This window comes from Poseidonibacter lekithochrous (assembly GCF_018861145.1).
GTDB classification, from domain to species: Bacteria; Campylobacterota; Campylobacteria; order Campylobacterales; family Arcobacteraceae; genus Poseidonibacter; species Poseidonibacter lekithochrous_A.
In genome coordinates this window covers 1-57,671 of sequence record NZ_JAHKQT010000003.1, presented here as the reverse complement: position 1 = coordinate 57,671, position 57,671 = coordinate 1, and the positions used below count along the sequence as shown (strand labels likewise).

At 28.1% G+C, this 57,671-nt stretch carries 56 protein-coding genes (1 of these 56 running past the window's edge); 18 read left to right on the top strand and 38 right to left on the bottom strand.

Going from position 1 to position 57,671, the window contains the following annotated elements:
• The 4 genes in view from KO488_RS01110 to KO488_RS01095 are tightly spaced (at most 12 nt apart) and all read left to right on the top strand, a layout consistent with a single transcriptional unit that may run on beyond the window.
• Positions 1 to 132: the 3' end of an ABC transporter ATP-binding protein gene (locus tag KO488_RS01110; protein WP_216056942.1), read on the top strand. The gene continues 651 nt to the left of window position 1, outside the view; the window shows 132 of its 783 coding nt (coding positions 652-783); its start codon lies beyond the left edge, outside the window; it ends in the stop codon at positions 130 to 132.
• Entirely contained in the window at positions 132 to 1,163 is a 1,032-nt protein-coding gene (locus tag KO488_RS01105; protein ID WP_216056941.1) for an ABC transporter substrate-binding protein, read from the top strand. Before KO488_RS01110 ends, KO488_RS01105 begins: the two co-directional genes overlap by 1 nt.
• Complete coding sequence (locus KO488_RS01100) at positions 1,164 to 3,176, top strand: TonB-dependent receptor plug domain-containing protein (RefSeq protein WP_216056940.1); 2,013 nt, start codon at positions 1,164 to 1,166, stop codon at positions 3,174 to 3,176.
• A gap of 12 nt (positions 3,177 to 3,188) precedes the next feature.
• Entirely contained in the window at positions 3,189 to 3,995 is an 807-nt protein-coding gene (locus KO488_RS01095) for a class I SAM-dependent methyltransferase (protein ID WP_216056939.1), read from the top strand.
• A 32-nt stretch (positions 3,996 to 4,027) separates the two neighbouring features.
• On the opposite strand, the gene KO488_RS01090 is transcribed toward KO488_RS01095, so the two are convergent.
• From KO488_RS01090 to KO488_RS01075, 4 genes are all read right to left on the bottom strand, one after another.
• Positions 4,028 to 5,299 (bottom strand): NnrS family protein, encoded by a 1,272-nt coding sequence (locus KO488_RS01090; RefSeq protein ID WP_216056938.1) that lies wholly within the window; start codon positions 5,297 to 5,299, stop codon positions 4,028 to 4,030.
• The gene (locus tag KO488_RS01085) at positions 5,299 to 6,069 is read right to left on the bottom strand and encodes an ATP-binding cassette domain-containing protein (protein ID WP_216056937.1); all 771 of its coding nucleotides are present in this window, start codon (positions 6,067 to 6,069) and stop codon (positions 5,299 to 5,301) included. Before KO488_RS01085 ends, KO488_RS01090 begins: the two co-directional genes overlap by 1 nt.
• Positions 6,057 to 6,839 carry an ABC transporter permease gene (locus KO488_RS01080; RefSeq protein ID WP_216056936.1) on the bottom strand — a complete coding sequence of 261 codons (783 nt, stop codon included), beginning with the start codon at positions 6,837 to 6,839 and terminating at the stop codon, positions 6,057 to 6,059. The genes KO488_RS01085 and KO488_RS01080 overlap by 13 nt, the downstream gene beginning before the upstream one ends.
• A 110-nt stretch (positions 6,840 to 6,949) precedes the next feature.
• Positions 6,950 to 7,930, bottom strand: a complete 981-nt coding sequence (locus KO488_RS01075) for an ABC transporter substrate-binding protein (RefSeq protein WP_228318947.1) — start codon at positions 7,928 to 7,930, stop codon at positions 6,950 to 6,952.
• Positions 7,931 to 8,238: 308 nt separating this feature from the next.
• Here KO488_RS01075 and KO488_RS01070 point away from each other — a divergent pair, with 308 nt between their 5' ends.
• Positions 8,239 to 8,586 carry a hypothetical protein gene (locus KO488_RS01070; protein ID WP_216056935.1) on the top strand — a complete coding sequence of 116 codons (348 nt, stop codon included), beginning with the start codon at positions 8,239 to 8,241 and terminating at the stop codon, positions 8,584 to 8,586.
• 19 nt (positions 8,587 to 8,605) lie between these two features.
• Positions 8,606 to 10,663, top strand: coding sequence for a TonB-dependent receptor plug domain-containing protein (locus tag KO488_RS01065; RefSeq protein WP_216056934.1), 2,058 nt, complete (start codon positions 8,606 to 8,608; stop codon positions 10,661 to 10,663).
• A 33-nt stretch (positions 10,664 to 10,696) separates the two neighbouring features.
• On the opposite strand, the gene acpS is transcribed toward KO488_RS01065, so the two are convergent.
• Positions 10,697 to 11,047: a holo-ACP synthase gene (gene acpS / locus KO488_RS01060; protein ID WP_216056933.1), complete on the bottom strand. Its 351-nt coding sequence runs from the start codon at positions 11,045 to 11,047 to the stop codon at positions 10,697 to 10,699.
• Between the two features lie 29 nt (positions 11,048 to 11,076).
• Here acpS and KO488_RS01055 point away from each other — a divergent pair, with 29 nt between their 5' ends.
• The 5 genes from KO488_RS01055 to tilS all read left to right on the top strand — a co-directional run bounded on the left by KO488_RS01055 (position 11,077) and on the right by tilS (position 15,948).
• Positions 11,077 to 12,036: an ABC transporter permease gene (locus KO488_RS01055; RefSeq protein WP_216056932.1), complete on the top strand. Its 960-nt coding sequence runs from the start codon at positions 11,077 to 11,079 to the stop codon at positions 12,034 to 12,036.
• Positions 12,037 to 12,060: 24 nt separating this feature from the next.
• Positions 12,061 to 12,879, top strand: a complete 819-nt coding sequence (gene panC, locus KO488_RS01050; protein ID WP_216056931.1) for a pantoate--beta-alanine ligase — start codon at positions 12,061 to 12,063, stop codon at positions 12,877 to 12,879.
• A 67-nt stretch (positions 12,880 to 12,946) separates the two neighbouring features.
• Complete coding sequence (locus KO488_RS01045) at positions 12,947 to 13,513, top strand: YceI family protein (RefSeq protein ID WP_216056930.1); 567 nt, start codon at positions 12,947 to 12,949, stop codon at positions 13,511 to 13,513.
• Positions 13,514 to 13,612: 99 nt separating this feature from the next.
• Entirely contained in the window at positions 13,613 to 14,962 is a 1,350-nt protein-coding gene (gene rimO / locus KO488_RS01040; RefSeq protein ID WP_216056929.1) for a 30S ribosomal protein S12 methylthiotransferase RimO, read from the top strand.
• A gap of 5 nt (positions 14,963 to 14,967) precedes the next feature.
• Positions 14,968 to 15,948, top strand: a complete 981-nt coding sequence (tilS, locus tag KO488_RS01035) for a tRNA lysidine(34) synthetase TilS (protein WP_216056928.1) — start codon at positions 14,968 to 14,970, stop codon at positions 15,946 to 15,948.
• On the opposite strand, the gene KO488_RS01030 is transcribed toward tilS, so the two are convergent.
• The 11 genes from KO488_RS01030 to KO488_RS00980 form a co-directional block, all read right to left on the bottom strand.
• A complete protein-coding gene (locus tag KO488_RS01030; RefSeq protein WP_216056926.1) occupies positions 15,937 to 16,206 on the bottom strand; it encodes a hypothetical protein in 270 nt (89 codons plus the stop codon). The two genes, tilS and KO488_RS01030, sit on opposite strands and share 12 nt — an antisense overlap.
• Positions 16,182 to 16,538 (bottom strand): flagellar export chaperone FliS, encoded by a 357-nt coding sequence (gene fliS / locus KO488_RS01025; protein ID WP_216056925.1) that lies wholly within the window; start codon positions 16,536 to 16,538, stop codon positions 16,182 to 16,184. Before fliS ends, KO488_RS01030 begins: the two co-directional genes overlap by 25 nt.
• A gap of 103 nt (positions 16,539 to 16,641) precedes the next feature.
• Positions 16,642 to 17,991, bottom strand: coding sequence for a flagellar filament capping protein FliD (fliD, locus tag KO488_RS01020; RefSeq protein ID WP_216056924.1), 1,350 nt, complete (start codon positions 17,989 to 17,991; stop codon positions 16,642 to 16,644).
• A 15-nt stretch (positions 17,992 to 18,006) separates the two neighbouring features.
• Positions 18,007 to 19,890, bottom strand: coding sequence for a flagellar hook-associated protein FlgK (locus KO488_RS01015; RefSeq protein WP_216056923.1), 1,884 nt, complete (start codon positions 19,888 to 19,890; stop codon positions 18,007 to 18,009).
• 56 nt (positions 19,891 to 19,946) lie between these two features.
• A complete protein-coding gene (locus KO488_RS01010) occupies positions 19,947 to 20,654 on the bottom strand; it encodes a flagellar basal body L-ring protein FlgH (protein WP_216056922.1) in 708 nt (235 codons plus the stop codon).
• Positions 20,644 to 21,072, bottom strand: coding sequence for a hypothetical protein (locus KO488_RS01005; RefSeq protein ID WP_216056920.1), 429 nt, complete (start codon positions 21,070 to 21,072; stop codon positions 20,644 to 20,646). The genes KO488_RS01010 and KO488_RS01005 overlap by 11 nt, the downstream gene beginning before the upstream one ends.
• 4 nt (positions 21,073 to 21,076) lie before the next feature.
• Positions 21,077 to 21,616 carry a flagellar basal body-associated FliL family protein gene (locus tag KO488_RS01000; protein ID WP_216056919.1) on the bottom strand — a complete coding sequence of 180 codons (540 nt, stop codon included), beginning with the start codon at positions 21,614 to 21,616 and terminating at the stop codon, positions 21,077 to 21,079.
• A gap of 2 nt (positions 21,617 to 21,618) precedes the next feature.
• Positions 21,619 to 22,107 (bottom strand): hypothetical protein, encoded by a 489-nt coding sequence (locus KO488_RS00995; protein WP_216056918.1) that lies wholly within the window; start codon positions 22,105 to 22,107, stop codon positions 21,619 to 21,621.
• Positions 22,108 to 22,118: 11 nt separating this feature from the next.
• Positions 22,119 to 22,523 carry a hypothetical protein gene (locus tag KO488_RS00990; protein WP_216056917.1) on the bottom strand — a complete coding sequence of 135 codons (405 nt, stop codon included), beginning with the start codon at positions 22,521 to 22,523 and terminating at the stop codon, positions 22,119 to 22,121.
• A 2-nt stretch (positions 22,524 to 22,525) separates the two neighbouring features.
• Positions 22,526 to 22,786 carry a flagellar biosynthetic protein FliQ gene (locus KO488_RS00985; RefSeq protein ID WP_216056916.1) on the bottom strand — a complete coding sequence of 87 codons (261 nt, stop codon included), beginning with the start codon at positions 22,784 to 22,786 and terminating at the stop codon, positions 22,526 to 22,528.
• A gap of 2 nt (positions 22,787 to 22,788) precedes the next feature.
• Positions 22,789 to 23,787 (bottom strand): hypothetical protein, encoded by a 999-nt coding sequence (locus KO488_RS00980; protein ID WP_216056915.1) that lies wholly within the window; start codon positions 23,785 to 23,787, stop codon positions 22,789 to 22,791.
• Positions 23,788 to 23,880: 93 nt separating this feature from the next.
• On the opposite strand from KO488_RS00980, the gene KO488_RS00975 reads away from it, so the two are divergent.
• Entirely contained in the window at positions 23,881 to 24,930 is a 1,050-nt protein-coding gene (locus tag KO488_RS00975) for a flagellar basal body P-ring protein FlgI (protein ID WP_216056914.1), read from the top strand.
• Between the two features lies 1 nt (position 24,931).
• Positions 24,932 to 26,038: a flagellar motor switch protein FliM gene (fliM, locus tag KO488_RS00970; RefSeq protein ID WP_216056913.1), complete on the top strand. Its 1,107-nt coding sequence runs from the start codon at positions 24,932 to 24,934 to the stop codon at positions 26,036 to 26,038.
• Here fliM and pyrC read toward each other — a convergent pair.
• The 5 genes from pyrC to KO488_RS00945 form a co-directional block, all read right to left on the bottom strand.
• A complete protein-coding gene (pyrC, locus tag KO488_RS00965; RefSeq protein WP_216056912.1) occupies positions 26,035 to 27,063 on the bottom strand; it encodes a dihydroorotase in 1,029 nt (342 codons plus the stop codon). The two genes, fliM and pyrC, sit on opposite strands and share 4 nt — an antisense overlap.
• The gene (locus KO488_RS00960) at positions 27,063 to 27,401 is read right to left on the bottom strand and encodes a P-II family nitrogen regulator (RefSeq protein ID WP_216056911.1); all 339 of its coding nucleotides are present in this window, start codon (positions 27,399 to 27,401) and stop codon (positions 27,063 to 27,065) included. The genes pyrC and KO488_RS00960 overlap by 1 nt, the downstream gene beginning before the upstream one ends.
• Before the next feature lie 57 nt (positions 27,402 to 27,458).
• Positions 27,459 to 28,646 (bottom strand): ammonium transporter, encoded by a 1,188-nt coding sequence (locus tag KO488_RS00955; RefSeq protein ID WP_216056910.1) that lies wholly within the window; start codon positions 28,644 to 28,646, stop codon positions 27,459 to 27,461.
• Between the two features lie 123 nt (positions 28,647 to 28,769).
• Complete coding sequence (locus tag KO488_RS00950) at positions 28,770 to 29,108, bottom strand: P-II family nitrogen regulator (RefSeq protein ID WP_216056909.1); 339 nt, start codon at positions 29,106 to 29,108, stop codon at positions 28,770 to 28,772.
• 10 nt (positions 29,109 to 29,118) lie between these two features.
• Positions 29,119 to 30,333, bottom strand: a complete 1,215-nt coding sequence (locus tag KO488_RS00945; RefSeq protein WP_216056908.1) for an ammonium transporter — start codon at positions 30,331 to 30,333, stop codon at positions 29,119 to 29,121.
• A gap of 198 nt (positions 30,334 to 30,531) precedes the next feature.
• Here KO488_RS00945 and KO488_RS00940 point away from each other — a divergent pair, with 198 nt between their 5' ends.
• On the top strand, positions 30,532 to 32,460 hold the full coding sequence (locus KO488_RS00940; protein ID WP_216056907.1) for an ankyrin repeat domain-containing protein: 1,929 nt from the start codon (positions 30,532 to 30,534) through the stop codon (positions 32,458 to 32,460).
• Positions 32,461 to 32,593: 133 nt separating this feature from the next.
• Positions 32,594 to 33,457, top strand: a complete 864-nt coding sequence (locus KO488_RS00935) for a hypothetical protein (protein WP_216056906.1) — start codon at positions 32,594 to 32,596, stop codon at positions 33,455 to 33,457.
• 25 nt (positions 33,458 to 33,482) lie between these two features.
• Here the strand turns inward: KO488_RS00935 and KO488_RS00930 are convergent, their stop codons facing one another.
• Positions 33,483 to 33,923, bottom strand: coding sequence for an ATP-binding protein (locus tag KO488_RS00930; RefSeq protein ID WP_216056905.1), 441 nt, complete (start codon positions 33,921 to 33,923; stop codon positions 33,483 to 33,485).
• A gap of 170 nt (positions 33,924 to 34,093) precedes the next feature.
• On the opposite strand from KO488_RS00930, the gene KO488_RS00925 reads away from it, so the two are divergent.
• Positions 34,094 to 34,846, top strand: coding sequence for a Fis family transcriptional regulator (locus KO488_RS00925; RefSeq protein WP_216056904.1), 753 nt, complete (start codon positions 34,094 to 34,096; stop codon positions 34,844 to 34,846).
• Positions 34,843 to 37,401 (top strand): HD domain-containing protein, encoded by a 2,559-nt coding sequence (locus tag KO488_RS00920; RefSeq protein ID WP_216056903.1) that lies wholly within the window; start codon positions 34,843 to 34,845, stop codon positions 37,399 to 37,401. Before KO488_RS00925 ends, KO488_RS00920 begins: the two co-directional genes overlap by 4 nt.
• A gap of 19 nt (positions 37,402 to 37,420) precedes the next feature.
• Here the strand turns inward: KO488_RS00920 and rarD are convergent, their stop codons facing one another.
• The 12 genes from rarD to KO488_RS00860 form a co-directional block, all read right to left on the bottom strand.
• Entirely contained in the window at positions 37,421 to 38,320 is a 900-nt protein-coding gene (rarD, locus tag KO488_RS00915; RefSeq protein ID WP_216056902.1) for an EamA family transporter RarD, read from the bottom strand.
• 46 nt (positions 38,321 to 38,366) lie between these two features.
• Positions 38,367 to 38,594, bottom strand: a complete 228-nt coding sequence (locus tag KO488_RS00910) for a thioredoxin family protein (RefSeq protein WP_216056901.1) — start codon at positions 38,592 to 38,594, stop codon at positions 38,367 to 38,369.
• A 16-nt stretch (positions 38,595 to 38,610) separates the two neighbouring features.
• Positions 38,611 to 39,558, bottom strand: a complete 948-nt coding sequence (locus tag KO488_RS00905; RefSeq protein ID WP_216056900.1) for a permease — start codon at positions 39,556 to 39,558, stop codon at positions 38,611 to 38,613.
• A gap of 14 nt (positions 39,559 to 39,572) precedes the next feature.
• On the bottom strand, positions 39,573 to 40,487 hold the full coding sequence (locus KO488_RS00900) for an MBL fold metallo-hydrolase (protein WP_216056899.1): 915 nt from the start codon (positions 40,485 to 40,487) through the stop codon (positions 39,573 to 39,575).
• A 15-nt stretch (positions 40,488 to 40,502) separates the two neighbouring features.
• Positions 40,503 to 40,904, bottom strand: a complete 402-nt coding sequence (locus KO488_RS00895) for an arsenate reductase ArsC (RefSeq protein WP_216056898.1) — start codon at positions 40,902 to 40,904, stop codon at positions 40,503 to 40,505.
• 1 nt (position 40,905) lies between these two features.
• Positions 40,906 to 41,448, bottom strand: a complete 543-nt coding sequence (locus tag KO488_RS00890; protein ID WP_216056897.1) for a manganese efflux pump MntP family protein — start codon at positions 41,446 to 41,448, stop codon at positions 40,906 to 40,908.
• An 18-nt stretch (positions 41,449 to 41,466) separates the two neighbouring features.
• On the bottom strand, positions 41,467 to 42,723 hold the full coding sequence (locus KO488_RS00885; protein WP_216056896.1) for an arsenic transporter: 1,257 nt from the start codon (positions 42,721 to 42,723) through the stop codon (positions 41,467 to 41,469).
• Entirely contained in the window at positions 42,720 to 43,085 is a 366-nt protein-coding gene (locus KO488_RS00880; protein ID WP_216056895.1) for a gamma-glutamylcyclotransferase family protein, read from the bottom strand. The genes KO488_RS00885 and KO488_RS00880 overlap by 4 nt, the downstream gene beginning before the upstream one ends.
• A gap of 1 nt (position 43,086) precedes the next feature.
• On the bottom strand, positions 43,087 to 43,392 hold the full coding sequence (locus tag KO488_RS00875; RefSeq protein WP_216056893.1) for an ArsR/SmtB family transcription factor: 306 nt from the start codon (positions 43,390 to 43,392) through the stop codon (positions 43,087 to 43,089).
• Between the two features lie 74 nt (positions 43,393 to 43,466).
• The gene (locus KO488_RS00870) at positions 43,467 to 44,141 is read right to left on the bottom strand and encodes an MOSC domain-containing protein (protein WP_216056892.1); all 675 of its coding nucleotides are present in this window, start codon (positions 44,139 to 44,141) and stop codon (positions 43,467 to 43,469) included.
• 2 nt (positions 44,142 to 44,143) lie between these two features.
• Entirely contained in the window at positions 44,144 to 44,860 is a 717-nt protein-coding gene (locus KO488_RS00865; RefSeq protein ID WP_216056890.1) for an LrgB family protein, read from the bottom strand.
• Entirely contained in the window at positions 44,857 to 45,207 is a 351-nt protein-coding gene (locus KO488_RS00860) for a CidA/LrgA family protein (RefSeq protein WP_216056888.1), read from the bottom strand. Before KO488_RS00860 ends, KO488_RS00865 begins: the two co-directional genes overlap by 4 nt.
• Before the next feature lie 111 nt (positions 45,208 to 45,318).
• Between KO488_RS00860 and KO488_RS00855 the strand changes: the two genes are divergently transcribed.
• A complete protein-coding gene (locus KO488_RS00855; protein WP_216056887.1) occupies positions 45,319 to 45,792 on the top strand; it encodes a DUF4405 domain-containing protein in 474 nt (157 codons plus the stop codon).
• A 48-nt stretch (positions 45,793 to 45,840) separates the two neighbouring features.
• Here the strand turns inward: KO488_RS00855 and KO488_RS00850 are convergent, their stop codons facing one another.
• The 4 genes from KO488_RS00850 to KO488_RS00835 all read right to left on the bottom strand — a co-directional run.
• Positions 45,841 to 46,695, bottom strand: coding sequence for an NAD(P)-dependent oxidoreductase (locus KO488_RS00850; RefSeq protein WP_216056886.1), 855 nt, complete (start codon positions 46,693 to 46,695; stop codon positions 45,841 to 45,843).
• 145 nt (positions 46,696 to 46,840) lie between these two features.
• Positions 46,841 to 48,757, bottom strand: a complete 1,917-nt coding sequence (gene tkt, locus KO488_RS00845) for a transketolase (RefSeq protein WP_216056885.1) — start codon at positions 48,755 to 48,757, stop codon at positions 46,841 to 46,843.
• 85 nt (positions 48,758 to 48,842) lie between these two features.
• Positions 48,843 to 49,643 (bottom strand): sensor histidine kinase, encoded by an 801-nt coding sequence (locus KO488_RS00840; protein WP_216056884.1) that lies wholly within the window; start codon positions 49,641 to 49,643, stop codon positions 48,843 to 48,845.
• A gap of 122 nt (positions 49,644 to 49,765) precedes the next feature.
• A partial coding sequence (locus tag KO488_RS00835; protein WP_216056883.1) for a choice-of-anchor K domain-containing protein occupies positions 49,766 to 57,671 on the bottom strand: 7,906 nt, incomplete at its 5' end.

Sequence of the window (57,671 nt, the reverse complement as noted above, 5' to 3'; positions counted from 1 at the left end):
GGCTCTCCTGAGACAGTTATTAGTACCCAAAGAATTTATGATGTTTATAGAGTTGAATCAGAACTTTTAAAACATAAAAATAATGGTATAGGGTATATTTTGCCATTAAAATATAAACAAAAGGAACAATGATGCTATCAAAATTTAAAGCCCTTATTTTATTCAGTTTATTTCTAATTACATTTGCAAAGGCAAACACTAGCCTTGATATGGTAGGAAGAGAAGTTAAAATACCTGAACATGCACAAAAAGTATTTTCAGCATCACCTGCCATGACAATTTTACTTTATTCTTTAGCTCCAGAAACTATGATAGGTGTTAATTATAGATTTTTTGAAGTAGAAAAAAAGTTTATGCTTAAAAATGTTGCAAAACTTCCTGTATTAGGAAGTTTTTTTAGTTCTGGAAATCAAGCCAATTTAGAAAAGGTTTTAGCCATATCTCCTGATATTGTTTTTATGTGGGATATTATGCAAAAAAATGGAGTATATTTTGAAAATGCATTAGCAAAGTTTGATATACCAGTTGCCTATATTGCACAAAATACAATACCACAAATGTTAGATGCTCTAAGAACAATGGGAGTTTTTCTAAAAAAAGAAGAACGAGCTAAAGAGTTAATTACTTATGCAGAAAATAATTTAAATAGAGTTAAAAAAAGTGTTAATAACTTAAAAAATATTCCACAAAAAAGAGTATATCTTGCACAAGGGAGTAATGGTCTTATGACAGAGTGTACTGGTAATATGCAATCACAAATTATTCCATTAGTAGGTGGAGTAAATGTACATAAATGTGAAGGTTTAAAAAAAGGAACTTCAAGAAAAAGTAAAATTACTCTAGAAACACTTTATAAATATGATCCTGATGTAATTTTTATTTGGGATAAATCCTTTTATGACTCAATTAAAAACTTAAGTACATGGCGAAATCTAAGAGCTTATAAAAATAATCAAATATTCTTTTCTCCTATCTCTCCATTTAATTGGCTTAGTAGACCACCTTCTCTTATGCGTTTTTTAGGAGCTGTATGGATGCATAATAAACTTTACCCTGAACATTTTAAAATTGATATAAATGAAGAAGTAAGGAAGTTTTATAAACTATTTTTACACTTAGAATTAACAGATGAACAAATAAACACACTTATAAAAGGAGAATAAATGAAGAAAAATATTTTATTAGGGAGTATGCTTACTGCATCACTGTTATATGCTGAAAATTCAGTATATGATTTGGGAAGAATAGAGGTTGTTGATAGTGGTGTTAGTGAAAATAAAACTACAACAGTTATTGATGCAGAAGCGATTAAAGATACAGAAAGTAGAAGTATTGTAGAAGCTTTACAATTTGTTCCTGGTGTTACACTAGAAAAAACAGGTAGAAAGAACTTAACAGAAGTTAGAATTAGAGGTTTTGAAGGTAGACGTGTACCAATCTTTATAGATGGAATACCTGTATATGTTCCTTATAACAGAGAAACTGACTTAGGTAATTATACTACTAATGATGTTTCTGAGATCACTGTTTCTAAAGGTTATGTTTCACCTATGTTTGGGCCAAATACTATGGCTGGAGCTATAAATGTTGTAACAAAAAAGCCTAAAAAAGAATTTGAGGGTGAAATTGGAGTTGGTGCATTTAATGGAAATGGACATGAAGAGTTTTTAACATTAGGAACAAATCAAGGAACTTATTATGGGCTTTTATCTGTTTCTAACTATGAAAAAGATTATGAGAGAATGTCAAAAGATTTTGATTCTACAGGCTTTGGTGATACACATTGGGAAGATGGAGGGAAAAGAGAAAATTCAGCTTCAAAGAATTTAAAAGTGAATTTAAAAGCTGGATATACTCCAAATGATACAGATGAGTACGCTTTAAACTTCATAATGCAAAGAGCGGAAAAAGGAAGTCCTCATTATGCAGCAGATTTAGAAGCGGGAAGTAAAGGATGGAGAACAAGAAACTGGGAATGGCCACAATGGGATAAAACAAGTTTATATTTCAACAGTTCAACAAATTTTGATAAGTTTACTTTTAAAACAAAACTTTTTTATGATAAATTTGAAAATGAACTTCAAGCTTATGATGGACATAATAGAGGCTATGAAAATACAAATGAATGGTTCAATTCAAAGTATGATGATTATTCTTTTGGGGGAAGTGGACAATTAGACTATAGAATTAATGATGCCCAAACTTTAAAAACTGCATACTTTCAAAAGCATGATCACCATAAATCAATAGATGGTGATTCTCCTGATGTTAACATGGAAAGTATCACAAGATCACTTGGATTAGAGCACTCTTGGCAAATTACTAATAGACTTAAATGGGTAGTTGGTCTTTCTTATGATATTAATGATGTTGAAAAAGCAGAGTATAGAGATGGGGATAATGTTGGAAATTGGGGTAATCATGATACAAAGATTTTTTCACCTCAAACAGCACTATATTTTGATATAAATAATGATACAACTATATATGGTGCAATTGCAAGAAGAAGTAATCTTCCTTCTCTTAGTAACAGATACTCAAATTCATTTGGAGAAGATGCGCCAAATCCAAGTTTAGATGCAGAAATTGCGACTACTTATGAGCTTGGACTAGAACATAAAATTGGATATGATCATTTTTTAAAAACATCAGTATTTAAGGTAATAACAGACGATTATATAGCAGGAGTAGATGTTGATTCTGCCAATTATTCGGCATTTTGTACAGGAGATGATTGTACACAATATCAAAATATAGGGCAAGAAGAGCATACTGGATTTGAACTTTCGGTTGAGTCATATTGGAATGATAGTTTCTCAACAAACATTTCATATACTTTTATAGATTCTGAACTTAAAAAAGCCGAAGATCCTAATTATAAAAATATTACTGATGTTCCTGAGCATTCATTAAGTTTACGAGCTAAGTATAGTCCTATAGAAAAGCTAGCGATTGTACCATCTCTTCATTTTGAAACAGAAAAATACTTTGATGTAGAAGATGATTATAAAACTGATAGTTTTGTTGTAATGGACTTTCAAACTACTTACAAAATGGATAATGGTATTGAAGTTACAGGTGGTGTAAATAACTTATTTGATAAAGACTATTCTTATAGATTAGGTTATCCAGAAGAAGGTAGAAACTTCTTCGCAAAAATGCGTTATAAATTTTAAAAAGTAAAAAATATGTATAGTAGTAATATCGAGGCAATTAATTTTGCCTCACTTTATTCAGTTCAAAGAGTAGCATCAACTCACAAGAAAAAAGATAAAGAAGAATGGAATAAAAAAGCTAAGGATATGAATAAAAAAGTTCATAGTGGTTTTTATAATGACACGATAGAAAAGAGCATTTCTTTTGATAAAAAAGATACTCTTCTTGATGTAGGTTGTGGTCCAGGAACTTTTTCTTTACGATTTGCTCCTCTAGTTAAACAGGTAAATGCTTTTGATTTTTCTTCAAAAATGCTTGAAATTTTAGAAGAGAATGCAAAAGAACAAAATATTAAAAATATATCATCATTTATTCATGATATGGAAAAATCATGGGTTGATGTACCAACTTGTGATATAGTTTTAGCTTCTAGATGCCTAGAAGTAGATAATATTGAAGCAGTATTAAAAGAACTTGATACTCATGCAAGAAAAGCTGTTTATCTTACTTATAAAGTGGGAATAAGTTATCTAGATGAAGAAGTTTTAAATGCAATAGGTAGACAAATCACTCCTAAACCTGATTATATTTATTTAATCAATGTGCTTTATAATATGGGTATTTATGCCCAACTCCAATTTATCTTTCCTGAAGAAAATTCTTCATCAACTGTTTCAAGTGAAGAGGAATATATCCAAGCTATTTCATGGAGCTTGGATGGAATTAGCAAAGAAGAAAATAAAAGAGCTAGTCAATTTTACAAACAGTGTCTTTTAAATGGTAAAACTCCTCCTCTAAGAGATAATAGATGGGCTTTAATTTCTTGGAAAAAGAACTAAAAGTTTGTAAGGTTTTATATTAAAATAAAACCTTACCCTTTTATTCCATCAGCTCTAGGATTTAGTAGAAAACTATAAAAAACTTTCATATATAAAATAAAGGGAATTACCCAAAGTATTGAAGAATATAGATACAGTTCATATGTAAATTCTTCCAAAAATGGAATTAAACTCCTCATACATGTAGCTAGAACTATTAAAAACACCATCATATTTGTATATATATTTACAGTTAAATGTCTACCCGTATGGACAAATCCTATAATCATCATTACAATTAAATAAGATAATCCAATTCCTCCACTTGTAATAAAATGTCTGAAGTGATTAATTCCATAAATATCATTATTTAATATATCCCATCCTATTAATCCATAACCAAGACTTAGTAAAATTGGAATTAGTCCTAAATATATTACATATCCTTGATTTAAAATAAATTTATCTTTTAAAATATAATCACTCGTGAGTGCTAATATTGAAGCAGCTGTTGCAAGTCCTATCCATCCTAAAGCACTATTTTGTGGATATAAAAATTCTACACTAGTAAAAATTGCTACACAAAAAATTGCAAGATTTGTTAAAGGTGGTCTTGAAATATAAATATCATCAATTCCTTTATCTTCCATTAGCTCATTTACTGCTTCCATATTTACTCTTCTTAAAGCTAGTAAAATAAGTATAACAATAGCACCAACAGCTAGTGTTAATATCACAAGTCCATCAGTACTTGCATAGCCTAGTTTTGATGCAAAAAACCATACTTCAATTACTAGAATTAATAATAAACTATATCCTAAACTTGCATGTCTTTGAAGTGGATCTAAAACTGCTTCTTTTGCAAACCACAATAACCAAACTAACATTCCAATATTTAAAATTGCAGTTAAAAAAATACCCGTTATATCAATTGTCCAAAAACTAATACGACTCAAAATCCATAAGATAACTATCATTTTTAATCTTCGTCCAACAAAAGGAACCATTCCTGGAAAAAGTTCTGGTATTCCAGTTGTTAAAAATGCCATAACACCTGCTGTTAATACTCCAAATAACATTTCATATATATGCCAAGTTAAAGTGTCATTCATAAAAGGAATAGTTAAAACTCCACTCCAGATTAATCCCCATAATATCATTGAAATTACCATGTAAGGAGCTAGTAATAAGAAAATAGGTCTAAATCCATAGGCCAGATAGGGAGGTATATTTTTTTCATCTGGATAATGTAAATAGTGATTTGTTGCATGTAAAGGCTGTTCATTATTTCCTAATTTTTGATTGTTATTTAATTCATTTGCCATTATTTAAATCCTATTCCTTGTAATTCAAAAGTATTTATTATAGTTTCATCTTGTAGTATTTTTGCAGTTTGGCTATAAACAAACTTATCATCTCTTTTTTCTTGTGCTAATTCATAAGTAAATTCTTTAATTATATGCCCAGGATCTGATTCAAGTAAAAGTATCTTATCACTTAATCTAATTGCTTCCATTAAATCATGAGTAATAAATAAAATTGTTAAATTTTTCTCTTTAACCATTTGAATTAAGTGTGCTTGCAATTCCATTTTAAGTCCAATATCTAAAGCTGAAAAAGGTTCATCTAAAAAAAGTAATGAAGGTTCAACTACTAAAGCTCTTGCAAATGAGACTCTTTGTTTCATCCCTCCACTTAAATCTTTTGGGAATTTATCAAAATCCTCTTCTTCTAAACCAAACTTTAAAGCTATTTCTTCTGACATCTTTTTTGCAATACTATTTTTAATACCTTTAGCTAATAATCCAAGAGATATATTATCAATAACATTTTTCCAAGGTAATAGTCTTGCTTCTTGAAAAGCAAAGGCCGAACTTCTAAAACTATTTTTAATATTTCCTTCTTCAACATCAAGAAGATTTGCACATAAATGCATCAAAGTAGTTTTTCCACCACCTGAGGGTCCAACTACAGATAAAACTTCACCTTTTTTTATTGAAAGATTTATATCTTTTAGTATTTGTGTAAAACCAAAGTTATGATTTAATCTTTCAACTTCTAAATATTCTATTTCTATATTTTCTAGCTTCTCCATAACTCAACCTCTCTTTTAATTGGTTCTAAAATAATATATTCAATAAACATCAGTGAGCCAATCATAATAGTAACCAAAGCTAAAGCAGTTGGTGTATCTAACTGACTTCTAGCAACGGCAAGAGAAGCTCCAATACCATCTGAAGTTGCAAGTAATTCAGCCATAATAACTATCTTCCAAGCCATTCCAAGAGCACTTACCCAAGCTGGAAAAATATAAGAAAAAATATGAGGGAAATATATATCAATAAATTTCATATGCCATGGCAAATTAAAACTATCAGCCATTTCTTTTAGATCACCTTCTAAAGTTCTAGTTCCTTGTAAGGCTCCCACAAAAATTATAGGGAAAGAAGCTATGATAACTGTAAAAATAACTGTTTCATCTCCCATTCCAAACCAAATCATTGCTAAAACAATCCAAGCAATTGGAGGCATCCCCATTAAAATAGTAACAATAGGACGACTCATCATAGATGCTGTTGCGAAGAAACCTGCAAGAAGTCCTAACATAGATCCAAAAAATAAAGAACTTCCAAAGCCAAGTCCAGCACGATATAAAGTAGTTTTTATTTCTTGAATTACTAAATCATCTTGAAGCATCAAATATAATGTTTGAAAAGTTTCTAAAGGAGAAGGAAGTACAAGGTTTCCATAAACTTGATTTCCAACATCCCAGATGGCAATAAATAATAATATTGCAGCAATTGCGCCCCATCCACTCCACAAATATGCTGGAAAATCTTTTAATATTTTTAATATAAATTTCACTAGAAATCCTTAATTCATAGTTTTATAATTATTAATGATAATCATTCTTAAATAATACCAGAAGATTTTATCTTCCTTATTGATTAAAATCAATAATTATCTTCTAGTATTTATTTAGAATAAAAACTTTCATTAGGTAATTTCCCACCTATTGTTTTAGGATTATTCTTTTCTAATAATTTATAGAAAAACTCTAAATCTTTTTTTGAATCCTGTGCACTTACTGTATTTAGTTGCACATGTTTAATACTCTCTTGAACTCCAAGTTCATCAAGCATTGGCATTTCTTCTACTATCATTTCAGCAGCTTCTTTTGGATTATTTTTATACCAATTTAATGATTTTTCATATTCTTCATTAAATCTTTTTATTACTTTTTCATTTAAAATCATATCTCCAATAACAGACATTCTCGCTTGTGGGATTTTAGCTTCAACTTTAAATGTTTTCCCCCATTCTTCTTGTAAATTTGCACTTCTATACAAGTCAGGTGCTACAAGTTTTAATGGAAATGAACCAGTTTTTTTTAGTGCAATTGAAATTGCAGGTTCGGCTAAAAGCGCATGATCAACTTGTCTTAAAATTAAATTTTGCATAGCATCAAAAGGATTACTCATATATTTTAATTTGAAATCTTTTTTAGGATCCATTCCTTGAGCTTTTACAAGTTCTTCAAAGATAATATCAGGCATATCCGCTCTAAATGGCATTGCTATTTCTTTACCTTTAAAATCAGCAAGTGTTTTGAGTGTTTTATCTCTTGTTATCATTCCTAAAATACCCCAGACAGATACATTAAGAAGTTTTATTTTTACTCCTTTATTATAAAGATTTGCAGCGACATTCGTAGGAATTGCGATAAAATCTGCTCTATTTCTTAAAGTTAAAGCTCTTAATTCATCAGGATTCTTCCAAAGTCTAAATTCAACTTTTTTTGCAATATCTCTTAATGCTCCTGTTTTTATCATATGAATAAGTGGATGAGATACAGATGCAACAGGACCACTTAAAACAAGTTTTTCTATTTTTTCAGATGCACTTAAATTTATAGTAGATAGTAAAATAAGCGCAATTGTCATTTTTTTTAACATTTTAAATCCTTTTTTTGAATCTTAATATAATTATGATAACTATTATCATAATTATCTTTTAAAAAAATTGATGCGTATCAATAATAAATATTTAACTATTTGTTATGATTTCAAGAATGATTATCATAATTAATAGTATCATAAGTTTATATTGTTATTATTCTTTTTAATAATGGTTATCAATTAGATTAAGCCATTAAAATATTTATTAAGGATATGACAATGAATGAACATGAAGTTATTAATGTAGATGAATTACAAAAGAGATGGAAATCTATTAAAGATGCTGAAAAAAGAAAGGATGATAAATGATTTTCATTAATACAAATCTAATCTTTAAAGATGCATTTCTAAATAAAAATATTAATGTTTTAGAAAATATCTTATCTTACTCAGATTCTAGAATTGATATTTTAAGAGAATTTACTAGTAAAGAAGATATAGATGAATTTAGAAAGATTCTACCAGAATTTAGAAGTAAAGGCTTAATAAGAAATATTGAAGATTATTGTGACTTACTAGAAGCTAAATATTCAGATATTAATATAAAAAAAGAAAATAAATCTGTAATAATCAAATATATTAATCATAAAAATATTGAAATAAATAAAATTAAGTATCACAGAGATGATACTTTTCAAAATAAGAGTAATTAACTCTAAACAAGGTTAAAAAATGCATAATAAAACACTTTCTACTATACTCATAGGGTTTGTAACTGCTAATATATTACAAGCAAGTACTTTAGATGATATTACAGTTACAACTGCAACTAAAACTGAGAAATCTATTAATGGTGTAACAGCATCAATTGTTGTTATTACAAAAGAAGATATAGAAAAAACTGGAGCATCTACATTGAGTACTATCTTAGAGAAGATTCCATCAATAAATGCTCAATATGGAAGATTTCCACATCCTAGTGCAAAATCTAAAGCAGCTATTTCTTTAAGAGGGGTGGGTGCTAATGGTACACTTATCTTAATCGATGGGAAAAGATTATCAGGAGAAACTGAAAGTCCTTATGAGATGACAAGAATTTCTGCATCTATGATTGAACGAATTGAGATTGTAAAAGGTTCTATGTCTACACTTTATGGTTCTGATGCAATTGGTGGTGTTATAAATATCATCACAAAAAAAATAGATTATAATACTACAAATATTGATCTTAAATATGGTTCAAATAAAAATAGTGATGCAAGAAATAAAAATATTAATTTTAATACTATGGGAAAAAATGAAAGTATAAGATATAAAATTTATGGTTCTATAAATGATACCAGTCCTTATACAGTTTCAAAATCTTATTCACAACAAGCAACAAATCCAACATCAGGAGCCGATAATGATACTCATACTTTAGATAACATTTCAGGAAAACATAATGTTACTTACAGAGATGAATCAACAGTTAAAACTATTGGTACAAGATTAGAGAAAGACTTAAGTGACGATTTAAAAGTAGGAATGGCTTTAAACTATTTTATTGAAGAAACTCAAGGTCAATATATAGGAAATGCAAAGACAACAAGTGAAGGTCTTGCTTTAATAAAAAATACACCTGTAAATTCAAAAGATGAAAATAAAAGAATTGATGCTTCTTTTGATTTTGATTATATTATAAATGATGATTTATTTATAGATACAAAAATTTATAGGTCTTATTATAAAAAAAGAAATGAAACAGATCCTATTAATTTTAATGGTCCAACAAATAAAAAATTTAGTGCAAACGTGACTATTGATGCACTTGAATCAAATTTAAAATATATAGTAAATGATTCAAATTTTATTACTACAGGATTTGAATATAGAAAAGAAAAAAGAGAATCAGGTGCAATAAATCCAAATCCAGCATCAAGTGAATTTATTACAAAAGTAGTTAAATATAAATCCTTATTTATTCAAGATGAAATTGAATTTAATGATACTTTAAATGCCACAATAGGTGCAAGATATGACAATATTTCAAATGCAAAAAATAAAATCACATTCCAAGCTGGAATTATAAAAAACTTATCAGATAATACAAATTTAAGATTTAATTATGCACAAGGATATAGAACACCTGATATTGCAGAACTATATGTTGTTTCTCCTTTATTTAAAGATGGAAAAAGATTTGGTTCAGATGTAATTTATGGACCTAAAACTTTTGCTTATAATTTAAAGCCCGAACAATCTCAATCTTATGAGGTTTCTTTATATAATAAATTTAATTCCTTATCTTCTGAAATCACACTATTTAACAATAAAATTAAAGATAAAATAGAATTAGTTACCTATGGTTCAGGTGCATCTAAATACTATACTTCAGAAAATCTTGCAAATGTTGATATTAAAGGAATAGAACTAGCTTTAGGATATGACTTTAGTGATGATTTTGATTTAGGGTTTAATTTAACTTATTTAAAAACTGAAAATGAAGCCACAAGTAAAGAGCTTACCTATACTCCTAATGTCTCAGTATCTTTAAATTCAAATTACAAAGTTACTCAAAACTTATCTACAAACTTAATGATTAGATATATAGGTGAGCAATATACAGATACTTTAAATACTACAAAATCAGATTCTTACAATCTTGTTGACGTAGGATCTAGTTATAGAATTAATAAACATGTTCAAATATATGGAGGAATTGATAATATCTTTAATAAACAAGTCAATGAAGATTTAGGTACAAATATTGGTACATATTTTTATACAGGCTTAAAAGCTACATTTTAAACCTTATTATTAAAAATAACATAGAAGGATGAATTATTTCAAGATATTAAAAACAACAGCTATTGCGAATCCTTCATCATGTGTTATTGAAAGATGAGATTCTTTAATATTAAACTTTCTACGAACCTTTTTCTTATACTTTAGTTTGGGAGCACCTTTTGCTGTTTTTGATATCTTTATATCATGAAAAGAGCAATCAGCTCCAATTCCTGTACCAATTGCTTTACTTGCCGCTTCTTTCGCAGCCCAAAAACCAGCTGCAGTTTCAGGTCTTTTAACTAATGCAATTTCTTCTTCGCTTAAGAACTTTTCATAGGCACGTCTACCAAACTTTTCATGCATTCTTTTTATTCTATTAATTGAAGCTATATCTATTCCTGTCATTTTAAACCTATTTGATGTATAATTCTTTTATGAAATTATTTTTGAATAAAATATTATATCTTATCATTATGTTATTTATTATTAGTCTTATATCTTTTTTAGCAATAAATTTAGCTCCAAACTCTTTTTTTGCAAGTGGTGCTTTAAATCCAAATATTACGGAAGAATCTGTAGCACAATTAAAAGCAATTTATGGTTTAGACAAACCTTTGTATATGCAATTTTATTCATGGATTATAGCAATAATTCAACTTGATTTTGGGATATCTTTTGCAAGTGGTTCTATGGTAAAAGATGAAATATTAACTCGGATTCCAATAACTTTAATAATCAATATAATATCAATGGTTTTAATATTTGTTGTATCATTATACTTAGGAATTAAAGCTGCTTTAAATAAAAATAGTTTTTTTGATAAGTTTACAGGTCAACTATCACTCATTAGTTTTTCAATGCCCTCTTTTTATCTAGCACTTTTAGCTGTTTTAGTATTTTCAATAACTTTTGAGATTTTACCAATTGCAGGATTGCACTCTGTTCCGGATGATGGAAGTATTAATTACTATTTAGATTATGCTTGGCATTTAATTTTACCAATTGCAATTATTGTTTTTGGAGGTATAGGAAGTTTGACTTTATATATTCGTTCACTTACAATTGAAATACTAAAATCTGATTACATATTTTTTGCGCGCTCTCGCGGTTTAAATAATAAACAAATTTTAAGATATTATATTTTACCCAATTTATACCCTCCGGTTATTACACTTCTAGGGCTTTCTCTTCCTGGAATTATTGGAGGTTCAGTAATACTTGAAACGATATTTTCAATAGATGGAATGGGATTATTGTTTTTCCAAAGTGCTTTAAGCCACGATTATCCAGTAATTATGGGAATATTAATAATTGGAGCATTTTTAACATTAATTGGAAATATGATTGCTGATTTAGTACTATTAAAAATAAATCCAAATTACGATGGAAAATAATATATAAACTAAAAAGGATGCTTTTTGCAAATATTAAGAACTATTGAAGAATTACAAAATATACGAAAAACGATAAGTACAAATGTTGGTTTTGTGCCAACTATGGGAGCTTTACATGATGGACATATTTCACTTATAAAAAAAGCAAGAACTGAAAATGAAATAGTAATTGTTTCTATTTTTGTAAATCCTACTCAATTTCTTCCAGGTGAAGATTTAGATGCATATCCAAGAAAAGATGAGGCTGATAAAAAAATTTGTGAACTTTGTAAAGTTGATTATTTATTTATGCCAGAAATTTCAACTATGTACTCAAAAGAAGAAGTTTTAATAAAAGCTCCAAATAAAAGTTATATTTTAGAAGGGCTCGCCCGACCTGGACATTTTGATGGTGTATTACAAGTTGTGTTAAAACTATTTGGAATTACTCAACCTACAAATGCATATTTTGGTAAAAAAGATGCACAGCAACTTTCATTAATTTTACAAATGGTTAAAAACTTATTTCTTCCAATTAACATAATTCCTTGTGAAATAGTAAGAGAAAAGGATGGGTTAGCACTTAGTTCTAGAAATATTTACTTAAGTAGTGAGCAAAGAAAAGATGCTTTACTAATCTCAAAATCATTATATTCAGCAGGAGCACTTATAGCAAAAGGTGAACTAAATGCTACTATTGTAAAAAATAAAATACTTGAAATAATGAGACCCTTAGAGATAGAATATGTAGCTATTGTTGATAGAGAGTTCAATGAAATAGATACTATTGAGCTAAAAAATACAATTATTTTAGTTGTGGCAAGATTTGAAAAAACAAGATTATTAGACAATATTTGGATATAGATTTGATAATTTTTAGATTTATTATGTTATCATACTTGCTTATTTAAAATTTTATAAAAGGATTAAAATGAATTTAAAAAAATTAGTACTTACAAGTACACTATTAGTTTCAACACTATTTGCAGGAAGTTATAACGTAGATAAAAGTCATTCAAATGTAGGGTTTAAAGTTAAACACTTAATGATTTCTAATGTAAGTGGAAAATTTAACGAGTTTAAGGGTTCATTTGAATATGATGAAAAAGCAAAAACTTTAGTATCTTTAAATGGAGAAATTCAAGTATCTTCAATTAATACTGAAAATGAAAAAAGAGATACTCATTTAAAAGCTCCTGAATTATTTGATGCAGCAAAATTTCCATTAATCACTTTTAAATTAACAAAAATTGATGGAGATGATGCTTACGGTGATATTACAATAAAAGGTATTACTAAAAATATTGAACTTGATTTTGATAATGGTGGAACTATTAAAGATCCATGGGGAAATGATAGAGCTGGATTTTCTTTAAGCGGAAAAATTGATAGAACAGACTTTGGTATTACTTGGAATAAAGTACTAGAAGCTGGTGGTGTTACAGTTGGAAATACTATTAAACTTGATATTGAAATTGAAGGTATCAAAGCAAAATAACTCTTTTTAGATAAAGAATAGATACTCTCTATTCTTTATTTTATCTTATATTATTAGTTTTATGTTAAAATTGCATAAAAACTAAGGTAACTACTTTATATGAAATTTACAACACAAAATCCTGAAAAATCTTTACATTTAGTATCTCTAGGCTGTACAAAGAATCTAGTTGATTCTGAAATTATGCTAGGAAAACTAAAAGATTATAGAATAAGTGATGATGCAACATCTGCAGATGTATTAATTGTTAATACATGTGGATTTATTGATTCTGCAAAAGAAGAGAGTATTAATACAATTTTAGACCTACATGACCAAAGAAAAGAAGAATCAGTTCTTGTTGTTGCAGGGTGTTTAACACAAAGATACCAAGAAGAGTTACAAAAAGAAATACCTGAGGTTGATATTTTTACAGGTGTTGGTGATTATGATAGAATTGATGAACTTGTAAATGAAAAAAGAAGTGCTTTTACAAATCAAGTATTTTTATCTTCACATGAAAATGAAAGAGTAATAACAGGTTCTTCATATCACGCATATGTTAAATTAAGTGAAGGATGTAATCAATCATGTTCATTTTGTGCAATTCCTAGCTTTAAAGGTAAACTTCACTCTAGAACGCTTGAATCACTTGTAAAAGAAGTAAAATCTTTAGTATTAAAAGGTTACACTGACTTTACTTTTATTTCACAAGACTCTTCATCTTTTTTAAGAGATTTAGGACAAAAAGATGGTTTAGAACAACTTATATCTGAAGTTGAAAAAATTGATGGTATAAAAACTGCTAGAATTTTATATCTTTATCCATCAACAACAACATTAGACTTAATTGACAAAATTGCTGATTCAAAAGTTTTCCAAAACTATTTTGATATGCCACTTCAACATATAACACCTTCAATGCTTAAAATTATGAAAAGAGGAAAAGGTGTTGAAAAGTTAATTGAATTAATGGATCATATGAAATCAAAACCAAACTCTTTTGTAAGAACAACATTTATTGCAGGTCACCCTGGAGAAACACAAGAAGACCATGATGCATTATGTGAGTATATTAAAAACTATAAATTCGATCGTGCTAATGTATTTTCTTACTCAACAGAAGAAGGAACAGCAGCTGCTAAATCTAATATGCTAATTGATCAAGAAACTATTGATAATAGAGCAGATGAGATTGGTGAGATTATTGCACAAACTACGCAAGAATCATTAGAAAAAGAAGTTGGAAAGACTTTTGAAGTTTATATTGATGGAGAAAGTGACGAGCATGAATTTCTACTAAGTGCTAGAAAAACTATTTGGGCACCTGATATTGATGGAGAGATTTATATAAATGATAATGAACTTTATGATGAAAACGATCCAAAACAGCTTGAATTTGGGAAAATATATACAGTAAAAATTACTGAATTATCTGGAGATAAATTACTAGCAACAGTAATTAAATAGAACTAGTGAACTTAAATTTTAGTGCCATAAAAGAATCGAAAAATTTACTAGCATTCTCCGCTGGTATTGATTCTACTGCACTATTCTTTCTACTTTTAAAAGAAAATATTGATTTTGATATTGCAATTGTAAATTATAATGTAAGAAAAGAATCAAAAGATGAACTTCAATATGCAAAAGACTTAGCTTTAAAATATAATAAAAGAATCTTTTACAAAGAAGTTCATTTAGAATCTAAATCTAACTTTGAAAAAACGGCAAGAGATATAAGATATAGTTTTTTCAAAGAAATCATAAAAAAGTACTCTTACGATACTTTAATAACAGGACATCAACTAAATGACAAACTAGAATGGTTTTTAATGCAACTAAGTAAAGGTGCTGGATTAGTTGAACTTATAGCTTTTAAAGAGTTTGAAAAGAATGAATTATATATAACATTCAAGCCTTTGCTTGATATTTCAAAAGATGAACTAGAAAGTTTTCTTAAAGAAAATAATATCAAATATTTCATAGATAAAAGTAACTATGATGAGAAATATAAAAGAAACTATTTTAGACATAATTTTTCAGACAAGTTTTTATATGAATATAAAGAAGGAATAAAAAACTCTTTTAAATATTTAGAAAAAGATATCACTTCATTAAATATCTCAAATAAGGCTTCATATAAAATATTTCAATTAGAAATATATAAAAATATGCATGATGAAAATTTAAATATACGACTGATTGATTTATCTTTAAAAAAAAGAGGTCTTTTAATTTCTCTAGCGCAAAGAAATGAAATTATAAGACAAAAAGAAATTACAATATCTGATAAAGTTTGTATTAGCATTAAAGAGGATTTTATTTGGATATGTCCAAAATCAAATGAGATTATGGATAAGAAGTTTAAAGAAAAGTGTAGAGTACAAAGAATACCTAAAAATATTCGAGCTTATATAAAAGAAAAAGAGATTAAACTAGAAAATTTAATGTTCTAAAAATCTCTTCATTTTCTTCATCTTTATAAGTTCTAATCGAGATTCTTCTTTATGATTTTTTAGAAAATTTATATTTTTAAAAAAAAGTTCTTTTAATTGTTTTAAATCTTCAAGCTCTAAATCAAAATCTTGAATATCATTTTCATCAAGATATTTATTATGCCATCTAACTAAAGAATCAGCCTTTTCCATAGAATCTAAAGAATCAATATAAATTAATTCTTTAAGAGCTATTAAAGACCTGTTTCGTCTTTCCATGCGTCTATTAATCCTTGAGTTACTTTTATTACTTGATTTATAGAGTTAATATTATCATCAACTCCAGCAGAGAATAGTGTTTCTATTTGATATAAATATAAACCATCTAAATAGTATGCTACTTCACCACCATCAAAATCAAGAACATTTCTTAATTCATCAAAAATTGCAATTGCTTTATTTATATATGTAAATTTTGCTTCAATATTTTCATCTTCAATTGCACTTTTTACGAAAGACAAGTATTTAATAACTCCTTCATAAAGCTTTAGTATTAAAGCATATGGATCATCTGATACTGCATTTTGTTGATTGTAGGCTTCTATCCCCATATAGTAGGTCTCCATTTAGTTTTAGTATTTTAATAATATTTAAGAAGTATAGTATATACTTACTTAAATATCATTAGGATATGAATAAAATAATTTTTAACTCTTATCCTGCCGTTGATTGTTCTATCATTAATGATAAACCTGAAAAAGATGATTCATATTGTGTAATAATGGCAGCATAAGATCCAAATTGCGCAGATAATTGAGTATATTTATCATTTAAAGCTTCTTCGGCTTTCTCTTTATCTTCATTTAATGTATCTTCTCTTTCTTGCATAGATGATTCATATAAACCAATTACACCATCACTAAATCCCATAGTATCAATTAACTCTTTTATTTGTGTCCCTAGTCCTTTATTTTCAGCACTACCAATAAATAGATCTTTAATCGCATCAACATCTTCATCTAAAGCTTTATTAAAAACTTCAGAATCTAATGTTAAAGAGCCATCTTTATTTAATTCAAATCCAAAGTTAAATACTGATTTATCTGAATTTGCACCATAAGATCCAAATAATTTATCTTTTATTTGATTTACAATATCTTTTAAAGCAGATTTATCAGCAATATCAGAATCTGCAGAGTAAACTTCACTATCAACTAAAGCTACTAATTCATTATATTTCTCAATAAATGTATTCATACTTGTTTCAATAATAGTATTATCTTTTGTAATATTAATACTAGAAATACCTATTTCCGTTGCTGCTATTTTTAAACCATCAACTTCTAGACTATTAGCTGAAACATTATATTCAACACCATCAACTAATGCTTGCATATCTTGTGCTATTAAAGTATGATTCAATTCATTACCTGTTCCCACAAAACCTAAAGCATTACCAGCTTCACTATCAGTAATAACAATTTTATTGTCAATCCCTGATTCACTACTTTTTAACACAAGTCTATAAGAATCCGTGCCTACTTGCTCTAATGATGCATTTACTCCACTAATCAAATCTATTTCAGCAGCAATCTCTTCATATGTTTTATTTGTAGTATCAATTGAAGTTGATTCCCCACCCACTGTAATTTCTAAATTACCTAAGTTCACAACTTCATCTTTTGCTATAACATTAACTGCATTTGATTGGTAAGCATCTTTTTGCGCTAAGCTCTTTATTTCAACAGTAGTAACACCTTCATTTAATAAAGAAATATCAGCAGCATCAAATACTACAGAATCACCAGTTGCTGTTGCAGTTTTTTGATCAAATGCAGTTGAACCAGTTGATGAGAATAAATCAAATACTTTTATAGCCTCTAAAACTTCATTTACTTTATCATCAATTGTAGAAAACACTTCTCTTTCACTTGTAATACTTTCTAAACTTGTTTCAAGTGGCTCAACAGTTGATTTTCTTTCTGCTGTTTTTAATTTGTCAATTAAATCCTGATTTAAAGATGCAGCTTGACCTGATCCTAATCCTAAAATACCTTCAGCCATAATACTTACCTCCTATTATCTTTTTAATCCAAGTAATGTTTGTAACATTTCATCAATAACTGTTATAATTTTTGCATTTGCACTATATGCAGCTTGGAACTTAATTAAATTTATCATTTCTTCATCTGAATCAACCTTTGTTAGTTGATCATGAGCACTCTCTAAAGATTGAAGAACACCCTCTTGAGTTTTTAATAAAAAATCATTACTTTCTTTATCCGAAGATACATTTATTCTAATATCTTGGAAAAATTCAGATAAGGAACTTACTGAATTACCTGTTGAATCTTGTTTTTCACCAGTAAATGAAATATCTTTTTTCCATTGTAAAGTAGCTAAATAATCTAAATCACCTTGCTCTAAATCATTTACTGTATTCTCATTAAACTTTAAAGACATCACACTTCCGCCAGAAAATAAATCAATATTATTAACTGTACTTGATACATAAGCACTCGTAGAGGAAGATGAACTTAAAGAATCAATACTTATATCACCATAAATATACTCATCATCACCTGTTTTTACATAACTATCTGTTAAATCACTTAATGTTTGAGCAAAAGAATCTAACTGATCTTTGTAGCTTTGAATTTTATTATTATATGATGTTGAATCTAGATTATCAAGTTGTGATTTTAATATCCCACTCTTTACAGTAATTTCACTCTCATATATACTAACAAATGTTCTTGATTCTGATTCTTTACTATAAATATCATTTGCAAAATAATTCTCTTTTTCTGTTATTGTCAAAGGATCATTTTCATCCGCTTGTTCAACTAATGTAATCCTACCTTCAAAGTTACCTTCACTTCCGTCAACTTTTGATTCAATATGTAAAAAATTATCTTGCCCTGGATAAAGTTCTTTTTTATCTCCAGCTGCATCTATTTCGTAATTTCCATTATATGCTGCAACTAAGTTACTTATATCTGTATCTGTATTTATTTTATGTGTTAACGCTCTAATATAATTAGAAGAATTAACTGTTACCCCAATATCAATTGTTCCATCGCCATCGGAATCAAAATCTAATGTTTCTCCATGCATAACACTAACTTCAAATTCATTATTAATCTTATAAGAGATTACATCTTTATCATCAAAAGTTGTAGTATTTAAAGCATTGGAACCATTATCATCTACATATTTATCTATTTGAGGAGTTTTTTCTTCTTCAACAACTAGATTTCTTACATTTGTACTATATCTAACAGCAGTTGTCCCTGCAATTTTTAATTCATACTCACCATATTCACTTCTTACATCAATATCAACATACATTGATAGTTCTTTTTCTAACTGATCTCTTTTATCTAGAAGGTCATTAGAAGAAGAGTTGTATTGACTAATTTTTTCATTAACTAGACCAATTTCTTTAAGAATATCATTTATTTTTACTACATTACTACTCAAATCTTCTTTTTCTAAAGATTCTTGTTTCTGTATATTAGAATATATATTTTGTAAAGATTCTACTAAAGTATTACCTTCATTTTGTAAAACGGTTCTCGCAACTTCAGAGTCAGGATTAGCTCTTAAATTTTCAACAGATTGTAAATATCTATTTAAATCTGCAGAGAAACCACTACTTTCAGTCTCTTTAAATGCAGATTCAACATTAGCTAAGGTTTCAGATAGTTTATCATATTGATTTAGTTTTGTATTTTCAGATAGAATATTTTCATACATATATTGAGAAGTGATTCTATAAGCAGAACCAGAATCAACACCTCTACCTGTTACTCTATTATCACTTTGTTCTAGTTCACTAAGTTGAACAACTCTTTTTTTGTATCCAGGAGTATTCTCATTAGCAATATTATTTGATACATTTTCAACTGCAACTTTTGCAGCATTTAAACCAGACTGTGAAACATTTAGTGTACCTAGCATTGAGACTCCTTTAGGATAAGATCTCCTATTATTACATTACAATTCTTAAAATTAGATTAAAATGGCCAGATAGCTCTAAATAGTTTTGTTCCCCAAGGCGTTTCTAAAATATTTGCTTCTTGTCCTTCTTTGTCATACAATACTTTTAGATTTGCCATTTGAGAAGAACTAATAGAATTGTCAGAGCTAATATCATAAGGTCTTATAACACCACTTATAATAATTTCTTGTTTTTGTCCATCAATTAATAATTCTTTTGAGCCTTTAATAAAATAATTACCATTTTGATAAGTTTCTTCAATAATTGCAGAAATTACAGTTTCAAAAGTTTCATCAAATTGTGTTTTTACAGCACCTTTATCTGAAGAAGAGCTATTAGTACTAAACCCAACACCTAGTGTACCATTTAGTTTATTTGCTAAATTATTAACTGTACCATTTAAAACATTTGTCCCTGTTCCAGCTAAAATACCACCACCTAAATCATTTTCACGTGTACTTGTTAGCTCTCTTTTATCATTTGAATCAGCAGATAAAGATTCACTAATATTAATCTGAATTATATCACCTACTTGTAGGTCTTTTTTATCTGCGAATAAAGAAGCACCTTGCATAGAATATAAGGAACCTTTATTATTTTTAGGCGCTGGTATTTTTTTTGGAATTTGAATTCTTGGTTTTGTAAAGTTAATTTCTTGCTCGGGTAAAACACCACATGCAGTAAATAGAAAAGTAATTGTTATAAGTAATATACTATTTTTCATCTAATCTACTTTTTACTATATATTTAACATCAATTGCGATAATGATTTCATTTAGTGTATTTTTTATTAACGCCATAGTTCCATATCTAACTTTTAATGCATCTAAATTAGTTTTAGGTTCACAGATTATTACAACTTTATTCTCAATAATTTTTACATGTTGTATATATTTCTGACCTATTAAATCTACAGCTTTCTCAATTTCCGTAAGTATAGCTTTTTCTAAACTTTTCTTATATTTCTTTGCTTCTAAAGCTTCTAATTTTTCTGCTTTTTTTGTTTCAATTTCAATTCTTTGCTTCTCTTCAAACTCTTTACTCATATAAAGATAGTAAGCAGCAAACATTCCTACTAATACAGCTAAAGAAATGAACTTTATAATTTTTTGTTTTTTATTTCTTTTTACAGCTACAATCATGATTCTATTTTATTACAAATGTTGTAAATAATATTTGCTTAATATTATTCGCTTTTACATCTTCGTTATTAGATGTAACTTCATTAATAATATTATTTATTTCCTCTAAAAGCTCTTCTTTTAATAAAGCTTTACCCCCAACAGTTAATAATTCTTCAGAACTTCTAGCACTAATTTGGTTTATTACTACATCAATAACTTCTGCTCTATACTCTTCCATAATTGAAGCGATTGTAGGTTCAACACTTTTAACAGCAAAAGATAGTTTCATTAACTTCTCTTTTCCTTTAGCATTTGTAATATTTAGAACTAAATCATCAACATTAGCTTTGAATGTTTCTTTTGAATTTCCTGCTTCTTCTTTTTTAACCACTTCTTGATTAGAACCAGTATTTTTAGGAGAGAACATACCTTGAGAATACAAGAAGTAAGCTCCACCAGCAACTGATAATAATAAAATTACAACTAAAGCAATTAGTACAATAATCATACCTTTTCCTCCACCTGAACTTTTTGTTTCTTCTGCATTTTCTACGTCAGCCATTGTTATCCCTTTTTATTTTCTACTTTAAAATTCTCAAGCATTAATGTTAATTCTGCTGCATTTGGAACACTTAAATATTTCATTAATAATGTTACATTCTTTTCTTTTAATTTTAAGATTATATCAAAAACATCTTCAATTCTTCCCTCACTAATCATTTCATTAAAAATTGAAGCTGAAATTTTTGGCTTCATAGAATTATAAATTTTTGCTGTTTTACTATTTACTGTTTCAGTCATATCTTGTAAGATTGTAAGGTTTTTATCATGTAAAGCTTGGATTTCTGCTTTTTCTTTCTTAATTTGATCAAGTATAGTTTCTAACTCTTTTTTTCTATCTTGATACTCTTTTTCTTTTTGGTTATAAAAAGAGTTTAATTCTTTTTTTAATTCTTTTACTTCAATTCTTTGCTTGATTAATGCACTACTTGTTTCATCTGCACAAAACAATATAGTAGAAAACAATAAGAAAATAATAATTTTATTAAACAATTTATACCCCCTTATCCTGATATGTATTTACTTTGAATATATTCATTAGCTTCTTCTTCCTCAGCAGCTAACATTCTTTTAATCGTTTCTTGTCTCTGCTCTTCTAAAATATAACCAAATTGTTCTGTTTCTTTTTGTAATTCTACTATATCTTTAATTAGTAATTCTAATTCTTTATTAAGATTGTTTTTTTCAATCTCTAATTTTGATATATGCAATTTCATTGTATTTTTATGCATTTGTAAAACAGCAAAATCTGAAATTGCACCAAATTTTTGTACAGTCGCAGCATCCATTTGTGTTTTTGTAATTAATATTTCAGCATCAATTCTTTCTATTTTTGAAAGTAATTGACCCTTTTGCATAAGTCGTTGATCTGTTTGAGTTTTTTTTAGATTAAATAATTGATCAATCATATTTAATTACCAAAAACGAGTATTAAATCCCATAAATCCCTCGTATATGTTTCAATATTATCTCCAATCCAAGGTAAAGATATTAATATAAAAGCAGATACAAATACAACTTTTGGAACAAAACTAAGTGAAGCATCACTAACTTGAGTAACAGCTTGAAAAATAGAAATCACTAATCCAATTACCATACTAACAAGTAGAGAAGGTAAACCAAGTAAAAGTATTATTTTTACTGTGTTTTCTGCAATTCCAATTAAATCCACATTTAATCTTTAATTTTTATTGTAATTTCTAAAGTCTTATTATTTAATAGTTTTGATATTAATTCTGCAATATCATTAACGTTTGAACTTTCAACTTCTATTTTTTGATTACTTGAATCATTACTTGCAGTTGCCACTGGACTATCAATATTTGACAAAGCATTTAAAACATCTTCTTCATTTAATGAATCAAGTTCTGAAAAATTACTAGACATATCATCTCCTTGTATAGGTTCTTCCAAAGTTATATTTTCCATTTCCATAAAATCTGATTCTTCTTTTTCTACTTCATGAACTTTCTCTTCTTCAAATATATTCTCATCATCGTAATCAGATTGAATATTGTTTAATCCAAAATCTTCTTCAAAGTTAATCACTGAAGAAAATTCATCTTTTGATAACTCGTTATTTGAAGTATCTTCATCATTTATAAGACCTTCTATTTCATCTAAATTTACATCTTTAATATTAATATCTTTAACTTCTTGATTTTCTTCACTCGTGTGTTCTTCATTATCATCATTTGCACTTGAAAGAAGTTGAGCTAATTCCTCATCTAACTCTATATCAAAATCATCTTCCATTTCATTATTTTCTTCATTTTCATAAGCTTCATCTACAATATCAATAATTGAATTTTGTATACCTGGTTCAATCTCTTTTTGTTGTTCATGTTTTTCTAGAATATACTTAGGTATTTCTTTTAAGGAATCTACTGATATATCAGCTATTCCATTATCTAATAAGAACTCTTCCTCAATACCATCTTTAGGAGTAAGAAATTTTATTTTTTGGGAAATTGCATTTTTTTTAATGATTTTTTCATCATCAATTAAATAAATATCATTAGGACTTGCTTCAATTGTAGATTTTAATACATCTAAAGTTTTAATGTCTTCAATTTTTGTATCACTATCTAATTTAAATTTTATATTTGCATGTTCTAAAGTTTCATGTATTTCTTTTTTAAAACTATTATTGCCATAAATATAAATATTCAAATCAATGCCCTGTAACAAATTTTATTACAATGATTATACCTTTTTTTATTAAATTTACGATAAAATAATTAGAATTAAGCCTAAGGTAGCATATTGAAGTATTTTTTATTAGTATTATTTTTATTTTCATCTTTATACTCTCAAACTGTAAAGGACATCTCAAATATTATTGGAATTAGAGATAACCAACTTATTGGATATGGTTTAGTAGTAGGACTTGCAGGAACGGGTGATAAATCAAAGTTTACGATGCAATCCCTTCAAAACTTACTTAGAAATTCATATATTAAAATTCCTGCTGCTTCTATTAATTCTAAAAATATTGCAGCTGTTATGGTAACAGCAAATCTCCCTGCTTTTTCAAGACAAGGCGATAAAATAAAAATAAAAGTATCTACTATTGGTGATTCAAAATCTATTGATCATGGTGAACTTTTAATCACCCAGCTAAAAGGTGTTGATGGAAAAGTTTATGCTCTTGCACAAGGGACCATTGTAGCAAATGCAAATAATAAAACTACAGGTTTTGTTTATCAAGGTGCTACAGTTGAAAATGAAATTGATTATAATTTACAAGAAGAGAATCATGTAACTTTAAGTTTGTATAAAAGTTCTGCAAAAAATGCAGATTTAATAGAAACAAAAATAAACAAGAAGTTTGGAAGAAAATTGGCTTATGCTATTGATACAAGAACTATTCGAGTTAATAAACCTGATGAAATTTCTATTATAAAATTTATATCTATGATTGAGAATATTCCTTTAAGCTCTGATTTTAAAAAGAAAATAATAATTGATATGAATAGAGAATCAATAATTGCTGGTGCTGATATAGAGATATCTCCTGTTACAATTGCAAGAGATTCTTTTACAATCAGAATTAAAAAATCTCCTTTAAATGAACCACAATGGGATGATCCTAAATATAATAAAGGTGTTGATGTAGGCGATGATGTAACAATTGCTGATAAAGCAGCTGTTGATATTAATAATGCAATGATTAATACAAAAAGAACTCCTACTGTTTCAGATTTAGTAAGAGCTATGAAAGTTATGAGATTACCAATGACAGAAATAATCGACACTCTTAAAATGATAAAAGAGATGGGTGCTATTGATGTTGAGTTCGAGATAAGAGGGTAATATGGCAGAATTTTTAAGTCAAGATGAAATTGATGCACTATTAGATATTGCCGAACAAGGGGAGGATATTGACAGCTCACCAATAGAAAAAGTTATATCTAAGGAGAAAAACTATTCTATTTATGATTTTAAAAAACCAAATCGAATTACACCTGAACAATTTAAAGCTTTTTCTACAATTCATGATAAAATGCTTAGAGACTTCATTACAGATCTTTCTGCAATGCTTAGAAAAATTGTTGATGTAAAACTTTACTCTATTGAGCAAATGACTTATGGAGAGTTTATTCTTTCTATCCCACAAATTACTTCACTTAATACTCTTTCTATTAAACCCATGGAAGGCAGAATTGTAATTGAATGTAACCCAGGTATTTCACATAAAATCATTGCTGAATTGTTAGGTTCAGGAGCTGTTAATACAAGTGATAATTTAGATAGAGAATTAACAGAGATTGAGGTAGAGATTTTTGAACATTTTTATAAAATGTTTATAAAAAATCTTTACAAAACATGGGATGATATTTCAACGTTAAACTTTAAAACTGAATCAAGAGATACTAATGCAAATGCAATTCAAATTATCTCAGATCATGAAATTGTATTGCTTGTAGTTCTTGAAATCACAATTGATGAAGAGTCAGGTTTCCTATCTATTTGTTACCCTATTTCATATATAGAACCTCTTTTAAATAAAATAGTTGAAAAAGTTTTTTCAGAAGGAAAGAATAGGAAGTCAAGTAGAAAAAAAGATATTAAAACTTTAATATCTGGTGCAAAAATGAAGGTTGAGTCAATTATGGCTGAAACGGAATTAACTGCAGAAGATATTTTAAATCTAAAAGTTGATGATGTTATTGTTTTTAATAAAAATGCTACATCTTCATCAAATAAAGTTTATATAAATAAAAAAGAAAAATTCCTAGCCTTATCAGGAATTTCAAATAATAGAAAAGCCATTCAAATAGAAGCTAATCTAGACAAAGAAAAATTAGAGACATTAGAAATATTAAGAGCTATGAGAGAAGAAAGACTAGTAAAAGCAGCTGAGAAGTCTGAAAGTATTAAAAGACTTCTTAGTGAACGAGAAGTTAAAAAGAAAAATTAATTCTTTTTAATACTCCATGTTAATGTTTCATCTGCATACATTGGTACTACATTTTCATCTTTATATTTATAAGAAGATGGAACTACAAAATCTTTTTTCTCAAAACTTATAGTTTTTCTTTTTGGAGTTAATCCATAAATTCTTTGTGCATTTAAAGATACAAAATCATTTAACTTATCTAAACAATCATGTTTTTCAAATAATTCAACTAATACTTGAAGAGCAATAGGAGAAGTAAATACACCAGCGGCACAACCACAAGACTCTTTTTTATGCTTAGGATGAGGAGCGGAATCACTACCAAACATTAATTTTGGATGAGCTTTTAAAGCTGCTTTTAATAATGCACTTCTATCTTCTGGTCTTTTTGCAATTGGTTTACAAAATAAATGCGGTTTTAACATACCACCAGCAACATCATCAAGTGTAATAAGTAAATGCTGTAATGTTACAGTTGCATGTAAATTGTCATACTTTTCAAGTAAATCTACAGCATCTTTTGTAGTAATATGCTCCATTATAATTTTTAAATCAGGGAAAGCTTTTGCAATTGATTCATAAATTGGCATAAACTCTCTTTCTCTATCCATCACAAAACCATTAGTTTCACCATGAATACATAAAGGAATTGCTAACTTACTCATTGACTCTAAAGTTGGTCTTAAAACTTCAACATCCATAGAAGAAACTCCTGTTTCAGAATTAGTAGTAATTCCAGCGGGATAAAGTTTAACTCCAATAATATCATCTTTAATATCTGCTAAAAACTCATATGAGTAATCAGCTTGAAAAAATAGTGTTACATGAGCATCAAAAATATCATCTTTACATGCTTCTTTAATTCTTTCTTTATAAGAAAGTAATGCTTCTTTAGTCGTAATGGGAGGTACTAAATTTGGCATAATTAAAGCACCTGTAAAAGTATTAGAAGTTAATGGACCAACTAACTTTAACATATCATCGTCACGTAAGTGAAGATGCATGTCTAATGGCTCATTAATCTCAAAAGTAGATAAACTACTCATTAAATAGCTTCCTCATCTTCTTCACCTGTTCTAATTCTAACAATTTTTTCAATATTAGATACGAAAATCTTTCCATCTCCAATTTTTCCTGTTTTTGCAGAATCTGTAATTAATTTAATGATACTATCAACATCTTCATCTGCAACAATTAATTCTAATTTAATTTTAGGAAGAAAATCAACAACATACTCGGCACCTCTATATAATTCAGAGTGTCCTTGTTGTCTTCCGTAACCTTTTACATCAGATACTGTCATTCCTGTAATTCCAGCTTCTGTTAATGCGTCCTTTACGTCTTCTAATTTAAATGGTTTTATTACTGCTTCAATTTTTTTCAAACTATATCCTTTTTAATTCTCTTTATTCTATCAAATTTTATATAAATTTATAACTTACTAGAAAGCTCTTTTAAATTCTGGGTAAGCTTCAATACCACATTCTACAACATCTAAACCTTGCATTTCTTCGTCATTATCTGCTCTTAATGGTGCTATTTTATTAATAATAAATAAAATAATATATGATGATATAAAAGCAAAAGTTCCTACAAGTAAAATACCTTTTATTTGTCCTAATAAAGTAATATCTGTTCCATTAGATGCAAATATTCCAACTGCTAATGTTCCCCAAATACCATTTAATAAATGAACAGATAAAGCCCCAACAGGATCATCGATTCTAAATTTATCAAAAAAACTTACTCCAAATACAACGATAATACCCCCAATAGCTCCAATTAAAATTGGCGTATAAATACTATACAAATCAGGTCCTGCTGTAATTGCTACTAAACCACCTAATGCACCATTTAATATCATAGTAATATCTAGTTTCTTATATCTAAAATACATAAACGCTGCAACCATTATAGCACCAGCAAGTCCAGCTGTATTTGTATTCATAATAGTAAGAGCAACTGCATCTGCATTCTCTTTTGATGCAATTGACCCAACTGATCCTCCATTAAATCCAAACCAACCAATCCATAAAAGGAAAGCTCCTAATGTTACTAAAGGAATATTAGAAGCAGGTATAACTTTAACTCCACCTGTTTTTGTATATCTTCCTTTTCTTGCACCTATTATCATAATTGCAGCTAATAATGCCCAGCCACCAGTTGAATGAATTACTGTTGAGCCTGCTAAATCATACATTGATAAAGAAAGAATTGTTCCCTCTAAAAAGTTCATTCCCCATGTAATATTTACAATCAGGGGATAAAGTACTGATGCCATAATAATTGTAAATGCAGCAAGAGGAAGAATTTTAGCTCTTTCACTAACACCACCAGACATAATATTTACTACCTTCCCAACAAATGCCATTTGAAACATAAAGGCAGCCCATTTACTCATACTATCACTTCCAAAATCTCCAAAAGCTACTGAATAACCTATAAGCAGAAAAGATAATGAGGCAATTGCATAAATTAATGTATTAATAGTTAATACAGCTGTGACATTTTTTGTTCTAACAATACCTGCTTCAAGCATTGCGAAACCTGGAACCATGAAGATAATTAATGTCATAGCAAAGATTGCGTATAAAGTATCAATTATATAAGAGACAGATTCTATATTCATAAATAAATCCTTGTGATTGTTTTATTTATATTATATAGAGATAAAAAATAATTGTTTTTAAGAAGTTGTATAAAAAGTATACGATTCAAGAAAAAAGTCTATTTCTTGAATCATAAGTATTAGTTAAATTGCATCAGAACCTTTTTCTTCTGTTCTAATTCTAACTACTTCATCTAATGATGAAACAAAGATCTTACCATCTCCAATTTTTCCAGTTTTTGCTGATTGAACAATTGCTGTTATTGCTACATCAACCATGTCTTCATGAACAACTAAATCTATTTTAATTTTTGGTAAAAAATCTACTACATACTCAGCCCCTCTATATAACTCAGAGTGACCTTGTTGTCGTCCATAACCTTTTACGTCATAAACACTCATTCCTGTAATTCCAGCTTCAACTAGTGCATCTTTTACATCTTCTAGTTTAAAAGGCTTAATTATTGCTTCAATTTTTTTCATCTTTTACTTCCTATGCTCTTTTAAATTCTGGATAAGCTTCAAGTCCAGTTTCATGAATATCAAGACCATCAATTTCTGTCTCTTCATCAACTCTTAATCCAACAACCATATCTAAAATTTTCCATACGATGAATGAAGAAATAAACACAAATGCTCCAATAACAACAATACCTTTAACTTGAGCCATAATTGCAACTTCAGGATTAAAAATACCTACAGCTAATGTTCCCCAAATACCTGCAACTAAGTGAACAGATAAAGCACCAACTGGATCATCAATTCTTAATTTATCCCATAATGGAATAGCAAGTACAACTAATGCACCACCAACAATACCTTCAATAAATGAAACAACCATACCTAAATCAGGTCCAGCAGTAACAGATACAAGTCCACCTAAAGCACCATTTAAAACCATTGTTAAATCAACTTTCTTATATAAAAGTTGTGTTAATAATGCAGCCATGATTGCACCAGCACAAGCAGCCATATTAGTATCAGCAATTACCATAGCAATTCCATCAATATCAGCTTTAGATCCTAATGCTAATTGAGAACCACCATTAAATCCAAACCAACCCATCCATAAAATGAATGTACCTAAAGTTGCTAATGTAAGATTAGAACCTGGAATCGGTCTAACTTGTCCATTTTTACCATATTTACCTTTTCTAGCACCTAAGATTAAAACACCAGCTAATGCAGCCCATCCACCAACAGAGTGAACAATAGTTGAACCAGCAAAATCAGAGAACCCAGCAATTACTCCACCAAGTTCAGATCCACCCCATGTCCAGTGACCTTGAATTGGATAAATAACACCTGATAAAACAACAACAAAAATTAAGAATGGCCATAACTTCATTCTTTCAGCAATTGTTCCTGAGATTACAGAAGCTGCAGTTGCTACAAATACTACTTGGAAAAAGAAATCAGCCATAACAGGATAACCCATTGCTTCATTTGTTTTACCACTTAACATTGCTCCACTACCAATAAATGAACTTCCGTCACCATACATAAAGTTGTATCCAACAAAATAAAACATAATACAAGATATTGCGAATAATGACATATTCTTTGTTAATACAGTCGCATTATTTTTTGTTCTCGTTAACCCAGCTTCAAGCATTGCAAATCCTGCAGCCATCCACATTACTAAAATTCCTGCAAACACGAACAGGAAACCATCTAAGATGTATTTTACATCAGCAAAATTTTCCATAAGACCCCTTTGTCAATTTTTATACGGGTATTATAAAACATTACATATGATAAGTAAACATACTACCTGTATATTTATTATACAATTATTTAAAATATTTATAGACACATATTTTTATAAGTATTTTATATCAATATATCTATTTTTTAGCAAAGTGATAATATCATAAATAAAATTTAACACATAAAGAGTGAATACATGTTAACAGATTTTATAAGTAAAAAAACATATACTCATAAGGACTTATTAAAAGAGTTATTAAAACCTCTATTTGATCAAAAAAAAGTTGATACTATTTTTAAAAATTCTAATATTGATATTAATTGGCAAAATGATAATAAAGAAACATTTTTACATATATGCTCAAAAGCTGGTTGTTTAGAATCTGTTAAATGGCTATTAAATAAAAATATTAATACAGAAATACAAAACCTTGAAAATGAAACAGCAATATATTATGCTTTACATTCTAATAACTTACCTTTAGTTACATTGTTAATTGAGTTTGGAACTAATGTAAATCATTTAAACATCCATAATAGATCTTTAATTCAAGAAGCCATAATTTCGTGTAATAATAATGTAGTTAGTTACTTAATATCTCAATCAGAAAATCTTTCAAATGAAGATAGATATGGAAATAATCTTATTTTTGATGCAATTGCTAATGGACGTAAAGAAATAATCGTTTTAGTTGCCTCTTTAGAGGAAGTTGATATCAATCATATCAATCATAAAGGAAATACTATATTACAACAAGAAGTTGTTTTACGTAATAATGAACTTGCTATTGAGTTAATGCAATTAGGTGCAGATCCTACTATATCAGATAAAAATGGAAAAAACTTTTTATTTTATGCTATCTCAAAAGGCTATAAAAATGTACAGATTTTAGAAAAAGCTGTTGAATTAGGTTGTGATATAAATACTAGAAGTTCCACTAATACTACTATTTTAATAGAATCAATTAATCACTTTTTAAATACGCCAGAAGATAAACAAGAAGAAAGAGAGAACCATTTATTAATGGTTAAAGAACTAATTGTAAAAGGGGTAGAAATTGAAGCAATTGATGATAAAAATGAAACTGCATTTTTTGCAGCAACAAGAAGTGCTGATATCAAATTAATTGACATTTTTTTAAATAATAACACTATTTCAATAAATCACCAAAATATACAAGGTGATACTGTTTTATCAATTCTTATACTAAAAGGGGTTGCAAATATTAAAACTATTATTAAATTTCTAGAACATAATGCCAATCCAAATATAAAAAATAAAAAAGGTAAAAACTGTATTGAAATACTAAGTGATATAATTTTATTTTTCCAAAATCATAAAGAAATAGATTCTGATATTGAAGAAAAACTAGATATTAATGGCGAGTACTTAACTGTTTTAGCAAAAATTATAGAGCATTCAAAAGTAGATTTTACACAACTAAATTCACAAGGGAAACCATTATTCTTTGATTCTATTTTATACTTTAATATGAATTTATTTAAAATATTTAGAGATTCTAATATTGATATAAACCTAAGAGATAAAGAAGATCACAATATATTATTTGAATTAATGGATTATAATTATTCACATTCAAGTAAAAAAGATAAAAAACAATACTTAGAAATGATGCAAAATTTGATTAATATAGGTGCTGATGTTAATGCAAAAAATCATGAAGGACTCACTCCTTTACATAAATCAATTTCTAAAGAATGTGAATATACAGTAAAGCTTCTTCTAGATGCTAAATCTGATACATTAGCTCTTGATAATAAAGGTAGAAGTATTATTCATAACTGTATTTGGAAAGATACAACAAGATATTTCAAATTAATTCATTCTTATAACCCAAATATAATTAATATACCAGATAGGTTTGGTTTAAAACCAATTAATTATGCGGCATTTATGGGCAAAAAAGATTTAATAATTCAAATGCTTGATGCAGGTGCATTAGTAAATAACCCACATAAAAAAGATCCCAAGATATTACAATTTTTTGAAAAATTTCATAAAAATATAATTAATATTGAAGATGGTGTTAAAAGTGAAGTGGATAGAAGAAGTTTACGATTACTAGCAAATACTATGATTAAAGAGTTTAATATAAAAGAGTAAGAGATAGTTAAATTATTCTTATATAATCTTATAATTTTTAATATAAATTAACCACTTGGTTAAAAATTAACCATATAAATACTGTTAACTTTCATACAACTAAGTATAATGTGGAAAAATATAGGATTATTTAATGAAAGAATTCATAGAAACCTACAAACAACATCAAGAAGAGATAGAGTTCTTTTTACAAGAAAGTGTTAGAAATCTTGGTAGTTTAAAAGCTCATAAAAACAATGATTTTTCAAAGCTATTTAATTTATTTCCTTCTTTAGAACTTATCTATTTTACAAATAAAGATACTAAAATCCAAAGCTCGCCAAACTATTATAGAAATAAAATTGAAGAAGATGCAAAAGATAAAAACAGGTCATATTTAATCTCAAAGCTAGAATTTAAAGGTGAGAATATTGCTTTTTCAACTCCTTATATTAGTATTGCAACAAGAAATAATTGTGTAACACTTACAATTAAAGAAGGTGATGATATTATATTTCTAGATTTTAGAATTGATATATTACTTGAGAAATTAAACCTACTTGAACTTAATAAACCATTTCATGCTGTTACAAAAGGTTTTTATATCTTAGCAGGTTTTTCGATGATGATATTAGCAATAATTACTATTGCATTCTCTTTATATGATTTTATCTATTATTTATTTATTAAGAATGACTTATCTTTAGAAATGATATTTAAACCAATAATAGCATTAACTCTTAGTATTGCAATTTTTGATTTAGCAAAAACAATACTCGAACAAGAAGTATTCTTTAAATCTTATTCAAAGAATGCAAAAGTTGAAACAAAAATATTAACGAAGTTTTTGAGTACAATTATCATTGCCTTGTCAATTGAAGCACTTATTGTGGTATTTAAAATAGCTTTAAATGATTATGATAAAATGATAAATGCATTTTATTTGATTGCTGGTATTTCTTTAATTTTATTGTCACTCACTGCATTTACTTACTTTTCAACAAACAAGAGTAAGTAACTAAACTTATAAATTAGTTTTCATCCTAAATAGGAATTGAAATGACAAATTCTGCTCCAATATATTCTTTTTCATCAATAACACTAATACAATTAGAAACTAAAATTTCTCCTTGTAAGTGTTTACTTATAATCTCTTCACTCATATAAAGTCCTATTCCTGTTCCTTTACTTTTATGCTTTGTTGTAAAATATGGTTCAAAAACCCTATCTATAATGTCATCAGGAATTCCACCTGCGTTATCTTTAACTTTTATTATAATATTTTTATCTTTTTTGTATACATCTATAAAAATATACTTATTTTTATAATCCTTATCTTGAATATTATTTGTGATTGCTAAATATTTTTTTAATAATAGCTCTTCTTCTTTCTTTAAAGTATAGTTTACTGTAATTGAAATAGCAATTATTGAAATAATTGCAAAGGTAATAATGCTTACAATTCTATACATATCTATTTTCATACTCTCTCTTTATCTTATTTTTATTATTTTATTATTACATAAAATATATTAATAAGAATGATGCTGGCTTTATATATATTCTAAACAATTGATTATTTTATAGACAAAAATAAAATAAAATTACAAAAATATACTGTATAATTAATTCATATTAGATAAGGTTATTAAATATGCAAGATTATATAGCACAAGATGAGATTTCAAAAGAGATATTAAATTCTGCAAAGTTGTTGCAAGCAGTAAATGTACATGCTTTAATCATAGGCGCAGCAGGCGTAGGTAAAAAGTCTTTGGCTTCGTACATACTACCAAATTCAAAGATTTACAATGCAAAATTATTACAGCAAGATATACAAGATGAAGTAATAAATCTGCAAAATGATGCTATAATCATAGATAAAATACATGAAATAACAAATGTCGACCTTTTATTAAAATGGATTAATTTAAATAATATACGAATTATTGCTATATCACATAATGATATGCTAAATCAAAAATTAAAAGATATCTTTTCAATAAATTTAGAAATTCCAGAATTATATAAAAGAGATCTTGATACAAAAGCTTTTATAAATAAATTTTCTATTGAAGCTTCTGCTACTTTAGATGTAGAAATAATTTCTTCTTCTAAATTAATTATAAATATTACAAATAATACACATTCACTAAGAAAATCTATTTATTTTTCATACCTTTTTGAGACAATTGGAGAAGAAGAGATTTTAATGTTCTTGGAAAAATATTTAGGGGAAAATTTAGCAGGGGAAAATGCATATAAGAATCTTCTGTATTTATTTGAAGTTCCTTTAATTAAAGCCTCAACTAAAAAATATAAATCTCAAGTTCAAGTTGCCAAACATTTAGGTTTAAATAGAATAACTTTGAGAAAAAAACTAGAAACACATAAAGAGTTATTATGATTGATTTAAATATACAAATTGAAGAATTAATATCTCAGAATGCAAACGATTTTGAAATATCAAAAGTTTTTAAAAACTATTTTAAAAACTATGTAGCCTCTATTGATACAACTTTAGAAACAACGGGTGGTAAAGACTTTTTTATAAAACACACAAAACATACTGATAAATTTCTAATCTTACTTTACAAATATATCTTACGAAAAAACTTTGGTTCTTATCAACCAATGAGTTCTTCTGTTCCTATTAGTTTAATAGCACTTGGTTCATATGGAAGACAGCAGCTTTGTATATATTCTGATATTGATATTATGATTTTATATGAAGATATAAAGGGTTATAACTTAAAGGAAATTATGGAAGAGTTTATCACTCTTGCATGGGATTGTGGATTAAAATTAGGCTCACGTGTTCATGAGTTAAAAGAAGTTGCTTTAAGTGTTGAGAAAGATATTACTATTAAAAGTTCAATTCTAGAATCAAGAATGATATATGGTTCTAAGTATCTTTGGTATGGTTATGAAAATGTTTTAAATCTAATTAGAAAAACAAATCAAAAAGAGTTTGTTTTAGAAAAACTAGAAGAACATAAACAAAGACTTTTAAAACATCCATTAAAAATGGAACCAAATATTAAAGATGGATATGGTGGAATCAGAGAATCTAATATGATGTATTGGATGGCAAATATTTTATATGGAACAACTGATACAAAAACTTTAATAGGTACAGAATTTACAGAAGATGAATATAGAAGATATAGACAATCTTTAGAGTATATTTTTCAAGTAAGAAATGCCTTACATAATATAGCAAGAAAGAAACAAGATTTAGTAACTTTTGATATATTACCTGATTTAAGTACTAAATTAGGATTTAAGAGTACTCCTCGACATACTAAAGATAGACAATGTATCGCAAAACTTTTAACATGTTTACATATTATTCATAGCTTTACAGCAACTATGGTTAAGAAATTTACAAGAGGTGTTATCTTTAAAAGTGAAAATATAACAAAACTAAAACAGTATAGATATAAAAAGAATTTATATATTGTTGAGAATACTTTATATACTTCTTTTAATGCAAAAAAAGTAACTTTGAACACTCTTTTAAAAGAACTTACTGAATTACCAGCCAAAGTTACTAGATTTGATAGATCATATATCTACTATGCAAGTAAAGCAAAATTGCCAAAAACACAATCTAAAGAACTTCAGAAAAATATAAAAGCATTACTTTATAAAAAACGATTATACCCTGTAATCAAACTAATTTATAATGCAGGATTATTTCAAGCAGTTCTTCCAAGTACAAAAAAGATAATTGATCAACCACAATTTGATGGGTACCATCAACATCCTGTTGATGTTCACTCAATTGCAACATTGAAGTTTTCAGAAAATATAAAAGACCCTTATGTTCAAGAGATATTTAATTCTTTAACTAAGCATCAACAAAGTGTTACAAAACTTGTAGCACTATTTCACGATATAGGGAAAGGAAGACCTACTGATCATCATATAGTTGGAGAAAAATTATTTAAAGGGATGGGACTTTCATTTGGTTTTGATGAAGAGCATACAAGAATCGGTGCAAGACTTGTAAGATATCATAATATGATGTCTTATATAGCAACTCACCAAGATATTTATTCTGAAAAAACTATCTTAAACTTTGTAGGTCTAGTAAAATCAGAACTTGCCTTAAAAATGTTATATATAGTTACTTACTGTGATATTTCAGCTGTTGGGAATAATATATATAATTCTTCAATGGCCTCACTTTTAAAACAACTTTATACTCAAACTCTTCCTGCATTTGAAAACAAAAATTTATTAAATGAAAGTGCAAGAAGAGTTGCTAAGCAAAATACAATTAAAAACTTAAAGAGATACAAAGAATTACCAAACTTAGTTAAAAAGAAAATTATGTACATTTCATCAAATCAAATGTTTTTAATACTAAAAGCAGAAGATATTTTAGATATAGCAGTTAAAGCAAAAGATGTAGATAATTATATTTATAAAATTATGAACACTACACATTTAACTATTAGAATTATTAGAAATGTACCTTTAAATCTAGGATATCTTTTAGGAAAATTAGAGTTTTTAAATATTGCATCAATGAATATATTTAAACTTTATGATGATAAAAAAGCATTTTATATATCTTTTACAGAAAGAGTAAATGATGAGGATTTACCTTTTATTGAAGATGTAATTAAAAACTCGTTTGATATGTCAAAAACTACAAAATCATCAACACCAATAATTAAAAAAGAGAATATAAAAGTTAATTGTAATCATACTGCCCACTTAGCAGCTATGAGTATAGTAGCAAAAGATCAAAAAGGACTTTTTGCTTATATTGCGAAAATCTTTGATGACTTTAATATTGAGATAGAGAGTGCAAAACTACATACAATAAAAGGTTATGCCAAAGATTTATTATTAATTGAAAAAAATGGTAACTTCTGTGGAAATCAAGATGATATTATTGATTTAATGTGTGTAGAAAAGAAGATAGAAAAAGAAGATAAGACAGCTTAAGCTGCTCTATCTTAATATTCTATATAAGTTTTTGATTTTTATTCTTTTTTCTAGTGTTAAAAGAATCTAATGAAAAGATAAGTAATGCAATCCAAATAAGAGAAAAAGTAATCAACTTATCAGTATTAAATTCTTCATTGTAAATAAAAATAGCTAAAAGAAAAGAACACGTAGGTCCAAGATATTGGAAGAAACCTAAAGTTGAAAGTTTCATTCTTGTTGCTGCCCCATTAAATAAAAGAAGAGGAATTATTGTAATAAGACCACCTAGCGTAAGCATTATATTTATATAATCACTTGAATTTAAAAAAGATATTTTATCATTTATCATCAAATAATATATTCCAATTAATGCAAAAGGCATTAATATCAATGTTTCAACAAATAAACCTACAATTGAACCTACATTTATTTTCTTTCTTATCATTCCATAAAAAGCAAAACTAAGTGCAAGAGTAAGTGAAACAATCGGAAGAGAACCTAAAGATATCAATTGATATAAAACTGCAAGAAAAGCTATGAAAATAGCAAAGTTTTGATAACGTGTCATTCTCTCAGCAAAAAACACATATCCTAGAAATACACTAACAAGTGGATTAATATAGTATCCAAGTGCAGTTTCCATAATCTTGTCATTTGCAACTGCCCAAATAAAAACTAACCAGTTAAGAGAAATAAAAAATGTAGTCAAAGTTAGATATTTTATCATTTTTATATCTTTGATTATTATTTTAAAAACATCAACTTGCTTTGTAATAAATAATAATGGTATTAAAATAATAAATGACCAAAATATTCTATGTATTAAAACTTCAAGTGGCTCTACACTTGATACTTGTTTAAAATAAATGGGAGCTATTGCACCCCAAAATAAAAATGCTAAAACAGCATATATTTGCCCTAATCTATTTTCATTCAATGTTTTTCTTTATATTAGATTTTGGGCAACTATATCTAAATAGTAGTTAAAATAAAGCTTTTATTTCTTCTGAATTTAATAGTTTACCTGTTGATTTAACTTCACCATTTATTACAAGTCCTGGTGTACTCATAACACCATAATTCATAATTTCAACTAAATCTTCTACTTTCTCAACTTGTGCGAATATTCCAGCTTCAGCAACTGCTTTTTTTACATTTTCTTCTAAGGCGATACATTTTGAACAACCTGTTCCTAAAATTTCTATTTTCATTTTTTATCCTTCTTTTTTATAATATAGCGTTAAATACATACCCAACTAATAAAATAGCTGTTCCTACAATACCAAAAAATATACCAATTAATTTTATTGATAATACTCTTTTTAAAATCATTGCTTCAGGTAGACTAAGAGCTACAACTGCCATCATAAATGATAGTGCAGTTCCTAATAACATTCCTTTTGAAGTTAAAACTTCGATTAATGGAATCATTCCTGCAGCATTAGAATACATAGGTATTCCCATAACAACGGCAATTAAAGGTGTATACCAAGAATCCCCACCTGCATAATAAGCAATTGTTTCAGCAGGAATAAATCCATGTATAAAGGCACCAATTCCAATACCTACAATAACATATAGATAAATTTTAGTAAATATATCCATTGTTCCATCCCAAGCTTCACTCATATGATTTTTAAAACTATTTACTTCTTCTACACTATTCCCACAACAAGATGAAACTGGTTTAATATCTATTAATACTTCTTTTTCTAAATTTAAACTACCTATAATTAAACCTGCAACTATTGCAATTAAAATTGCACAAGCTACATACATCAAAGTTATCTTCCATCCAAAAAGTGAAAATAAAAGTGCTATAACAACAGCATCACTAAGTGGTGCTGATATCAAATATGAAAAAGTAACTCCCAATGGAATTCTAGCTTGTAAAAATCCTAAAAAAAGAGGAATTGCACTACAAGAACAAAAAGGTGTTAACATACCAAAAAAAGCTGCTAAAACATGTCCTAATAACTTATGTTTTCCTTGTAAATAATCTCTTATCTTTTCAACAGGGAAGTAACTTCTTAAAAATGTAACTAAATATATAATTACGATTAATAATGTAAATATCTTAACTGTATCATAAATGAAAAAGTTAATCGCTTCACCCAAATGCCCTGTTAATCCAATAATCTCATATATAAAATAATCTACCGTACTTTGCCACATATTTATTCCTTTTTTTATTCCCACTCAAGGAAATCATAATATTGTTTTGCATTTCCTGGAGCTATTTGTTTATAGTGATTATAATAAGAAAACTTTGTATCATCTACATATTTATAAATATCATCTCTTTGAACCTCATCTTCATAAGCTTTGGAAACATCAGTTTTTAAAATTTTTAAATATTCCAATGTTGGTTTATATGAATTAGCATCAAATTCTTTTCCATGTCCACCTAGTACATATTTTATATTCATCTTTTCTAGTTTTTTTAAAGCTTTTATCCATTCATCAATATTTGAATATTTTGCATATTTAATCATTCTTCCATTAAATACAATATTTCCCGTAAAAATAAAGTTTTCACTTGGAACATATACTGCTATATCTGAAACTGAATTAGAAGCTTTACTTAACTTTAAAATTTCTATATTTAGATTCTTACCTTTAATAACATATTTATCATCTGTAAAAATATCAGCTTCAACGATTTCCGATTTTAAATATTCCTCTTTACTTGTAATTCTAGGAATTCTTGTAAACTTATCCTGATTCTCTTTCAATTCTTGAATTATAGTTTTATGAACAATTATAGGAATATTCTTTTCTTTGTAGTAAGAAGCTCCTGTATATCTATCATCATGAAAATTTGTCACAATTATATGAGATACTTTTTTTCTATATTTGTTTCTTATTAATTTATTCAATTCTTTCGCAAATATATATGTCGGACCTGCTTCAATTACTACAATAGATTCGCCTATATCAACAGTACACACATTAGATACAAAACCTTTATTCTCTTTTGTTGGCGGATTAAAATCTCCAATATAACAATCGATTTTTTTAGAAATATTAACTGCTCTTAAATCATAAACATCTGCATTTAAATTAAAAATAACAAATAAAAATATACATAAAACTTTTTTCATTTTTTATCCTTTAAATTATTCTAAAGCATCAATTACCTTAGGAAGCAAGACTTCTTCTATTTCATTATATGTATCTACAAATGCATCAAAACCTTTTCCATCAGGATCTTCAAAACCTATATGAATCACCTTATTAGCATTTGGAAACATTGGACAAGTTTCATTTGCATTATCACAAACAGTCACTACTAAATCATAAGTATTATCAATTACTTTATCAATATTTTTTGAATAATAACTCTCTTTCCAAATCCCTTTATCTTCAAGAATTTTCTTAGCATTTGGATTAACTCTTCCGCTTGCCTTTACTCCAGAAGAATCACAAGTAATCCCTTTAAGTTTAGAGTTGATTAAAGCCTCTGCAATAATACTTCTACATGAATTTCCTGTGCATAAAATTAAAACTCTTTTTTCCATCTTATATTCCTTCAATTAATATTTTAAATCCAAGAATTATTAAAATAATTCCACCTAAATACTCAGCTTTATCTTCAAGAAATCCACCTAAAAACCTCCCTATATAAACAGCTATAAAACATAAAATAAATGTAATAACAGTAATTAAACTTACAGCATATAATATATCAACACTTGAAAAAGAGAAAGTAATTCCAATAGCTAAAGCATCTATACTCGTAGCAATTGCTAAAAGTACAAGTGTTTTGTTTTTCAAGTCTTTAACTTCATCTTCAAAATTACTGTTTCTTGCTTCTTTTATCATTTTAAAACCTAAATATATTAATATAATAAAAGCTATATAATGATCAATAGTATCAACAAAAGAAGAGAATGTATTACCTAACAAGTATCCAAATAAAGGCATTATTCCTTGAAAAACTCCAAAAAATAATGCAATTTTTAAAATTATAAAGAAATTAGTATCTTTATATTTACTCCCACTTGCAATACTAACAGCAACGCTATCCATGGCTAGAGCAATTGCAATTAAAAATAATTCCATTTTTTATCCTATTTATAATTATATTGCTAAGGCTAATAACACTACTAATAAAACTGGTGGTGTTATAATCAAACCAAACTTACTGTATTGTGCAAATGATATATTTACACCTTTTTTCGCCAATACATGTAACCAAAGTAATGTGGCAAGAGAACCAAATGGTGTCATTTTAGGTCCCAAATTACATCCAATAATATTTGCATAAACTAAAGCTTGGTTTGGTATATCTTGAAGTGCAATATCCATAATCATAACTGTTGGCATATTGTTCATAATTGCAGATAAAAAGGCTGATAAAAAACCAGTACCTATTATTGCAATCATATCACCTCGTGTTGATAAGTCTTTTAATATAATGGTTAAATAATCAGTAAGACCTGCATTTTTCAAACCATATACAACAATATATAAACCAATACTAAACCATACAACTTGCCATGGAGCTTCTTTTATAATATGAAGAGGTTCAACTGTTTTAAATATTGTTGCAATAAGTAAAAATAATACTCCACCACCAAGAGCAAATATTGAAACAGGAAGATTATAAGCATCTCCTACAAAATACCCAACAAGCAATACAGCTAAAAATACCCATGAAATATAAAAAAGTATTTTATTTTTAATTACACTTTCTGGCTCTTTTAACAATGAAATATCAACTTGCTTAGGAATATCTTTTCGTAAAATAAGCCATAAGAAAACAATTGAAGCTATAACACTAATAATAAAAGGAAATAACATATTTGATATATATTCAGAAAATCCAATATTAAAATAATTTGCAGTTACAATATTTGTAAGATTTGAAAAAACTAAAGGTAAAGATGCGCTATCTGCTATAAATCCACCTGCAAGTAAAAATGCAATAATAGATTTCATATTTAGTTTTAAGATTTTCATTTTCGCTAATAAAATAGGCGTTAAAATCAGTGCAGCTCCATCATTTGCAAAAAGTGCAGAAACAAATGCACCTAAAAGAATAGAGTAAACAAACATTTTAAAACCATTTCCATTAGAGAATTTAGCCATTTTTAAAGCACACCATTCAAAAAATCCAATTTCATCTAAAACTAAAGATAGAATTATAATTCCAATAAATGATAATGTTGCATCCCATACAATATCTGTAACAATCAAAACATCACTTAAACTTACAACTCCTAAAATTAATGCAACAATTGCTCCAATTACAGCAGTTGTTCCTATTTGTAAATTTTTAGGTTGCCATATTACAAAAATAAGAGTAAGAATAAAAATCGAAGAACTAAGTATCACAATTCATCCTCTTTTATCTCTGCATCAGTAGCTTTTAATACATAAATAAATGTATCAACATCTAATTCATCATATCGTTCAACGGTAACTTCTTGACGCTCAAATTCATTACCTTCAAATTCATCTAAATTATCCCAATGATTAATTAGATTATTTGAATAAAATAAAAATCCATGTATAGTGTCTCCACTTCCATCTTCATTTAATTTAATTCCAGGATAACCCATAGATGCAGACCAACCTGCATCTTTTAAATTCCCTTTTACCGTTGCAGGTATAAATTTTCCTACAATATTCTCCAAAACATGTCCATTAGGACAGTTTGGCATAAGTGTTCCATATACAAAAAGTGTATCAGTCATTTTAATCACAAGCCTTTTTTAAATTTGGTAATTCTATATCTAAAGTATTTATCTCTGTAATTGCAGAGATTCTAAACTCATCAAGAGGAGCTCTTACTGAATAATAAGCCCATCGTCCTTCTCTTTCAACCTTTAAAAATCCTGCCTCTTTTAATATCTTCAAGTGTCTAGATAACCTAGACTGAATCATTTCAAAAGAGTTTTCTAAGTCACAAACACAGCACTTTCCATGAGTATCTATAAATTTTAATAATTTAATTCTTGTTTCATCATTTAAAGCACTTATAGTTTTTAAAAAAATATCCATGATTTTCCTTTGATTTTTTGTAGTATATCAGAATTATATTAATATATCAAGATATCTTGATATATTAATATAAATTAAATTTTATCTCTCTGAAAAAGTTCTATTCCTTGTTTTTTATCTTTATATCTTTTTTTTAAAGATATTTGATAATCCTTTGCAAGTTCTGGTATTTTTAATATTCTTTCTATTTCTTCTTGATTATTCTTTGCATCATAATAACATCTATTAATATGTGCAATTGAAATATTTGGATTCACTCTTTTAACTAAAGAAAATTTATCTTCGAATGATATATGACCTTCTTTTAAAACTCTTAAGAAAAAGCCTGTTTTTGCTTCTTTTACTACGAGTGAGGTTAGATTTTTTATACCAGTAATATATGATATTTTCCAACAAGGAAGCCTTGGCTGAGATACTTCAAAAAGTACATCAGCACAAGAATATATATCACCTATACAAATTTCTTCCTCACAACTATCTAACAGAGTTATATTTTCACCAAACATGCATTCTTCCAAAAGAATATTATATTTACTTGCTAAAAATTCATATGAGCTTTGACTATAAATACAAACAGCCCTATCCTTCCCACCATGTGATTTTTTATCTGCTTGAGTATCATTTTCTAAACCAAAAAAATTAACAGATATTTTATCTTTTACTTCTTCTTTTATGTAAGAGCTATTAAATAATCCACTTTTTTTCTTGAATTCTTTTTCTTTTCCTACATATATCTTTTTAATTCGCATTATTAAGTCTTTAAAAAGTTAATAATTACAGGTAAAAATATCGCTGTTAAAATACCTGATAAGCCCATAGCAAGTGCAGCAAAAGCTGCTGCTTTTTCACTAATCTCAATTGCACGTGCTGTTCCTATTCCATGAGAAACTAAACCTAGCGCAAAACCTTTTGATGTTTCATATTTTATTTTTACTATTTTAAAAACAATGCTTCCAAATAAGGCTCCAATAATTCCCGTAATTAAAACAAAACCTATTGCTAAAGATGGAATTGCACCAATTTGCTCTGAAGTTATGATTGCAATTGGTGCAGTAATTGATTTTGTCGTCATTGATAAAATTGTCACAGTAGATGCTCCAAAAATCCATAATAATGAGACTGCAATTAAAACAGAGAAAACACCTGCAACAATTAAAGTAATAATTATTGGTAAAAACAATTGTCTTATATATTTAAGATTATTATATAGAGGAAGAGCAAGGGCTACTGTTGCAGGTCCTAAAAAGAAATGAATAATCTCTACACTTTTAAAATACTTTTCAAAAGATGTATTTGTAAATAAAACAATAGATAAAAGAATTATATAAGAGATGATAACTGGTTGCAATAAAGTATGTTTATTAAACTTCTCATATATCATAATTCCTATTTTGTAAGCGAGTAAAGTAAGAATCAACCATGTTAGAGGGGTCTGCCCTATATAATCATTTAATGCATCAAAATTCATGATTCTTTCTCCTGTTTTGATGTTAAATAGTCCATAAGTTTTGCAGAAAATGCTAAAGCTATTAAAGTACCAAAAACAAGTGCAATAAATATTGCAAAAAACTCTTTACTTATTAAATCAATTTGTGTAATTATTCCCATTGCTGCGGGAATAAATAATAGAGGTAAATATTTTAATAAAATTCCTACAGAATTGTCCAGACTATGAAAACTGCTTTTTCTTATAATTAAGAATATTAATAATAGTACCATTCCAATTACAGGACCTGGGACTAGTAATGAAAAGAGTATAGAAATACACTCTCCTAAAAATTGGAAAACTAATAAAGTTATAATTCCTTTTAGCATTTAAATCCTTTTTACTTTTCTTTTAAAAAATATATTATACATAATTTTCAAGATTGTTATATTTGATTAATATTTATTTTGTATAATTCCACAAATTATTAAGGAATAAAAATGTATAAATCACTTGCAACATCACTTACAACTTTCGCTTTTATAGTTATGGGACTTACAGGAGTACTAATGTACTTTCATATTCTTGACAATTATACAAAAGAGTTACATCAAATTTTAGGATTAGCTTTTGTAGCAATTGTATTTGCCCATGTATTTTTTAACTGGAAAGCTATGAAAAAATATTTTACAAAAAAAATATTTTATATTTCTGCTGGAATTATTTCAGCTGTATCTTTAGGATTTATTCTAACAGCACCAACTGGTCCAAATGTGAAAAGAATACTATTTAATTCTGTTTTACAAAACCCTATTGAGAAAACTTCTGTTTTATTTGTAGATTCTTATGATATTGCAAAAAAGAGACTTGAAGATGCGGGGTTAATAGTTGAAGCAGATAAATCAATAAAAGAGTTATCAATGATTAACCAAACTTCACCTTTTGTAATAATTGATACAATATTAAAAAAATAGTCTGAAGTAGCCTTATATAAACAAGTGTAAAAAGCACTTGTTTATATTTTAAGAGTTTTTAAATAACTGATAAATTGAAGAGAAATCTTCTTCACCTTTTCCCATCATTTTCATTTTAGAGAATAATTCTTTTGGAATTGCGGCTGAATAAAGTGGCTTTTTCATAGAATAAGCTAAATCTTGTAAACAATGTAAATCTTTATTTATTGCATCATTTGAAAAGTGAGCTGAAAAATCTTCTGTAATTAGTTTTTGTTTTTTTGCATTTAAAACTAAAGATGTTCCACCACCAACACCAAGAATATCTAAAGCTTTTTCTTTTGGAATTTCACAGTCTTCTGCTAGTGAAGTACACTCAGCAATTGTAGCCATAAATGAACCTAAACAAAGATTGTTTATTAACTTCATTTTTGTAGCACTACCTTGTTTTTCAAGTAAGAAAATCTCTTTCCCTATTTTTTCTAGTAAAGGTTTAACTTCTTCATAAACTTCTTTCTTACCTGATGCAACTAGTGTTAAAACACCAGCAAGAGCAGGAGCAACACTACCAAATACAGGATTTTCAAGATATTTAGCTTCAAACTCTTCCATAATTTTATGTACATCTAAAACATCATTAAAGTGATGAGTACTTAAATCAATGATAGTTTTACCTTTTAACTCTTCACATAAAAGTCCATCTTCCATATGTAAAATATTATCAACTGCAGGAGAATCAAAAAGACATAAAAATATTACATCACATTTTACAAGTAAATCTTTTGGAGTATCAACAACTTCAAAGCCTTTTGAAATAGCTTTTTCTTTTGTTCTATTATATGCAAGAACTTCTTCTCCTACTTCTTTTAACCTTGTAGCAACTGCAGTCCCTAAGTTTCCTAAACCTATAAATCCTATTGGCATGACTTCTCCTATAATTTTTTGTATATTATATGGGAGTTTTTTTAAAGGTAAATAAAAATTGTAAATTATATAAAAAAGGTGAGAGAATAAATAGATGGATAATCCATCTATTTATATATTTATATTAGTAATTTTAATCTAAGTATTATTTTTTAAAGTCAGCCATAATTTTAGCTTTTAATTTTGGAATTGTAAATCCAAACTCGTCAAATAAATCATTTGCAGGTCCGCTTGCCCCAAATGTGTCCATTCCGTAAACTTTAGAAGCAAATCTATAGTATTCTAAGCCACGAGCAGCTTCAACAGCAAACACTTGAGTATTTGAATCAATTACTTGGTCAATATAAGATTGGTCTTGCTCTAAGAATAAATCAAAACAAGGTACAGAAACAATATTTGCAAAAATTCCTTCTTCTTCTAGTGAACAAGAAGTTTGTAATGCTAACATTAACTCAGACCCAGAAGCCATAATAGTAATATTTGCATTTTCTCTTTTTTTAAGTAAGTAAGCTCCATTTGAAACTTCACCAAACTCTTTTTTATCTTTAAGAACTGTAAGACCTTGTCTTGAACATACAAATGCAGTTGGTGCATTCATTTTTAATGCAGTTTTCCAAGATTCAACATTTTCACTAGCATCTGCTGGTCGGAATGTATAAAAGTTTGGTAAGGCTCTAAATTGAGATAGTTGCTCAATTGGTTGGTGAGTTGGTCCATCTTCACCAACACCAATTGAATCATGAGTCCAAACAAAGTGTTGAGGGATAGATGCAAGTGCTGCTATTCTAGCTGCTGGTTTTAAGTAATCTGAGAATACAAAGAAAGTTGCAGAGTAAACTTTATATAAACCATAAAGGTTCATAGCGTTTGCAATTGCTGCCATTGCATGTTCTTTAATACCAAAGTGAATATTTCTTCCATTTGGAAAATCACCTTCACCTTTTAATTCAGTTTTATTTGAAGGTCCTAAATCTGCAGATCCACCTAAGAATCCTGGAACTGCTGCTGCGATTGCATTTAAGATTTTATGATTTGAATCTCTTGTTGCTACTTTTGTATCAGCTTCAAAAGTTGGGTATTCAATCGCATCATAATTTGGGTTTTGTAACTCTTCTATTTTTACTTTAGCTTCAGTACTTAAAGAATCATTCCATTCATTTTCTGCAATAGAACCTACTATTAATTTGTCAAAAGCACCCTTTACGTCTGCAGGAACAATGAATTTTTCATCTGGATTAAATCCAGCTTTTTTCTTAGAAGCTGCAATATCTTCTTCACCTAATGGAGCACCATGAGCATGGTGTGAACCTTCCATAGAAACAGAACCTTTTCCAATTGCAGTTTTAGCAATAATCATTACAGGTTTTGTTGCACACCTAGCTTGGACAAATGCTTTTTCAATTTGATCAAAGTTATGACCATCAATTTCGATAACTTCAAAATCAATACCTTGGAATCTTTTTTTAACATTTTCACTCCATGCTAATGAAGTATCACCTTCAATAGTAATAGAGTTTGAATCATAGATAATTACTAAGTTATCAAGTTTTAAATGCCCTGCTGTCGCAGTTGCTTCATAAGAAATACCTTCTTGTAAATCTCCATCTCCACATAAACAATAAACTTTATGATTAATAACATCAGAACCTAGAGTATTCTGTGCATATTTTGCAGCTGATGCAAAACCAACTGCATTTGCAATACCTTGACCTAATGGTCCAGTTGTAATTTCAATACCATGTGTATGTCCATATTCTGGGTGTCCAGGAGTTTTTGAGTTAGTTTGTCTAAAGTTTTTTAAGTCACTTAATGCAACATTAAATCCCCATAAATGTAATAATGAATAAATTAAACCAGTTGCATGACCACCTGAGAATACTAATCTATCTCTGTTTAACCATTTTTCATTTGCAGGATTTATATTTAAGTGTTTACTTAAAACTGTTGCAATATCTGCTAAACCCATTGGTGCACCTGGATGTCCTGAGTTTGCTGATTGAACCATATCTGCTGCTAAAAATCTAATTGTATCTGCTTGTTTTTGTAATAATTGTTTCGACATAATCATCCTAGTTATTTGATTGAGTTATCTGTATTTTTGAGATTATATCTAAAATTGATTAAATACAATATGAAGTGATTTTTTCCTATGCTTTTGGGATAATAATTGTAAAAATGGCACCATTCTTATTATTTGAAACTAGAAGTTTTCCATTCATATTATTTTCAATAATTAGTTTTGACATAAATAATCCAATACCTGAACCATTAACTTTTTCATATGTAAAAAAAGGATCAAAAACTTTTTCTATTGGAGTAATTTTTATACCACCTGCATTATCTTCTATTTTAGTGATAATATCATCTCTATTTTCTGTAATTGTGATTTTTATCTTTGGATTACTTATCTTTCTATCAACTAAAACATCTTTTGCATTATTAATTATATTTATTAAAACTTGCGAGTATTCGTTTTTATATCCTGTCATAATAGTATTTTTCTGAATAATAATATCAAGTTTAATATCATTTATTTTTAAACTACTACTTATAATATTTACTGTTGAATTAATTTGTTCTAAGATTTCAAAAGATATTTTTTCTTTTTCTTTTGCAAAAAAGTTTTTAAAATCATCAATAGTATTAGACATATATTTTGTAATATCATTTAGTTTTTCAATTGAATCAAGAATTTCTTTATTGTCTAAAGGAATATCCATATTTATTTTAGCTTCTATAGGAAGAAAGATTGAAGACATTTCCATTAAAGGTTGTCGCCATTGATGAGAGATATTACCTAACATTTCACCCATTGATGCAAGCTTTGCTTGTTGGAACATTAGTTTATCTTTAGCTCTATTTTTAGCAACTTCTTCTTGTATTTTTTTTTCTAATTCTTTATTATGTTCTTCTAATTCTAGAAATTCATCTAATCGTGTTTGTCTCATAAGTATAAGTCTAACAAAAAAATTCTAATAAGAATATTTTTGTTACATTTTTTTTAATTCTAGTAATAAAAAAAGGGGAAAGAAAGCTCTTTCCCCTTTTCTTTAAGATATTTAATTAAGAATTAAATATCTGGATTAATTTCTATATCATCTTCAATTAATAGTTTGATTGTAGAATTACTTCCTGTTCCATTGTAAACATTATAATTAATACCATCAACTTCTTCTTTTCCTGCATTATTCCAATCATTAATATCAAGGTCAACTTTATCTTCATTTTCACCTTTGATAATTAATTGATGATTTAAATCTGCTAAATCTAAAACATCATCCATTTCAATATGAATATCATTTGCTTTTCCATCTTCTAAATCAAGAATAGCAGAACCATCTACATTTTTTGAGAATACTGATAAATCAATATCTGTTGTTGTTAATAATTCTATATCAGAAACTATTTTCTCAGTTTCTTCAAGTACTTCTGATTCTTCAAAATCAGTTTCTTTATCTAATTGTTTTGGTAAATCATTTGATTCTTCAATTATAATATCTTCATCTGTATTATTTTCTAATTCTGTATCATTATTTTCTTCTACTTCATCTACCTCTTCAGTAGAATCATCTGCAACTACAACTACTTCTTCCTCTGTAATTTCAGTTTCAGCTTCAGCTTCTGTTAATAATACATCTTCTTTTGTTTCTTTTTCAATATCAGATGTAATTAAATCATCATTAATTTCTGTGCTAACTAAATCAACTGGCATTGCACTTACTGCAACTAAATCATTGTTTCTATCTTTAATATCATTATTTTCATTATCTACTGAACCTGTAAATTTAGTTTCATCATCTATAATAATCTCATCATCAAATGTTTCTACTACATTTACTATTTCATCTGTGTCACTAGAGTTAAACCATACATCTTCAGTCATGATTTCTGATCCATCACTTGCTATTGCTGTAGATTGCATATGCATTTTACCATCAGTTCCAGTTTCTTCTGACATAACAGTTGAAATAGAATCAATTCCTGCATCTTTAATACTAATTAACTCTCCATCTTCAACTACTGCATCTCCATCATCAACCCATACACTCAATCCATCAAGTTCAGTATCAGTTAATTGACCATCATTATTTGTATCAAGACCTGATAATTTAGCGTAGCCATTAGTATACTTACCACCTTCATCACCAAATAATCTTGAACCATCCATATCATTTGAAGCATTTCCATCTCTATTATCTACTAATAAGCCATCACCTGAACCATCAATCCACTCAATAGTATCTAAGTCACCGTCACCATCAATATCAAAGTTAACAGTTTCTCCTATAATTGCATCAATTTCTTTATCAATAGATGAAGTTTCACCAGTAACACCAATAGTACTATCACCACTTAAGTCTAATATAATTGGAGATACTTTAAAGACATTAGTTCCATCTTCAATAGTAACATTTTTATATTCAGAATCATAGTTAATGTTATCAACTGTATTTCCTGATACATTTGTAATTTTCATGTTTAAATCTTCACTATATTCATTACCTGCATTTTTTGAATGAAGATCTAAATCAACAGTAATTTTTTCTTTCCATGTTTGAACTTCAAAATAATTAGAGCTAGTTTCACCAGCTTTAATTAATACTTTTACAACTCCACCATTTTGAACTTCACCATCTTTTTCAACAGTATAATCCCAAGTTGCATAATCCGGTCCAACCTGTGTTCTTGTACCATGACTTAAAGTTGTACCATTTGGAACTTCATCATAAACTACCTCAGTAACTTTCCCCCAACTATTTCTAACATCAAAGTTTCCACCCCAGATTATATCTTGATTTGATTGTTCCCAACCATTTGCATCGATTCTTGTTGCTGTTCCATCAACTACTTGTACTGTTACCCATGTATCTTCTGTAACTGCTTCATCTAATTGAACACTATACCAAGCGCTGTCACCTTCTGCAATGTTTGATCTACCTTCAACAGTAGCTGTGATATCTGTTCCTTGGATTACATCATCAATTCCAATTACATTAATAGTTACATTTGCTGAATCTGTTTTATCTCCATCAGTAATTGTATATTCAAATACTACATCTTGATTTTCACCATTATCTAGTTTCTTTAACTCATCACCTGGAGTGAATTTAATTTGTTTATTTACTACTTGTGCTGTTCCAATAACAACACCTGCATCTGTTATATTAACCACTTGATTATTTGTTACATCTTGTCCTTGAATATGTGTAATTGTTAAGACATCATTTTCAGGATCAGTATCATTATTTAATACATCAACAGTTATTGCTGTATCTTCATCTGTAGTTAAGCCTTTAGTTTCAATAGTTTTAACAGTTTGAGTTAAAGTAATATCATCAATAAACATTCCTCTTCCTGCATCGGGGTTAGAAGTACCTACTTCTCTAAACTGAATTTCAACTGGATTTCCTGTACCTGTAAATGAAACTACAGTGTCAATCCAGTTTACTGTTGATAATCCTGTTCCATCTTCACTATATGTTCCTAAAACTACTCCGTCAACTACAACTTCAAATTTACAAACTTCAGCATCATATCCTGGTCTTGCAGAATAATTAAAGTCTAATTTATATTCTGCTCCAGCAACTGTGTCTACTGTTCTTGTAATTCCTGATGAATCAGGATATGTATTTGAATCATCTGTATTTAATTCAACATATTTTTCTCCATCTTCTGCTTCACCAGTGTATGTTTTTCCTCCACTTACATTTTGGATAATATCATCTCTTATTTCTATTTTTTCATCACTATTAATTGATGTCCATCCTTCTACTGCATTAACAAATGTAACTTCATCTGTATTTAAATTAACTTCAAATGAAGAATTAAATACTGTTGTTACTTCATCAACAATTACAGCTGCATGACCATCATTAACAGCATCTGGAGCAGTGTTGTTAATTACACAACCTGTACTATCTACATCAAATGTAACCATTGCTACTTCAGATTCTTTTCCTTCTGAATCAATTGCAATGTAATTAAATGTATCTGTAGAATCTTCATTTGGTATATATTTAAAGTTTGCATTTTCATCATACTCTACACCAATCTCGGCTTCGTTACCATTTACTGTTAATACACCATCTGTTGGAAGTGATTCAAGTTTAACTTTTACAATTGTTGAACTAGCATCATCTTCTACATCTGAAACAAAGTCTTCTAATTTAAATTCAATACCATTTGTTGTTGAACTAGTTTCTATAGATTGACCAACTAATTTAATATTATCTACAAATGCTCCATAAGTATTTGCTGCTGATTCACCTTCAAATGATAAATCTGCTGTAGAACCTGTTATCCCCGTAAATGTAGCTTCTATTTCATACCAATCTTCAGTATTTTTAACTGCATTATACGTCACTCCATTATCTGCTGTAAATACTAAATCACCATTAGAATTAGAATCAATTGACAATTCAATTCCTCCAAATGACATTTTCATATCACTTGTACCTTCTGAATTAGGTCTTGGTTTATAATCAAATGAAAGAACAAAAGAGCTATTATCCCCTGTGTTAACAGTTGTAGTCATTGATGTATTACCATTACCATGTGGATCTAATTCAGCATGTTGTTCTCCATCTGAAGCAGTAGAACCTGCTGTTGTACCACTTTGAATTTCTACACCTGCACTATTTAAAGTCCATTCTACTCCATTATCACCCGTGTAAACATTTGTACCATTATCACCATGTTCAACAAACCATCCAGAGTGTACATCATCTCCAGAACCAGCTGTTGTCTCAAATGATTCACTTAATAATAATGTTTCACTAATAACTGTATCATCACAATCTAATTCATAGTGAGCATCTTTAGCCTCTGGTGCGGTGTTAATATCTACAGATTCTGTTCCATTTATTTTAAATGATATAGTGTTAGTTGATTTATCACCATCATTATCTATTATTGTATATGTAAACTCTTGTGTTACACTTTCACCTTCTGGTAAATTATCTTTTGTCTCTTGATTAACTTCAAATTTATATTTACCATTTTCATCAACTGTCATTGTTCCATAAGGACTATCTAAATCACCCCATACAATTTTATCTAAACCATCTGCTCCTGCCTCTGCACAAACATTTCCATTAAGTGTTGGTAATTCATCAGCTACTTTAATACTCGCATAAATTCCAAATGAATTACTTTCACCTTCATTTGTATAAATAGTTTTTACATAATCTCCATTTGAATCTTGGAAACCTTCTACTGTAAACGAATAATCTATTCCTTGAACATTAACTAAAACATCACCTTCTGGTAATTGAATTATATCTCTAGATTCTATTTCATTATTAGTATTTGTTGTTTCGGTATGATCTAATAATACATCAAAGTCAACAGCTACTAATTCTCCATCTATTTCAATATCCATAGACATTGTTACTGTTGTTTTATCTAGTGTTGATGTACCACTAACTATTGCCCAGTTTTCATGAGTAAATTCTGCTAATTTAAATACTCCATTTGTATCAATAGTTGATCCTGTTGAGTTTGTATATTCATTATTATCAACTAAGTTATAACCTGATTGATCATTATTTTTATTTGATTCTGTTCCCCATTCTAATTTATCAGTTAAAGAATCTGAATCTGTATTAGTTGTTTTAACTTCATCTGTTCCATTTAAGAATACTGAATCTTTAAACCCTGCTTCTAAGTTTTTAATTACTACTACAGCTTCTGGTTGAACATCAATTTCTCTTTCTACTGAACAAGTTGTTGGCATATCGTCTTCTATATGTACAATTAGTGAACCTGTTGTTGTTTCTATTCCATCACTTGCTTTTACACCTATATTTAATGATAATATATCTTCAGTTGTTGTATCTACATGATCTACTGGTTTTAATAATTCAACAGTGTAATCACCATTATCATTTATTGTAACTTTAATTACTTCTTCATCACCAATTTTTCCAACTAGTTCTTTTGTATTTTCTCCACTCCAAACTATTTCTTCTCCATTTGATGTTATTTCATCAACAGGTGCTGTTAATGTTACATTTACACTATCTGCATCTGGGTCTGAAATACTTATATTTCCATTTATTGTTGCCTCATTAGTTGTATCTTCTATACCATCTGTATCTTTAATTCCATCTACTAATCCTTCTTCTGATACATTTACATCTATTGTCTCTACTATTGGTGCATCATTTGTATCTGGAATAGTTACATTAACTTGAACTTCTGTTTCTGCCGTTTTTTCAGTTACATCATCATTTGAAGCTGCTTCAGTAGCAATTGCAATAACATTAATTTCAAAATCTGTTTCACCTTCAGGAACTGTAACTTTTAAATTAGAAGAATCATAATCTAATTCTGTAGTAGTTATAGTCCATGTACCATCACTATTTTGTACACCTTCATTTAACATTGCATTAGCAGGTAGTCCTTCTATTACTATACTTAAAGATTCACTTCCATCTCTATCAACTAAAGAAGCACTAATATCTAAATTATACTCATAAGAAGTAGTTGTCTCTGTTGTAAAATCACAATTTAAACCTGTTCCATCACCAAAAGCAATTCCTTCAATATTATTAAATGTTAAGATTTTTCCTGTATCTTTATCTAAAATATGTCCATCTAAATTGTCATGATAATGAATATCTACAAACTGGTATGAAGAAGCATCTTTACTTAAATATAATACATCAAAGCCATTTCCACCATTTACTGCTGGCTCATTTGCTCCAATATCACCATATATTGCAATAACATCATTACCTGATCCACTGTTTATATTTGATCCACCTTGAACTTCACCTTTTACAATAATTACATCATCACCTGATGTACCTAACACATTACCATTTTGAACTATATCACCTTCAAAAATAATTTCATCATCTGTCATTTGATATGTATTATTAATCGTATCTGTTACCACTGTTGTATCAGAAAGATCTAAAGATGCACCATCTGCAATATCCACATCTGCTAATAATCTTGTAGCATTTTGATTCATTGGGTTATCATAAACTAGAATATCACCATCAGTTAAAGAATCTAAATCAACATTATTCGCATCTTGAGAAGCAATTGCAATTATATCTTCTGCTTCAATTATTGCATTACCTTCAACATATGAGATAACATTAGCTAAATCATGAGAAGAAGAACAAACTTCTTCACTTGTCGTTTCAACAACAGTACCTTCACTTAAATCTACCGTTAATGTTGGTTTATCAGCAGATGCAATAATATTTGTAATTGTTGTGTATGTATCTTCACTCCATTCCATTCCATCACTTACTTTAAACGTAAATGAATCATCTAAATCAGTATTTTCATTTGGAAGAAAAACAAGATCACTTGATTCTATATCTTTTACAGAAATTTCTGTACCTATTACTACTTCAACACCTGATAATAATAATGTCCCATTTGTAGGTAATGATTCAATTTTAATAGCTGATAATGAATCATTATCAAGATCTGAATAATCTCCAAAATCATTTACTGTTAATACTTTTTCAACATCTTCATGAATAGTTACTTCATCATTTGTTGTAGTTGGTGCACTATTTTCAACATCTTTTCCGTTTATATTTATTGTAACAGTATTTGTAGAGTTATCACCATCTTTATCTATTACTGTATATGTAAACTCTTGGCTTAAACTTTCACCTGATTCAAGATTATCTCTTGTTTCTTGATTTACTACAAATGTATAAGCTCCATTTTCATCAACAGTCATTGTTCCATAAGGGTTATCTAAATCACCCCATACAATTTTATCTAGACCATCTGCTCCAGCATCATTACAAACATTTCCTTCAACTGATGGTAATTCACCTGTAGGTTTAATACTTGCAAAGATACCAAATACATTATCTTCCGCCTCATTTGTATAAATTGTTTTTACATAATCGCCATTTTCATCTTGGAAACCTTCTACTGTAAATGTATAATCTTCTCCATCCACATCAATTACAACATTTTGAGTAGGTAAAGTAATTATATCTCTAGATTCAATTTCATTATTAGTATTCGTTGTTTCTGTGTGATCAAGAAGTACATCAAAGTTAATTTCTGCTGCTTGACCATTCACAAGAACATCCATAGTCATTGTAATTGTAGTTTTATCTAATACAGAAGTACCTTGATAAATTGTCCAGTTTTGATGAGTAAACTGTGCTAGTTCAAAGATTCCATTAGTATCAATCTCAGTTCCTGTTGCAGATGTATATTCATTATTATCAATTAAATTATATCCTGATTGTTCATGACTTGCAACAGCTTTTGTTCCCCATTCTATTCTATCAATTAAAGAATCAGAATCTGTATTTGTTTCTGTAACCTCATTTGTTCCACCTATAAATACTGAATCTTTAAATCCTGCTTCTAAGTTACTTATTACTACTACATCTTTTTCAATATTAATTTCTCTAATAATTTCACAACTTGTAGGCATATCATCTTCAATTTTTACAAGAAGACTTCCTGTCGTATCATTTGTACCATCACTAGCTTTTACTCCAATATTTAAAGATAAGACATCTTCTGTTGTAGTATCAGGATGATCAACAGGTCCTAATAAAGTAACAACATATTCACCATTATCATCAATAGTAACTTTAATAATATCTTTATTACCAGCTTTACCAACTAATTCTTGTGAATCTTCACCACTCCATTGAACTTCTATACCAGCAGACGTTACTATAGTTGTTGGTGCAACCAATGTTACATTAACATCATTACTATCTGAATCTGTTATTGTTATTGTACCTGAGATAGTTGTATCATCTGTTGTATCTTCTGGTGTACCATCAGTATCTTTTATCCCGCCAAGTAAACCTTCTTCTGAAACTATAGCTGTAGCTGTTACAACTACTGGTGCATCATTAACTGGATCTACTGTTAATTTTACTACTGCAGGATTTGATACTTCTCCATCATTATCTTTTACTGTATATTCAAACTCATCTGGTCCATTATAGTTCTCTTCTGGTGTATAG

What these genes read in the sequence shown, in the direction of transcription:
- KO488_RS01105 (WP_216056941.1), top strand. Translation starts at nt 132, where the DNA reads ATGCTATCAAAATTTAAAGCCCTTATTTTATTCAGTTTATTTCTAATT.
- KO488_RS01100 (WP_216056940.1), top strand. Translation starts at nt 1,164, where the DNA reads ATGAAGAAAAATATTTTATTAGGGAGTATGCTTACTGCATCACTGTTA.
- KO488_RS01095 (WP_216056939.1), top strand. Translation starts at nt 3,189, where the DNA reads ATGTATAGTAGTAATATCGAGGCAATTAATTTTGCCTCACTTTATTCA.
- KO488_RS01090 (WP_216056938.1), bottom strand. Translation starts at nt 5,299, where the DNA reads ATGGCAAATGAATTAAATAACAATCAAAAATTAGGAAATAATGAACAG.
- KO488_RS01085 (WP_216056937.1), bottom strand. Translation starts at nt 6,069, where the DNA reads ATGGAGAAGCTAGAAAATATAGAAATAGAATATTTAGAAGTTGAAAGA.
- KO488_RS01075 (WP_228318947.1), bottom strand. Translation starts at nt 7,930, where the DNA reads ATGTTAAAAAAAATGACAATTGCGCTTATTTTACTATCTACTATAAAT.
- KO488_RS01070 (WP_216056935.1), top strand. Translation starts at nt 8,239, where the DNA reads ATGATTTTCATTAATACAAATCTAATCTTTAAAGATGCATTTCTAAAT.
- KO488_RS01065 (WP_216056934.1), top strand. Translation starts at nt 8,606, where the DNA reads ATGCATAATAAAACACTTTCTACTATACTCATAGGGTTTGTAACTGCT.
- acpS (WP_216056933.1), bottom strand. Translation starts at nt 11,047, where the DNA reads ATGACAGGAATAGATATAGCTTCAATTAATAGAATAAAAAGAATGCAT.
- KO488_RS01055 (WP_216056932.1), top strand. Translation starts at nt 11,077, where the DNA reads ATGAAATTATTTTTGAATAAAATATTATATCTTATCATTATGTTATTT.
- KO488_RS01045 (WP_216056930.1), top strand. Translation starts at nt 12,947, where the DNA reads ATGAATTTAAAAAAATTAGTACTTACAAGTACACTATTAGTTTCAACA.
- rimO (WP_216056929.1), top strand. Translation starts at nt 13,613, where the DNA reads ATGAAATTTACAACACAAAATCCTGAAAAATCTTTACATTTAGTATCT.
- KO488_RS01030 (WP_216056926.1), bottom strand. Translation starts at nt 16,206, where the DNA reads ATGGAAAGACGAAACAGGTCTTTAATAGCTCTTAAAGAATTAATTTAT.
- fliS (WP_216056925.1), bottom strand. Translation starts at nt 16,538, where the DNA reads ATGGGGATAGAAGCCTACAATCAACAAAATGCAGTATCAGATGATCCA.
- fliD (WP_216056924.1), bottom strand. Translation starts at nt 17,991, where the DNA reads ATGGCTGAAGGTATTTTAGGATTAGGATCAGGTCAAGCTGCATCTTTA.
- KO488_RS01015 (WP_216056923.1), bottom strand. Translation starts at nt 19,890, where the DNA reads ATGCTAGGTACACTAAATGTTTCACAGTCTGGTTTAAATGCTGCAAAA.
- KO488_RS01010 (WP_216056922.1), bottom strand. Translation starts at nt 20,654, where the DNA reads ATGAAAAATAGTATATTACTTATAACAATTACTTTTCTATTTACTGCA.
- KO488_RS01005 (WP_216056920.1), bottom strand. Translation starts at nt 21,072, where the DNA reads ATGATTGTAGCTGTAAAAAGAAATAAAAAACAAAAAATTATAAAGTTC.
- KO488_RS01000 (WP_216056919.1), bottom strand. Translation starts at nt 21,616, where the DNA reads ATGGCTGACGTAGAAAATGCAGAAGAAACAAAAAGTTCAGGTGGAGGA.
- KO488_RS00990 (WP_216056917.1), bottom strand. Translation starts at nt 22,523, where the DNA reads ATGATTGATCAATTATTTAATCTAAAAAAAACTCAAACAGATCAACGA.
- fliM (WP_216056913.1), top strand. Translation starts at nt 24,932, where the DNA reads ATGGCAGAATTTTTAAGTCAAGATGAAATTGATGCACTATTAGATATT.
- pyrC (WP_216056912.1), bottom strand. Translation starts at nt 27,063, where the DNA reads ATGAGTAGTTTATCTACTTTTGAGATTAATGAGCCATTAGACATGCAT.
- KO488_RS00955 (WP_216056910.1), bottom strand. Translation starts at nt 28,646, where the DNA reads ATGAATATAGAATCTGTCTCTTATATAATTGATACTTTATACGCAATC.
- KO488_RS00950 (WP_216056909.1), bottom strand. Translation starts at nt 29,108, where the DNA reads ATGAAAAAAATTGAAGCAATAATTAAGCCTTTTAAACTAGAAGATGTA.
- KO488_RS00945 (WP_216056908.1), bottom strand. Translation starts at nt 30,333, where the DNA reads ATGGAAAATTTTGCTGATGTAAAATACATCTTAGATGGTTTCCTGTTC.
- KO488_RS00940 (WP_216056907.1), top strand. Translation starts at nt 30,532, where the DNA reads ATGTTAACAGATTTTATAAGTAAAAAAACATATACTCATAAGGACTTA.
- KO488_RS00935 (WP_216056906.1), top strand. Translation starts at nt 32,594, where the DNA reads ATGAAAGAATTCATAGAAACCTACAAACAACATCAAGAAGAGATAGAG.
- KO488_RS00930 (WP_216056905.1), bottom strand. Translation starts at nt 33,923, where the DNA reads ATGAAAATAGATATGTATAGAATTGTAAGCATTATTACCTTTGCAATT.
- KO488_RS00925 (WP_216056904.1), top strand. Translation starts at nt 34,094, where the DNA reads ATGCAAGATTATATAGCACAAGATGAGATTTCAAAAGAGATATTAAAT.
- KO488_RS00920 (WP_216056903.1), top strand. Translation starts at nt 34,843, where the DNA reads ATGATTGATTTAAATATACAAATTGAAGAATTAATATCTCAGAATGCA.
- KO488_RS00910 (WP_216056901.1), bottom strand. Translation starts at nt 38,594, where the DNA reads ATGAAAATAGAAATTTTAGGAACAGGTTGTTCAAAATGTATCGCCTTA.
- KO488_RS00905 (WP_216056900.1), bottom strand. Translation starts at nt 39,558, where the DNA reads ATGTGGCAAAGTACGGTAGATTATTTTATATATGAGATTATTGGATTA.
- KO488_RS00900 (WP_216056899.1), bottom strand. Translation starts at nt 40,487, where the DNA reads ATGAAAAAAGTTTTATGTATATTTTTATTTGTTATTTTTAATTTAAAT.
- KO488_RS00895 (WP_216056898.1), bottom strand. Translation starts at nt 40,904, where the DNA reads ATGGAAAAAAGAGTTTTAATTTTATGCACAGGAAATTCATGTAGAAGT.
- KO488_RS00890 (WP_216056897.1), bottom strand. Translation starts at nt 41,448, where the DNA reads ATGGAATTATTTTTAATTGCAATTGCTCTAGCCATGGATAGCGTTGCT.
- KO488_RS00880 (WP_216056895.1), bottom strand. Translation starts at nt 43,085, where the DNA reads ATGACTGATACACTTTTTGTATATGGAACACTTATGCCAAACTGTCCT.
- KO488_RS00875 (WP_216056893.1), bottom strand. Translation starts at nt 43,392, where the DNA reads ATGGATATTTTTTTAAAAACTATAAGTGCTTTAAATGATGAAACAAGA.
- KO488_RS00870 (WP_216056892.1), bottom strand. Translation starts at nt 44,141, where the DNA reads ATGCGAATTAAAAAGATATATGTAGGAAAAGAAAAAGAATTCAAGAAA.
- KO488_RS00865 (WP_216056890.1), bottom strand. Translation starts at nt 44,860, where the DNA reads ATGAATTTTGATGCATTAAATGATTATATAGGGCAGACCCCTCTAACA.
- KO488_RS00860 (WP_216056888.1), bottom strand. Translation starts at nt 45,207, where the DNA reads ATGCTAAAAGGAATTATAACTTTATTAGTTTTCCAATTTTTAGGAGAG.
- KO488_RS00855 (WP_216056887.1), top strand. Translation starts at nt 45,319, where the DNA reads ATGTATAAATCACTTGCAACATCACTTACAACTTTCGCTTTTATAGTT.
- KO488_RS00850 (WP_216056886.1), bottom strand. Translation starts at nt 46,695, where the DNA reads ATGCCAATAGGATTTATAGGTTTAGGAAACTTAGGGACTGCAGTTGCT.
- tkt (WP_216056885.1), bottom strand. Translation starts at nt 48,757, where the DNA reads ATGTCGAAACAATTATTACAAAAACAAGCAGATACAATTAGATTTTTA.
- KO488_RS00840 (WP_216056884.1), bottom strand. Translation starts at nt 49,643, where the DNA reads ATGAGACAAACACGATTAGATGAATTTCTAGAATTAGAAGAACATAAT.